50 protein-coding genes and 1 pseudogene (1 of these 51 cut by a window edge) are annotated in these 50,398 nt (G+C 67.7%); 16 read left to right on the top strand and 35 right to left on the bottom strand.

From position 1 onward, the window contains the following. Positions 1-39 precede the first annotated feature (39 nt). A complete protein-coding gene (locus AC5Y36_RS09840) occupies positions 40-2,589 on the bottom strand; it encodes an FtsK/SpoIIIE family DNA translocase (protein ID WP_500040694.1) in 2,550 nt (849 codons plus the stop codon). A gap of 171 nt (positions 2,590-2,760) precedes the next feature. Here AC5Y36_RS09840 and AC5Y36_RS09835 point away from each other — a divergent pair, with 171 nt between their 5' ends. Genes AC5Y36_RS09835 through AC5Y36_RS09825 form a run of 3 tightly spaced genes read left to right on the top strand, consistent with a single transcriptional unit; the run spans position 2,761 to position 4,783 of the window. Further along, positions 2,761-3,075, top strand: a complete 315-nt coding sequence (locus AC5Y36_RS09835; protein ID WP_500040693.1) for a putative quinol monooxygenase — start codon at positions 2,761-2,763, stop codon at positions 3,073-3,075. A gap of 2 nt (positions 3,076-3,077) precedes the next feature. Continuing rightward, complete coding sequence (locus AC5Y36_RS09830; RefSeq protein ID WP_500040692.1) at positions 3,078-3,896, top strand: mycofactocin-coupled SDR family oxidoreductase; 819 nt, start codon at positions 3,078-3,080, stop codon at positions 3,894-3,896. A gap of 5 nt (positions 3,897-3,901) precedes the next feature. After that, positions 3,902-4,783, top strand: coding sequence for an SAM-dependent methyltransferase (locus tag AC5Y36_RS09825; protein WP_500040691.1), 882 nt, complete (start codon positions 3,902-3,904; stop codon positions 4,781-4,783). Between the two features lie 79 nt (positions 4,784-4,862). Here AC5Y36_RS09825 and AC5Y36_RS09820 read toward each other — a convergent pair whose 3' ends face one another. The 3 genes from AC5Y36_RS09820 to thyX are packed head-to-tail and all read right to left on the bottom strand — an operon-like array spanning position 4,863 to position 8,225. Beyond that, positions 4,863-6,539 carry a ribonuclease J gene (locus AC5Y36_RS09820; RefSeq protein ID WP_500040690.1) on the bottom strand — a complete coding sequence of 559 codons (1,677 nt, stop codon included), beginning with the start codon at positions 6,537-6,539 and terminating at the stop codon, positions 4,863-4,865. 7 nt (positions 6,540-6,546) lie between these two features. Beyond that, positions 6,547-7,449 carry a 4-hydroxy-tetrahydrodipicolinate synthase gene (dapA, locus tag AC5Y36_RS09815; RefSeq protein ID WP_500040689.1) on the bottom strand — a complete coding sequence of 301 codons (903 nt, stop codon included), beginning with the start codon at positions 7,447-7,449 and terminating at the stop codon, positions 6,547-6,549. 23 nt (positions 7,450-7,472) lie between these two features. After that, positions 7,473-8,225 (bottom strand): FAD-dependent thymidylate synthase, encoded by a 753-nt coding sequence (thyX, locus tag AC5Y36_RS09810; protein WP_500040688.1) that lies wholly within the window; start codon positions 8,223-8,225, stop codon positions 7,473-7,475. Between the two features lie 80 nt (positions 8,226-8,305). Between thyX and AC5Y36_RS09805 the strand changes: the two genes are divergently transcribed. Both AC5Y36_RS09805 and AC5Y36_RS09800 read left to right on the top strand, forming a co-directional pair. After that, positions 8,306-9,760 carry an FAD-dependent monooxygenase gene (locus tag AC5Y36_RS09805; RefSeq protein ID WP_500040687.1) on the top strand — a complete coding sequence of 485 codons (1,455 nt, stop codon included), beginning with the start codon at positions 8,306-8,308 and terminating at the stop codon, positions 9,758-9,760. Continuing rightward, positions 9,757-10,329, top strand: a complete 573-nt coding sequence (locus AC5Y36_RS09800) for an acyl-CoA-like ligand-binding transcription factor (protein ID WP_500040686.1) — start codon at positions 9,757-9,759, stop codon at positions 10,327-10,329. Before AC5Y36_RS09805 ends, AC5Y36_RS09800 begins: the two co-directional genes overlap by 4 nt. A gap of 93 nt (positions 10,330-10,422) precedes the next feature. On the opposite strand, the gene AC5Y36_RS09795 is transcribed toward AC5Y36_RS09800, so the two are convergent. The 5 genes from AC5Y36_RS09795 to AC5Y36_RS09775 are packed head-to-tail and all read right to left on the bottom strand — an operon-like array spanning position 10,423 to position 14,101. Continuing rightward, positions 10,423-11,013: a GNAT family N-acetyltransferase gene (locus tag AC5Y36_RS09795; protein ID WP_500040685.1), complete on the bottom strand. Its 591-nt coding sequence runs from the start codon at positions 11,011-11,013 to the stop codon at positions 10,423-10,425. Positions 11,014-11,023: 10 nt separating this feature from the next. Beyond that, positions 11,024-11,626 (bottom strand): GNAT family N-acetyltransferase, encoded by a 603-nt coding sequence (locus tag AC5Y36_RS09790; RefSeq protein WP_500040684.1) that lies wholly within the window; start codon positions 11,624-11,626, stop codon positions 11,024-11,026. Next, entirely contained in the window at positions 11,623-12,825 is a 1,203-nt protein-coding gene (locus AC5Y36_RS09785; protein ID WP_500040683.1) for a winged helix-turn-helix domain-containing protein, read from the bottom strand. The genes AC5Y36_RS09790 and AC5Y36_RS09785 overlap by 4 nt, the downstream gene beginning before the upstream one ends. Next, entirely contained in the window at positions 12,813-13,304 is a 492-nt protein-coding gene (locus AC5Y36_RS09780; protein WP_500040682.1) for a dihydrofolate reductase, read from the bottom strand. Before AC5Y36_RS09780 ends, AC5Y36_RS09785 begins: the two co-directional genes overlap by 13 nt. Next, entirely contained in the window at positions 13,301-14,101 is an 801-nt protein-coding gene (locus AC5Y36_RS09775; protein ID WP_500040681.1) for a thymidylate synthase, read from the bottom strand. The genes AC5Y36_RS09780 and AC5Y36_RS09775 overlap by 4 nt, the downstream gene beginning before the upstream one ends. Positions 14,102-14,199: 98 nt before the next feature. On the opposite strand from AC5Y36_RS09775, the gene AC5Y36_RS09770 reads away from it, so the two are divergent. After that, positions 14,200-14,931 carry a dienelactone hydrolase family protein gene (locus AC5Y36_RS09770; RefSeq protein ID WP_500040680.1) on the top strand — a complete coding sequence of 244 codons (732 nt, stop codon included), beginning with the start codon at positions 14,200-14,202 and terminating at the stop codon, positions 14,929-14,931. Positions 14,932-15,286: 355 nt separating this feature from the next. Here the strand turns inward: AC5Y36_RS09770 and AC5Y36_RS09765 are convergent, their stop codons facing one another. The 9 genes and pseudogenes from AC5Y36_RS09765 to AC5Y36_RS09725 all read right to left on the bottom strand — a co-directional run bounded on the left by AC5Y36_RS09765 (position 15,287) and on the right by AC5Y36_RS09725 (position 24,788). Then, positions 15,287-16,057: an SDR family oxidoreductase gene (locus AC5Y36_RS09765; RefSeq protein WP_500040679.1), complete on the bottom strand. Its 771-nt coding sequence runs from the start codon at positions 16,055-16,057 to the stop codon at positions 15,287-15,289. Further along, positions 16,054-17,271 carry an acyl-CoA dehydrogenase family protein gene (locus AC5Y36_RS09760; RefSeq protein WP_500040678.1) on the bottom strand — a complete coding sequence of 406 codons (1,218 nt, stop codon included), beginning with the start codon at positions 17,269-17,271 and terminating at the stop codon, positions 16,054-16,056. Before AC5Y36_RS09760 ends, AC5Y36_RS09765 begins: the two co-directional genes overlap by 4 nt. Positions 17,272-17,294: 23 nt before the next feature. After that, complete coding sequence (locus tag AC5Y36_RS09755; protein WP_500040677.1) at positions 17,295-18,110, bottom strand: SDR family oxidoreductase; 816 nt, start codon at positions 18,108-18,110, stop codon at positions 17,295-17,297. Positions 18,111-18,237: 127 nt separating this feature from the next. Then, positions 18,238-18,873 (bottom strand): TetR/AcrR family transcriptional regulator, encoded by a 636-nt coding sequence (locus tag AC5Y36_RS09750; protein ID WP_500040676.1) that lies wholly within the window; start codon positions 18,871-18,873, stop codon positions 18,238-18,240. Positions 18,874-18,898: 25 nt separating this feature from the next. After that, positions 18,899-20,623 (bottom strand): annotated as a pseudogene (locus tag AC5Y36_RS09745) (carboxyl transferase domain-containing protein); the annotation flags it as partial. Between the two features lie 5 nt (positions 20,624-20,628). Beyond that, a complete protein-coding gene (locus AC5Y36_RS09740; RefSeq protein ID WP_500040701.1) occupies positions 20,629-22,152 on the bottom strand; it encodes a class I adenylate-forming enzyme family protein in 1,524 nt (507 codons plus the stop codon). Between the two features lie 28 nt (positions 22,153-22,180). After that, positions 22,181-22,630 (bottom strand): hypothetical protein, encoded by a 450-nt coding sequence (locus AC5Y36_RS09735; RefSeq protein WP_500040675.1) that lies wholly within the window; start codon positions 22,628-22,630, stop codon positions 22,181-22,183. A gap of 38 nt (positions 22,631-22,668) precedes the next feature. Next, positions 22,669-23,940, bottom strand: a complete 1,272-nt coding sequence (locus AC5Y36_RS09730) for a cytochrome P450 (RefSeq protein ID WP_500040674.1) — start codon at positions 23,938-23,940, stop codon at positions 22,669-22,671. After that, positions 23,937-24,788 (bottom strand): MBL fold metallo-hydrolase, encoded by an 852-nt coding sequence (locus tag AC5Y36_RS09725; RefSeq protein WP_500040673.1) that lies wholly within the window; start codon positions 24,786-24,788, stop codon positions 23,937-23,939. The genes AC5Y36_RS09730 and AC5Y36_RS09725 overlap by 4 nt, the downstream gene beginning before the upstream one ends. A gap of 81 nt (positions 24,789-24,869) precedes the next feature. On the opposite strand from AC5Y36_RS09725, the gene AC5Y36_RS09720 reads away from it, so the two are divergent. Genes AC5Y36_RS09720 through AC5Y36_RS09695 form a run of 6 tightly spaced genes read left to right on the top strand, consistent with a single transcriptional unit; the run spans position 24,870 to position 30,657 of the window. Beyond that, entirely contained in the window at positions 24,870-25,658 is a 789-nt protein-coding gene (locus tag AC5Y36_RS09720) for a FadR/GntR family transcriptional regulator (protein WP_500040672.1), read from the top strand. A 40-nt stretch (positions 25,659-25,698) separates the two neighbouring features. Further along, positions 25,699-27,282, top strand: coding sequence for a class I adenylate-forming enzyme family protein (locus AC5Y36_RS09715; RefSeq protein WP_500040671.1), 1,584 nt, complete (start codon positions 25,699-25,701; stop codon positions 27,280-27,282). Continuing rightward, complete coding sequence (locus AC5Y36_RS09710) at positions 27,269-28,045, top strand: class II aldolase/adducin family protein (RefSeq protein ID WP_500040670.1); 777 nt, start codon at positions 27,269-27,271, stop codon at positions 28,043-28,045. Before AC5Y36_RS09715 ends, AC5Y36_RS09710 begins: the two co-directional genes overlap by 14 nt. 48 nt (positions 28,046-28,093) lie before the next feature. Further along, the gene (locus AC5Y36_RS09705; RefSeq protein WP_500040669.1) at positions 28,094-29,362 is read left to right on the top strand and encodes an amidohydrolase family protein; all 1,269 of its coding nucleotides are present in this window, start codon (positions 28,094-28,096) and stop codon (positions 29,360-29,362) included. A gap of 1 nt (position 29,363) precedes the next feature. Continuing rightward, positions 29,364-30,332 (top strand): D-2-hydroxyacid dehydrogenase family protein, encoded by a 969-nt coding sequence (locus tag AC5Y36_RS09700; protein ID WP_500040668.1) that lies wholly within the window; start codon positions 29,364-29,366, stop codon positions 30,330-30,332. 37 nt (positions 30,333-30,369) lie between these two features. Further along, positions 30,370-30,657: a CDGP domain-containing protein gene (locus AC5Y36_RS09695; protein WP_500040667.1), complete on the top strand. Its 288-nt coding sequence runs from the start codon at positions 30,370-30,372 to the stop codon at positions 30,655-30,657. A 66-nt stretch (positions 30,658-30,723) separates the two neighbouring features. On the opposite strand, the gene AC5Y36_RS09690 is transcribed toward AC5Y36_RS09695, so the two are convergent. After that, positions 30,724-31,374 carry a TetR/AcrR family transcriptional regulator gene (locus AC5Y36_RS09690; RefSeq protein WP_500040666.1) on the bottom strand — a complete coding sequence of 217 codons (651 nt, stop codon included), beginning with the start codon at positions 31,372-31,374 and terminating at the stop codon, positions 30,724-30,726. 56 nt (positions 31,375-31,430) lie between these two features. On the opposite strand from AC5Y36_RS09690, the gene AC5Y36_RS09685 reads away from it, so the two are divergent. Continuing rightward, a complete protein-coding gene (locus tag AC5Y36_RS09685; RefSeq protein ID WP_500040665.1) occupies positions 31,431-31,970 on the top strand; it encodes a VOC family protein in 540 nt (179 codons plus the stop codon). A gap of 23 nt (positions 31,971-31,993) precedes the next feature. On the opposite strand, the gene AC5Y36_RS09680 is transcribed toward AC5Y36_RS09685, so the two are convergent. The 8 genes from AC5Y36_RS09680 to AC5Y36_RS09645 all read right to left on the bottom strand — a co-directional run bounded on the left by AC5Y36_RS09680 (position 31,994) and on the right by AC5Y36_RS09645 (position 38,568). After that, on the bottom strand, positions 31,994-32,449 hold the full coding sequence (locus tag AC5Y36_RS09680; protein ID WP_500040664.1) for a flavodoxin family protein: 456 nt from the start codon (positions 32,447-32,449) through the stop codon (positions 31,994-31,996). Continuing rightward, on the bottom strand, positions 32,446-32,904 hold the full coding sequence (locus AC5Y36_RS09675) for a hypothetical protein (protein ID WP_500040663.1): 459 nt from the start codon (positions 32,902-32,904) through the stop codon (positions 32,446-32,448). The genes AC5Y36_RS09680 and AC5Y36_RS09675 overlap by 4 nt, the downstream gene beginning before the upstream one ends. Next, positions 32,901-33,638, bottom strand: coding sequence for a 4-hydroxy-tetrahydrodipicolinate reductase (dapB, locus tag AC5Y36_RS09670; protein ID WP_500040662.1), 738 nt, complete (start codon positions 33,636-33,638; stop codon positions 32,901-32,903). The genes AC5Y36_RS09675 and dapB overlap by 4 nt, the downstream gene beginning before the upstream one ends. A 110-nt stretch (positions 33,639-33,748) precedes the next feature. Next, positions 33,749-34,825 (bottom strand): PDR/VanB family oxidoreductase, encoded by a 1,077-nt coding sequence (locus tag AC5Y36_RS09665; protein ID WP_500040661.1) that lies wholly within the window; start codon positions 34,823-34,825, stop codon positions 33,749-33,751. A gap of 6 nt (positions 34,826-34,831) precedes the next feature. Further along, positions 34,832-36,586 (bottom strand): SDR family oxidoreductase, encoded by a 1,755-nt coding sequence (locus AC5Y36_RS09660; RefSeq protein WP_500040660.1) that lies wholly within the window; start codon positions 36,584-36,586, stop codon positions 34,832-34,834. 10 nt (positions 36,587-36,596) lie between these two features. Further along, positions 36,597-37,505 (bottom strand): metal-dependent hydrolase, encoded by a 909-nt coding sequence (locus AC5Y36_RS09655; RefSeq protein WP_500040700.1) that lies wholly within the window; start codon positions 37,503-37,505, stop codon positions 36,597-36,599. Between the two features lie 158 nt (positions 37,506-37,663). Next, a complete protein-coding gene (locus AC5Y36_RS09650) occupies positions 37,664-38,020 on the bottom strand; it encodes a nitroreductase/quinone reductase family protein (RefSeq protein WP_500040659.1) in 357 nt (118 codons plus the stop codon). Between the two features lie 71 nt (positions 38,021-38,091). Beyond that, positions 38,092-38,568 (bottom strand): SRPBCC family protein, encoded by a 477-nt coding sequence (locus AC5Y36_RS09645; protein WP_500040658.1) that lies wholly within the window; start codon positions 38,566-38,568, stop codon positions 38,092-38,094. 110 nt (positions 38,569-38,678) lie between these two features. On the opposite strand from AC5Y36_RS09645, the gene ald reads away from it, so the two are divergent. Further along, positions 38,679-39,794: an alanine dehydrogenase gene (ald, locus tag AC5Y36_RS09640; protein WP_500040657.1), complete on the top strand. Its 1,116-nt coding sequence runs from the start codon at positions 38,679-38,681 to the stop codon at positions 39,792-39,794. Between the two features lie 77 nt (positions 39,795-39,871). Here the strand turns inward: ald and AC5Y36_RS09635 are convergent, their stop codons facing one another. The 5 genes from AC5Y36_RS09635 to AC5Y36_RS09615 all read right to left on the bottom strand — a co-directional run bounded on the left by AC5Y36_RS09635 (position 39,872) and on the right by AC5Y36_RS09615 (position 46,167). Next, positions 39,872-40,894: a nitronate monooxygenase gene (locus AC5Y36_RS09635; protein WP_500040656.1), complete on the bottom strand. Its 1,023-nt coding sequence runs from the start codon at positions 40,892-40,894 to the stop codon at positions 39,872-39,874. Between the two features lie 4 nt (positions 40,895-40,898). Next, the gene (locus AC5Y36_RS09630; RefSeq protein WP_500040655.1) at positions 40,899-42,215 is read right to left on the bottom strand and encodes a M16 family metallopeptidase; all 1,317 of its coding nucleotides are present in this window, start codon (positions 42,213-42,215) and stop codon (positions 40,899-40,901) included. After that, positions 42,193-44,463, bottom strand: a complete 2,271-nt coding sequence (locus AC5Y36_RS09625; RefSeq protein WP_500040654.1) for a polyribonucleotide nucleotidyltransferase — start codon at positions 44,461-44,463, stop codon at positions 42,193-42,195. Before AC5Y36_RS09625 ends, AC5Y36_RS09630 begins: the two co-directional genes overlap by 23 nt. Positions 44,464-44,800: 337 nt before the next feature. Further along, positions 44,801-45,070, bottom strand: a complete 270-nt coding sequence (gene rpsO, locus AC5Y36_RS09620) for a 30S ribosomal protein S15 (protein ID WP_500040653.1) — start codon at positions 45,068-45,070, stop codon at positions 44,801-44,803. A gap of 113 nt (positions 45,071-45,183) precedes the next feature. Further along, positions 45,184-46,167, bottom strand: a complete 984-nt coding sequence (locus AC5Y36_RS09615; protein ID WP_500040652.1) for a bifunctional riboflavin kinase/FAD synthetase — start codon at positions 46,165-46,167, stop codon at positions 45,184-45,186. A gap of 93 nt (positions 46,168-46,260) precedes the next feature. Between AC5Y36_RS09615 and mntR the strand changes: the two genes are divergently transcribed. Then, entirely contained in the window at positions 46,261-46,959 is a 699-nt protein-coding gene (gene mntR / locus AC5Y36_RS09610; protein ID WP_500040651.1) for a manganese-binding transcriptional regulator MntR, read from the top strand. Between the two features lie 236 nt (positions 46,960-47,195). On the opposite strand, the gene AC5Y36_RS09605 is transcribed toward mntR, so the two are convergent. Next, the gene (locus AC5Y36_RS09605) at positions 47,196-47,504 is read right to left on the bottom strand and encodes a hypothetical protein (protein ID WP_500040650.1); all 309 of its coding nucleotides are present in this window, start codon (positions 47,502-47,504) and stop codon (positions 47,196-47,198) included. Between the two features lie 129 nt (positions 47,505-47,633). Here AC5Y36_RS09605 and AC5Y36_RS09600 point away from each other — a divergent pair, with 129 nt between their 5' ends. After that, positions 47,634-48,065, top strand: coding sequence for a type II toxin-antitoxin system Rv0910 family toxin (locus tag AC5Y36_RS09600; RefSeq protein WP_500040649.1), 432 nt, complete (start codon positions 47,634-47,636; stop codon positions 48,063-48,065). Positions 48,066-48,069: 4 nt separating this feature from the next. Here the strand turns inward: AC5Y36_RS09600 and AC5Y36_RS09595 are convergent, their stop codons facing one another. After that, positions 48,070-48,909 (bottom strand): SDR family oxidoreductase, encoded by an 840-nt coding sequence (locus AC5Y36_RS09595; protein WP_500040648.1) that lies wholly within the window; start codon positions 48,907-48,909, stop codon positions 48,070-48,072. Beyond that, positions 48,909-50,398 carry the 3' portion of a flavin-containing monooxygenase gene (locus tag AC5Y36_RS09590; RefSeq protein ID WP_500040646.1) on the bottom strand. Its footprint extends 7 nt past the window's final position, so the window shows 1,490 of its 1,497 coding nt (coding positions 8-1,497); its start codon lies beyond the right edge, outside the window — the gene reads right to left on this strand; the stop codon is at positions 48,909-48,911. The genes AC5Y36_RS09595 and AC5Y36_RS09590 overlap by 1 nt, the downstream gene beginning before the upstream one ends.

The raw sequence follows: 50,398 nt of genomic DNA, 5'->3' as shown, positions 1-50,398 counted from the left end.
CGCGGGAATCTCGCGCTCAGAACACGTTCGGCGCAGTTCCTACTCGTCGTCGTCGGCGTCGGCGTCGTCGCCGCCGCCGCGGATCAGCATCAGCGTGCCGGCCAACTCGTCGGGTTTGACGAGTACCTCGCGGGCTTTGGAGCCCTCCGAGGGCCCGACGATGTTGCGGGTTTCCATCAGGTCCATCAGCCGGCCGGCCTTGGCGAAGCCGACCCGCAGCTTGCGCTGCAACATCGAGGTGGAGCCGAACTGGCTGGACACCACCAGCTCGACGGCCTGCAGGAAGACGTCCATGTCGTCGCCGATGTCGGGGTCGACGTCGGTGCGTTCGCCGCTGGGTTTGGCGGTGGTCACGCCCTCGGTGTATTCGGGTTCGGCCTGTTCCTTGCAGGCGGCGACGACGGCGTGGATCTCCTCGTCGGTGATGAACGCGCCCTGCAACCGGACGGGCTTGTTGGCACCCATCGGCAGGAACAGCCCGTCGCCCATACCGATCAGCTTCTCCGCACCCGCCTGATCCAGGATCACCCGTGAGTCGGTCAGCGACGACGTCGCGAACGCCAACCGGGACGGTACGTTGGTCTTGATCAGCCCGGTGACCACATCCACCGACGGCCGCTGGGTGGCCAGCACCAGATGGATACCGGCGGCCCGCGCCTTCTGGGTGATCCGCACGATGGCGTCTTCGACGTCACGCGGTGCGGTCATCATCAGGTCGGCCAGCTCGTCGACGATCGCCAGCACATACGGGTAGGGCCGATACTCCCGCTGGCTGCCCAGCGGTGCGGTGATCTCCCCGGAGCGCACCTTCTCGTTGAAGACGTCGATGTGGCGCACCCGGGAGGCCTGCATGTCCTGGTAGCGCTGTTCCATCTCCTCGACCAGCCACGCCAGCGCGGCAGCGGCCTTCTTGGGTTGGGTGATGATCGGGGTGATCAGGTGCGGAATACCCTCATACGGAGTCAGTTCCACCATCTTCGGGTCGATCAGGATCATCCTGACCTCCTCCGGGGTGGCCCGGGCCAGCAGCGATACCAGCATCGAGTTGACGAAGCTGGACTTGCCGGAACCGGTGGAGCCGGCCACCAGCAGGTGCGGCATCTTGGCCAGGTTGGCCGAGATGAAGTCGCCCTCGATGTCCTTGCCCAGCCCGATCACCAGCGGATGGTGGTCGCGGCGGGTGCTCGGGGCGGTCAGCACGTCGGCCAGCCGCACCATCTCCCGGTCGGTGTTGGGCACCTCGATGCCCACCGCTGACTTACCGGGAATCGGCGCCAGCATCCGCACACTTTCGGTGGCCACCGCATACGCGATGTTCTTCTGCAGCGCGGTGATCTTCTCCACCTTGACGCCGTGTCCGAGCTCCACCTCGTAGCGGGTGACCGTGGGTCCGCGCGTGCAACCGGTGACCGCGGCATCGACCTTGAACTGGCTCAGCACCGAGGTGATCGCATCGGCCATCTGGTCGTTGGCGGCGGTGCGGCGCTTGGGCGGGTCACCGGCGACCAGCAGGCTCAGCGGCGGCAGCGTGTAGGGGCCCTCGACGACGCGGTCCAGTACCAGGGTGTCCTGTTTGGGTTTGTCCTTCTTGGTGCGTCGCTTCGGCGTGACCGCCGGCTCGGGCACCGTCGGCGCGTCCGCGACGTCCAGCGGGTAGTTGTCCAACGGCGTGCCACTCGACCAGGGCTGCGGCTCGTCACCGGCGGAGGCGTCGTCGTAGAAGCTTTCGGCGGAGTCGTTCGCGGGCCGCTCGTCCTCCCCGGCGTCGTATTCGTCGGATTCGTCGTACTCGTCGTCGTAATCATCGGCGTAGCCGCGCACGGTGAACATGGTGCGCAGCGTTTCGGGGACCTCACGGATGGTGGTCCCGCTCAGCAGCAGCAACCCGAAGATCGCCGCCATGAACAGCAGCGGCGCGGCGATAAAGGCGCTCAGCCCATCGGACAGCGGCCCGCCGAGAGCGAAACCGATGAACCCCGCGGCGTGCCCCCGCGCGGTGGGGGTGAGCGGCGATCCGGACCACAGGTGCCATAACCCCAGCACGGGCAGCGCGACCATGGCCGCGCCCAGCACCAGCCGGGGCCGCGCCTCGGGATCGGGCTCGGTGCGCATCAGGATCACCGCGATCGTCGCAGCCACCAACGGCAACAGCACCACCGCGGAACCGACGACCATCCGCAGTTCGGTGTCGATCCAGGCACCCACCGGGCGGGCGGCGTCGAACCAGGAGCTGGCGGCGACGACCACCGCCACCCCGAGCAGCGCCAGGGCGATCCCGTCACGGCGATGTCCGGGGTCGATGTCGTGGGCCCGGCCAACCGAGCGCGCGGTGCCGCCGACCCCCTTGGCGACCATCAGCCACGCCGCCCGGGCGGCCCGGCCGCAGGCCAATCCGGCCGTCGCCAGCCCCGAGTGCTGCCGGCGCGCCGTCGGGCGACGCCGCGGCTGGGCTTTCGGAACCCTCCGGGCCGTTTGACCTTTGGTCGGCTTTTTGCCCTGCGAACCCCGCTGAGTCGGCCGAGCTGCCCGTGACGTGGCCTTTGACCTGCTCGTTCGGGTGCCGGATCGGGCAACGGTCTTACTCGCCATGCCCGCAAGCCTAGTCGCAATCGCCCCTTCCGCACCATCCGCCACACACGTTACAAGAACGTGACGCGCGCCCGTGGCAGTCACCGTTTGGGTGGATACGGGCTGACCATGGCCGGTTCGGCGTGAGTAGGGTGGACAGCTGTCCGGTCTGTCGCTGTGAGGAGTTCCCGCGTGCCCATCGTCGTCGTCGCCACCTTGACCGCCAAACCCGAGTCGGTCGATACCGTCCGCGCCATCCTGACCCGCGCGGTCGGCGACGTCCACGCTGAGCCGGGCTGCCAGCTGTACTCCCTACACGAAGCCGACGGCACCTTCGTGTTCATCGAACAGTGGGCCGACGCCGACGCCCTCAAGACCCACAGCACCGCGCCGGCGATCACGACGATGTTCACCGAACTCGCCGACCACATGGGCGGCGCCCCGGACATCAAGATGCTGGCACCGGTGCCCGCCGGCGACCCCGCCAAGGGTCAGTTGCGCGGCTAGCGATGGCATCGCTGAACGGCAAGGTCGCCTTCATCACCGGTGCGGCCCGAGGCCAGGGCCGCGCCCACGCGGTGCGGCTGGCCTCCGAGGGAGCCGACATCATCGCGGTCGACCTGTGTCAGCAGATCGACAGTGTCCCCTACCCGATGTCGGTCGCCGAGGATTTGGCGGCCACCGTCAAGCTGGTCGAGGACACCGGCGCACGCATCGTGGCCCGCGAAGCCGATGTGCGTGACGCCGAGGCGCTGGGCGCTGCGCTGCAGGCGGGTCTGGACGAGCTCGGCCGGGTGGACATCGTGGTCGCCAACGCCGGCATCGCCCCGATGCGCTCGGGCGCCGACGGCTGGCGCGACGTCATCGACGTCAACCTGACCGGCACCCACCACACCGTGGAGGCGGCCATCCCGGCGATGATCGCCCAGGGAGACGGCGGGTCGATCGTGCTGATCAGTTCGGTCGCCGGGTTGGCCGGCGTCGGTAGCCACGATGCCGGTTCGATCGGCTACGCGGCCGCCAAGCACGGTTTGGTCGGGCTGATGCGGGTGTATGCGAATCTGCTTTCCCGGCACAGCATCCGAGTCAACTCGGTGCATCCTGCCGGTGTCGACACACCGATGGCCAACAACGACTTCATGCGAAAGTGGCTGGCGGACGTCACCACCAGCGCCGAGGCGCGCCAGGATCTGAGCAACGCGCTGCCGGTGCAGATTCTGCAATCCGAGGACATCGCCAATGCGGTGGCCTGGCTGGTGTCGGATGCAGCCCGTTACATCACCGGCATTTCATTGCCGGTCGACGCAGGGTACGTGAACAAGAGGTAGATCCGATGGCACCCACCACCCCCGCCCAGACCGCGCTCGGTCCAATGGTGCTCACCGCCGTCGAGCAGTACGAGCCACCGGAGCGGCGATTGGTGGACGACGATCTGGCGGAGCTGTTCCTGCCCACGCGGATGCGTCGGCTGCTCAAAGCGACACGGTGGGCGCCGTTGCGGCGGCTGCTGATCGCCGGCTCGGAGCGGACCGGCCCTGGCCTGTGGGCCACTCTTGCCTGCCGGAAACGCTTCATCGGCGACAAACTCGCTGATGCGATGGGTGGCCCTTCCACGATCGACGCGGTCGTCATCCTCGGCGCCGGCATGGACACCCGCGCGTATCAGCTGGCCCGGCGGGCCCGCATTCCGGTGTTCGAGGTGGACCTCCCGGTCAACATCGCCCGAAAAGCGGCGACGGTGCGCCGTGTGCTGGGTGCGCTGCCGCGGTCGGTTCGATTGGTGGCGTTGGATTTCGAGCACGACGATCTGTTGACCGCACTGGCCGAGCACGGCTACAGCACCGAGTATCGGGTGTTCTTCATCTGCGAAGGGGTGACCCAATACCTCACCGAACAGACCGTGCGCACCGTCTTGACCGGGCTGCGGGCATCGGCCAGCGGCAGCCGACTGGTGTTCACCTATGTGCGGCGCGATTTCATCGAGGGCGTCAACCGGTACGGTTCGCCGACGCTGTACCGCAGCGTGCGCCAGCAACGCCAACTGTGGAAGTTCGGGCTGCAGCCCGAGGAGGTGCAGGAGTTTCTCGCCCCGTACGGATGGTCCCTGGAAGAGCAGGTCGGCCCCGAGCAGGTGCGCCAGCGCTACATCGTCCCGGCCGGGCGCACGCTGCCCGCCAGCGATATCGAATGGTCGGCCTACGCCGAGAAGCACTAGCGTTTCCCTGCCGAGCAGACGCAAATGTGCCCTAGTAACCCTGTTACAGGGCACATTTGCGTCTGCTCGGCGGACTCGCTCAGATCTCGATAACCGTCGGCACGATCATCGGCTGGCGGCGATAGGTTTCGCCCACCCACTTGCCGACGGTGCGACGCACGCCCTGGGCGATCCGCACCGGATCGGTGACGTTGTTGGCGGCCAGCGATTCCAGTTCCGCCTCGACCTTGCTTGCCACCGGTTCCAGCGCCTTGGGGTCCTCGGAGAAACCCCGTGAATGCAGGTGCGCCGGTGCGGCGACCTTGCCGGTGCCGCGGTGCACCACCACCGTCACCGCCACGAAACCCTCGGACAGGATCAGCCGCTCCCCCAGCGTGGCGTCTCCGACGTCGCCGGTCACCAGCCCGTCGACGAACACCTTGCCGACCGGCACCGCTCCGGCGATACTCGCCCGTCCTGCGACCAGGTCGACGCTGACGCCATTCTCGGCCAACATGACTGCTTCCTCGGGCACGCCGGTTCGCTGGGCCAGCGCGGCGTTGGCCCGCAACATCCGCCACGTCCCGTGCACCGGCATCACATGCCGTGGACGCACCCCGTTGTACAGAAACATCAATTCCCCGGCATAGGCGTGACCCGAAACATGCACGCGGGCTTGGGCGTTGGTGACCACCCGAGCGCCGATCTTGGCCAGCGCGTCCATCACGCCGAACACGGCCTCCTCGTTGCCGGGGATCAGCGAGGACGACAGCACGATCAGGTCACCGGCCGTCAAGGTGATGCTGCGGTGCTCACCGCGCGACATCCGCGACAGGGCCGCCATCGGTTCGCCCTGGGTGCCGGTGGTGATCAGCACCACCCGGTCCGGTGGCATCTCCTCGGCGACGCCGATGTCGATCACGTCGGAGTCGGCGACCTGCAAGAACCCCAGGTCCCGGGCGATCCCCATGTTGCGCACCATCGACCGGCCGACGAACGACACCCGCCGGCCCAGGGCGACCGCGGCGTCGATGATCTGCTGCACCCGGTCGACGTTGGAGGCGAAACAGGCCACGATCACGCGTCCCTCGGCACCGCGGATCAGCCGGTGCAGGGTCGGGCCGACCTCGCTTTCACTGGGACCGACACCGGGAATCTCGGAGTTCGTCGAGTCGCACATGAACAGATCGACGCCGGCATCGCCGAGCCGGGACATACCGGGCAGGTCGGTGGGGCGCCCATCGAGCGGCAATTGGTCGAGTTTGATGTCGCCGGTGTGCAAGACGGTGCCCGCACCGGTGTGCACGGCGATGGCCAAGGCGTCCGGGATGGAGTGGTTGACCGCGAAGTATTCGCACTCGAAGACCCCGTGGGTGCTGCGTTGCCCCTCGGCGACCTCGTGGAACACCGGTTTGATCCGGTGTTCGCGGCATTTGGCGGCGACCAGCGCCAGGGTGAACTTCGATCCGACGACCGGGATGTCGTGGCGCAACTTGAGCAGGAACGGGATCGCCCCGATGTGATCTTCGTGGGCGTGGGTCAGCACCAACGCCTCAACGTCGTCGAGACGGTCCTCGATGTGGCGGATGTCGGGCAGGATCAGGTCGACGCCGGGTTCGTCGTGGGTCGGGAACAGCACCCCGCAGTCGAGGATCAACAACCGGCCCAGGTGTTCGAAAACCGCCATGTTGCGGCCGATTTCACCGATGCCGCCCAGCGCGGTCACCCGCAGCCCGCCTTCGGTCAGCGGACCCGGCGGAGCGAGGTCGTTATTCACCTGCAGCTCACCCGAGTACCCCGGCCGCCGACATGTCGGCGGCCAACGCCTCGGTCTGCTGCGGTGTCGCCGCGACTTGCGGAAGCCGCGGGTCGCCGATGTCAAAGCCCTGCAGTCGCAGCCCGGCCTTGACCATCGTCACCCCGCCCAGGCGGCTCATCGCATCACACAGCGGCGCGACCGACGAATTGATCTTGCGGGCGGTGGCCACATCCCCGGAGGTGAACGCGGACAACATCTCCCGCAGTTGGCTCGCGGCGAAATGCGAGATCACACTGATGAACCCGACCGCACCCATCGCCAGCCAGGGCAGATTCAGCCCGTCGTCACCGGAGTAATAGGCCAGCCCGGTCTCGGCGATGATCTGGGCGCCGGAATGCAGGTCACCCTTGGCGTCCTTGACACCGACGATGTTCGGGTGCTCGGCCAGGGCACGAAGAGTGTCGGGTTCGATCGGCACCACCGAGCGCGGCGGAATGTCGTAGAGCAGCACCGGCAGCGCACTGGCATCCGCCACGGCGGTGAAATGCGCTATCAGCCCGGCCTGGGAGGGACGCGAATAGTACGGCGTGACGACCAGCAGTCCGTGCGCGCCGACACCCGCGCAGGCCTCCGCCAGCCGGACGCTGTGTTCGGTGTCGTTGCTGCCGGCTCCGGCGATGATGCGGGCCCGATTACCGACGGCGTCCACCACCGCCCGCAGCATGGTGAGCTTCTCGTAGTCGGCCGTGGTCGGTGACTCCCCGGTGGTACCGGAGAGCACCAGCCCGTCGCAGCCCGCGTCTACCAGGTGGTTCGCCAGCCGCACCGCGGCGTCGACGTCGACCGAGCCGTCCGATCCGAACGGTGTCGCCATAGCCGTCACCACGGTGCCCAACCGGGCAGGAGCGTCGAAACCGCTGGTACTCACGGGACTAAGAGTACCTGGCAATCTCAGGCTTCCGTAGCCAGCGGACTGGTCGCGACCTCGGTCCCATCGGCCAGCGCGGTGACCTCGAAGTCACCGAACACTGCGGGGGCGACCTGGGCCAGCTGACGCAGACACGCGATGGCCAGCCGGCGGATCTCGACGTCGGCGTGCTCGCTGGCCCGCATCGCGATGAAATGCCGCCAGGCCCGGTAGTTGCCGCTGACCACGATGCGGGTCTCGGTGGCGTTGGGCAGCACCGCGCGGGCGGCCTGGCGGGCCTGCTTGCGTCGCAGCACCGCATTGGGCTGATCGGCAAACTTGGCTTCGAGCTTGGTCAGCAGCTCGCTGTAGGCCGCCCGGCTGGCGTCGGCGGCGGCGGCCAGGATCTGCTGGAGTTCGGGGTCGTCTTCCATCCCGGGCGGCACCACGACCCGCGAATCCGGCTCCGGGACGTAGCGCTGGGAGAGCTGGGAGTAGGAGAAATGGCGATGCCGGATCAACTCGTGGGTGGCCGACCGCGAGATTCCGGTGATGTAGAACGTCACGCTGGCGTGCTCGAGCACCGAGAAATGTCCGACGTCGATGATGTGCTTGAGGTACGCCGCGTTGGTGGCGGTCCGCGGATTGGGCTTGGACCAGCTCTGATAGCAGGCCCGACCGGCGAATTCGACCAGCGCGGGGCCGCCGTCGGCGTCGGTGCTCCACGGCACGTCCGCCGGCGGGACGAACTCGGTCTTGGCAATCAGTTGCACGCGCAGCGGCGCCGTTTCGGCCACGGCGCTCACCCTAACCTGCATATTGTCGCCGCATGATATGTTAGTTACTAACATATTAGTGACTAACATCGGGAGCTGCGATGGACCCCCAAGTCGTGGTCGTCGGTGCCGGACCGACGGGGTTGTCGCTGGCCTGCGGGCTGCGGGCGGCCGGAGTCTCGGTCCGCGTTGTGGACGCCGCTGCCGGACCGGCCACCACCTCGCGAGCGCTGGCGCTGCAGCCGCGCGGCGTGGAAGTCCTGACCCGGCTCGGCGCCCTGGGCTATCTCCCCGCGGATGCGCTGCCGATCGGGCGGCTGGAGATGTTCGTCGACGGCCACCCGCTTGCCAGCCTGCGACTGGCGCAGGCCCTGCGACCCGGCGAGCCCATGGTGCTGCTGCTGTCGCAGGCCGACATCGAAGCCGCGTTGCGTCAGCGGTTGGCGTCGCTGGGTGGATCGGTCGAGTGGGGCCGTCGGGTCAACGGCCTGGACAGCGACGCCGACGGGGTCACCGTGCGACTGGACGACAGCGAGATCCGCGGCGGGTGGGTGGTCGGCGCCGACGGTGCGCACAGCATGGTGCGCAAGGCGGCCGGTATCGACTTTCCCGGCGCGCCGCTGATCGAGCGGTTTTTGCTGGCCGACGTGCACGCCGACGTGGACCGGCCGCGCGATGCCACCGCGGTGTGGTTGCGCGGCGCGGGGCTGCTGGCCGCCTTCCCGCTGCCGGGCGACGACGTGTGGCGGCTGATGGCGCCGGCGCCACCGGACGGCCCGACCGATCCGGGACCCGACGAGGTGGTTGCCCAGCTGGCGGCCCGGTTGGCCGCCGAGGCCGGCGGCACCGTTCGCTCGACCAAGTGGACCTCGACCTTCCGCATCCAGCGCCGCCTGGCCGCCACCTACCGGCGCGGCCGGGTGCTGCTGGCCGGTGATGCCGCCCACATCCACAGCCCACTGGGCGGCCAGGGCATGAACACCGGGATCGGCGACGCGGAAAACCTGGCCTGGAAGCTGGCGCTGGTGATCGATGGGAAAGCCGGATCCGCGCTGCTGGACACCTACGAAGCTGAGCGACGCCCGATCGCGCGGGCGGTGCTGGCGTCGACCAGCGGCGTGACGTTGGGAGCGGTCGGAGGCGGCCGGGTGGCCCAACTGCTGCGGGACCGGGTGGCGGTGCCGTTGGCGAACCGGGACTGGGTGCAGCGGCTGGTGGTGGACGGCAGCTCCGGGCTGCGGATCTCCTATCGGGGCGGACCGCTGGCCGCACGAACCTGGCCGCCGGGTGGCCTGCGCCCCGGCGACCGGGTACCCGATCGCGCGTGCGCACGCGCCGACGGCAGCACCATCAGCTTGCACGACGCGCTGGGGCCCGGTTGGGTGCTGCTCGGACCGACGCCGTTGGCCGAGCTCGGCCGCGCGCGGCTCGGCGACGTGGCCGCGTTGGCCGGCGAGGACCACCACGCCCTGCTGGTGCGCCCGGACGGGCATTTGGCGTGGCGCGGTCGCGATCCCCGCGGGCTGCAGGCCTGGCTGGACGGCGCACTGCGGTGATCGACTGGCGGGCGCAGAAAAAGGCCGCCACCCGACAGGCCATTGCCGACCATGCGTTGCGGCTGTTCATGTCGCAGGGCTACGACGCGACGACCGTCGAGCAGATCGCCGCGGCGGCCGGGGTGTCGCACATGACGTTCTTCCGGTATTTCCCGCAGAAAGAGTCGGTGGTCGAGGCCGACGACTATGACCCGCTGATGGAGCATCTCCTGGCGGCCCGACCCGCCGACGAGGCCCCGCTGGCGGCGCTGCACGGCGCGCTGCGCGCCGCGCTGCACACCATCCTGGCCACCGACCACGACACGCTGCGGGCCCGGGTGCGGTTGACCATGAGCACGCCGTCGCTGCGCTCGCGGCTGTGGATCGCCGCCGATTCCACCCGTGACCTGTTTGCCCGCGGTCTGGCGCGGCGGGCAGGAATGGTCGAGCCCGACCTGGCAACCCGGGCGCAGGCCGGTGCCGCGCTGGCCGCCAATGGCGCGGCGCTGGAAGCCTGGGCGCACGCCGACGACACCGACCTGATCGCGCTGGTGGATCAGGCATTCGCGGCGCTGGGGGTCGGGGGCTAGCGTGCGCGCACTCGTCCGCCGAGATCGACGGCAGCGCGGCGGGCTCTCGACTTTCCCCACGCTGGCGTCGATCTCGGTGGTCGGTGGCCTCGATCAGCCGGTCTCTACGGCGCTCACCTTGTCGGTCGGCACCCGGTGCGGCTTCGCGGTGAGGTGATCGCCGCGGCGCAGGGAGCCGATCCAGCCGTCGTAGCGTTTCCCGCGCTGCGCGATCAGTCCGCGCACGGCGCCCTCCACCTTGAATCCGCAGCGCGTCGCGACGGCGCGGGCGGGCCAGTTGCCGACCTTGGCCCGCCAATGCACCACGCGCAGGTCCAGTTCGCGAAACGCCCACGCCATCGTCATCCGCACCGCGCGGGTCATCACACCCTGGTCGCGCGCCCACGCCGCCAGCCCGAAACTGAGGTCGCCGGCACCGGCGCCGTCCAGCCGCAGTTCGATGCTGCCCGCGTAACGTCCGTTATGCAGAATCGCCAGGGCGGCAAGGGTTCCCGCGCTCCAGCCTTCGGCCACCTCCGACAAGAACTCCGCCGCGTCGGATTCGGCGTAGGGCACTGGAACGGCCAGCCAGCGCTGTGACTCCACGTCCTGGTAGTGCGCCATCACCTCCGGCAGGTCGGCTGGGCGATGGCGGCGCAGCACCAGGTCGGCGTCGTCGAGTTCAGGTTCCGGCGGGAGCGACATTCGTCGATCCTCACACGCCCAACGGGCCGCTTCCGGCATCAGTTTTCGGAGTACCCGGGCCGGGGTCGGCGTCGGGCTCACCGGTCAACGGGTCACCGCGACGCAGCATGCCGAACCAGCCGTCACACCGTCGGCCGCGGTGTTCCAGTAGTCCGGGCACCGTGCCCTGCACCCGGAATCCACACCGGGTGGCGGTGCGCCGCGACGGCCAATTGCCGACCTGCGCCTTCCAGTGCACCAGCCCCAAGGTCAGCTCGTCGAACCCCCACGCCACCACCAGCCGCACCGACCGGCTCATCAAACCCTGACCACGCGCCCACGGGGCCAGCCCGTATCCGATTTCGGCTCCGCCGATGCCGTCCGGTTGCAGATTCACGCTGCCGGCGAACCGGCCCTGATACTCGACGGCGAACGTGGCGACGGTGCCGCCCTGCCAGCCGTGCGCCACCCCGGCCAAAAACTCGTGCGCGTCAGCCTCGGTGTAGGGCTCTGGGACGGCCGTCCAGCGCTGAAACTCCGGGTCGCGGCATTGCGCCACAATGTCTGCCACGTCGTCGTTTCCGGGACAACGCAGCAACAGATCCGGGCCGTCGGTGAGTTCGGGCGGGGTCATATCGACGCCCGCAACGCCTCGGCCAATTCGCCGCGCTCGCCCACGCTGACCCCGCCCAGCCCCAGCCAGGACGCCATCGCCTCCAGTTCCCCAGCCAGGGCTCCGGCCACCCGTGCCCGATCCTGGCCGGGCTCGGCGAACGCCCCCACCACGTGCAGCGTGTCCCTGTCGCGGTCGGACTTGAGGTCCACCCGGCCGACCAGCTGCCCGTCCAGGAGCAGCGGCCACACGTAGTAGCCGTGGGTCCGTTTGCTCGACGGCGTGTAAATCTCGATGCGGTAATGAAAATCGAACAGCCGCTGCACCCGGGGCCGAAAGAAGATCAATGGGTCAAACGGGCACAGCAGCGCGGTTCCGGTGTCGCGGCGGGGCACACTCTGCCCGGCGCGCAGGTAGGCCGGCGCGCTCCAGCCGTCGACGTCGACGCGCTCCAATTCGCCGTCGGCGACCAGCTTGGCGATCGCCGGTTTGGATTGCGCCGCCGAGAGCCGGAAGTAGTCGCGGATGTCCGCGTCGGTGCCGACCCCGAGCGCCGTTGCGGCCCGCAGCACCAGCTCCCGGAGGGCTTCCTCATCATCGACGTGACGGGACACCACCTGCGCCGGCAGGACATTCTCGGTCAGGTCGTAATGGCGGGCGAATCCGACGCGGGTGGCGGTCGTGAGCACCCCGGCGGCGAACAGCGCCTCGGCGACCCACTTGGTGTCGCTGCGATTCCACCAGGTTCCCTTGCCACGCTTGGGTTTCGCCGCCAAGTGGTCTTCGATCTGTCCGGCGGTGCTGGGGCCTCTCTCGGCCACCGCGGCGACGATGTCGTCAGCCAGCTTCGGGTTGGGCCGCACGTTTCCCCACCGGCCGTGGGTGTACTGGCGCATCCGCCACCGCAGCAGCGGCCAGTCCTCGACGGCCATCAGCGCGGCCTCGTGCGCCCAGTACTCGACCAGCAGCCGCGGTGAACGTGCGGTGTGCGCCCAGGCTGCGCGGTCCAGCAGCTCCCGGTCGTAGCTGCCCAGCCGGCTGAACACCGGAGCGTAGTGGGCGCGTACCGCCACCGACACCGAGTCCAGCTGCAGCACCTGGATCCGGGAGATCAGGCGCTGCAGATGAGCGCGGGTTACCTCGCCGCGTGGTTTGGCGGCGGCGAATCCCTGTGCGGCTACCGCGATCCTGCGGGCCTGCGCCGCTGTTAGGACGGGCACGCCGACCGGTGGTAGTGCAGGTAGCGATAGCGCAGACCCGCGTCGCTGGTCTGCCACTCTCCAACGGTGCCGGTCCAGGACTCGTCAAGCACCGGCGCCACCGTGTCGGCGTCCTGGCGGGGCAGGTCGATCTCGACCTCGGTCACCTCGCAGCGGGTTGCCGCGGGCAGCGCCAGAGAGTAGATCTGGCCACCGCCGATCACCCAGACCTCGTCGTCGCCCAGCGCGTCATCCACTGACGTCACCACGGTGGCGCCGTCGGCGACGTACTCGCCGTCACGGGTGACCACCACATTTCGGCGACCCGGGAGCGGACGCACCTTGGCCGGCAGCGACTCCCAGGTCAGCCGGCCCATCACCACGGTGTGCCCGAGGGTGAGTTGCTTGAAGCGGGCCTGGTCCTCGGGCAGGCGCCACGGGATGGCGCCGCCGCGGCCGATCACGCCGGAGACCGACTGCGCCCAGATCAGCCCGATCATACGGCGACGGGCGCTTTGATCGCCGGGTGCGGATCGTAGTCGCGGATCTCGATATCGTCGTAGGTGTAGTCGAAGATCGAATCCCGCTGTCCCAGAACCAGGGTCGGATACGGGCGCGGCTCACGGCTGAGCTGCTCGGCGACCTGGTCGACGTGGTTGTCGTAGATGTGGCAGTCGCCGCCGGTCCAGACGAATTCCCCGACGTCCAGTCCGGCCTGAGCGGCCATCATGTGGGTGAGCAGCGCGTAGCTGGCGATGTTGAACGGCACCCCCAAGAACAGGTCGGCGCTGCGCTGATAGAGCTGGCAGCTGAGCTTTCCGTCGGCGACATAGAACTGGAACAGGGCGTGACACGGCGCCAGCGCCATCTGGTCGATCTCGCCGACGTTCCACGCCGAGACGATGATGCGCCGCGAGTCGGGGTCGGTGCGCAGCAGTCGCAGCGCGTTGCTGATCTGGTCGACGTGTTCGCCGGACGGGGTCGGCCATGATCGCCATTGCACGCCGTAGACCGGACCGAGATCACCTGTCTCCGAGGCCCATTCGTCCCAGATGCTGACCCCATGCTCTTTGAGCCAGCCGATGTTGGAGTCCCCGCGCAGAAACCACAGCAGCTCGTAGATCACCGACTTGAGGTGCACCTTCTTGGTGGTGATCAGCGGGAAGCCGGCCGCCAGGTCGTAGCGCAGCTGGTGGCCGAACAGGCTGCGGGTGCCGGTGCCGGTGCGGTCGGCTTTGGGCGTGCCCTGCTCGAGCACCAGGCGCAAGAGGTCCTCATACGGCGTGGCGATCGGCACGCCGCCCAGCTTAGCGGCGATCGCAAGGCTGGCGTAGCCCGGCGCGGCGGGTCGACGCCGGTGAACACGGTGCCATCGCAGCGAGTAGAACGGATGCCATGCCACATATCACCGACACCATCATCGATGGCGCCTGCACCGTCCAGCTGTTCACGCCCGAGGGCTCAGGCCCCTGGCCGGGAGTGGTCATGTACCCCGACGCCGGCGGGGTACGCGACGCCTTCCACGACATGGCCGCCCACCTGGCCGGATTCGGGTACGCCGTGCTGCTGCCCGACGTGTATTACCGGCACGGCCAGTGGGCGCCGTTCGACATGGCCACCGCGTTCGGCGACGCGGCCGAACGCAACCGGCTGTTCGCGATGATCCGCAGCATCACCCCGGAGTTCATGACCGCCGACGCCGTTGCGTTCTTCGACTACCTGGCAGAGAGACCCGAGGTCCGCGGTGAACGCTTCGGTACCACCGGGTACTGCATGGGCGGGCGGACCTCGCTGGTGGTGGCCGGGGGTGTGCCCGAACGGGTCGCGGCCGCGGCGTCGTTCCACGGCGGCGGGCTGGCCACCGACCAGCCCGACAGCCCGCATCTGCTGGCCGACCAGATCACCGCCGAAGTCTATGTGGGCGGCGCGGCCAACGACCCGTCGTTTACCGCCGAGCAGGCTGACATGCTGGGCAAGGCGTTGACCGCGGCCGGGGTCACCCACACCATCGAGAACTATCCGGCCGCGCACGGGTTCGCCGTCCCCGACAACCCGCCCTATGACCCTGACGCCGCCGCGCGGCACTGGGCGGCGATGCGGGAGTTGTTCGGCCGGGTGCTGGGCTGAGCGCAGAGCCGACGAGAGTGCGGGGCGCACTCCCGAGAATCTGAGGTGGTAACAGGCGCTGGAAAACGATATCGCGGGCGATATCACCAAGTGGGTGGGTTCGTGCACGCGAGCTCAACCGCCGCGCGCTGCGACGAACTTCGCGGGCCGGCCCCGTCAACCTCCGGTGTGGTTGACCGCTGGCATCGCGACGTCCGCAACGATATCGCCCGCGATATCGTTTTCCAGCGCCTATCGCCACCCGGGATTCGTGGCGGAAGTGACGGATGTGACACCGCCCTGTCCCCGGTAACCCACTCGCAGAAACATCGGGTGTGCCAACTCCCAGATCAACGAACACGCAACGGATTTCCGCTTACCCGCCGGCCCGGAACATCATCGCGTTACCCAGCACCTGACCGCCGTCGATCACCATCGTCTCGCCGGTGATCCAGCTGGCCGCATCCGACACCAGGAAAGCCACTGCCCCGGCCACGTCGTCGGGTTCACCGATGCGGCCCAGCGCGGTACCCGCCGCCACCAGCTGCTCGTGTTCTTTCCACAGCGCCTCGGCGAGCCGGGTACGCACCACACCGGGGCAGATCGCATTGACCCGCACCCGCGGTGAGAGTTCCAGCGCCAGTTGCTTGGTGGCGTGGATCAACGCGGCCTTAGTGGCGTTGTAGAGGCCGAGGTTGGCCTCAAAGCCCAGCCCGCCGATCGATGCGGTGTTCACGATCGACCCACCGTGCTCGCCCATCCAGGACTTGACCGCCAACGACGTCCACAGCAGCGGCGCCCACAGGTTGACGTCGAAGACCTTCGCGAACCGGCCGTGGTCCTGGTCGATCAGCGGCCCGAACGCCGGGTTGGTGCCGGCGTTGTTGACCAGAATGTCCACGCTGCCGAAGCGCTCCAGGGCCAGCTCCACACAACGTCGGGCCTGGTCCTCCTCCACGGCGTGCGCCGCGACCCCCAGCGCGCCCCGACCGATCTGTGCGGCCGCCGCGTCCGCACTGTCCTGCTTGCGCGAAGTCACGACGACGTTCGCCCCCGCCTCGGCGAGGCGTTCGGCGATCGCCAGCCCGATCCCACGCGACGCCCCGGTCACGATCGCGGTGCGCCCGCTCAGATCCGTCGTGGTCATCTGCCCTCCGTGTATTTGCGCAGTTCCTGACGGGCGATGGCACGCTTGTGCACCTCGTCGGGGCCGTCGGCCAGCCGCAGCGTGCGCAGGTGCGCGTAGGCCATCGCCAGCGGGAAGTCGTCGGTGACGCCACCGGCGCCGTGCACCTGGATGGCGCGGTCGACGATCTTGAGCGCGATATTGGGCGCGGCCACCTTGATCGCCGCGATCTCGGTCTGCGCCTCCTTGTTGCCGACCGTGTCCATCAGGTACGCCGTCTTGAGGGTTAGCAGCCGGATCATCTCGATGTCGATGCGCGCCTCGGCGATCCAGTCGCGAATGTTGGCGTTGTCGCTGATCGGCCGCCCGAACGCGATGCGCGAGTTGGCGCGACGGCACAGCAACTCCAGTGACCGTTCAGCCATCCCGATCGCTCGCATGCAGTGGTGGATGCGGCCCGGGCCCAGGCGTGCCTGCGCGATCGCGAAACCTTCTCCCTCACCCTTGAGAACGTCCTTGGTCGGCACCCGCACGTCGGTGAAGTCGATCTCGGCGTGTCCTTCGCGGTCCTGGTAGCCGAACACCGGCAGCCCGCGCATCACCGTCACGCCGGGGGCGTCGATGGGGACCACCATCATCGACTGCTGCCGGTGCGTCGGCGCCGTCGGGTCGGTCTTGCCCATCACGATCATCACCGCGCAGTTCTGGTGCAAAGCGTTGGAGGCGAACCATTTCCGGCCGTTGAGGACGTACTCGTCGCCGTCGCGCACCATTGACAGCTGGACATTCGTGGCGTCCGAGCTGGCGACTTGGGGCTCGGTCATCGCGAATGCGGAGCGGATTTTGCCGTCCAGCAGCGGTTTGAGGTAGCGCTCCTTGTGTTCGTCGCTGCCGAACAGGGTGAACACTTCCATGTTTCCGGTGTCAGGGGCGCTGCAGTTGCAGGCTTCGGGCGCCAGGTGCGGGCTGCGGCCCATGATCTCGGCCAGCGGCGCGTATTCGAGGTTGGTCAGGCCGGGACCCCACTCCGGGTGCGGGTGGAACAGATTCCACAGGCCGCGGCTGCGGGCCTGCTCCTTGAGTTCCTCGACGATCGGCGGCTGGAAGTGCGGGTCACCGGATTCGCGCATCTGCTCCTCATAGACCGCCTCAGCGGGATAGACATGGGAGTCCATGAAGTCCAACAGGTCCTGCTGGTATTTCTTTGCGCGATCAGTTGTTTCGAATACAGACATACGAACTCCTATCAGTTTCCTTATCAGTCATGCAGCAGCGCGCGCTGGTAGCGACGCATCCCGGCCAGCCAGCGGTCATAGTCGGCACCTTTGTGGCGGTACATCTCCAGCACCGCAGGGTGCGGAAGGATCAGGAAGTGTTCGGCGTCGAGCGCCTCCACGACGATGTCTGCCACGACGGCGGGCTCCAGCACCTCCCCCGCGGCGGTCACCGCCCGGGTCGCGAGGTCCCCCAGCGGGTCACCGGACTCCTCGCCGGCGAACAGCAGCTTGGTGTTGACCCCCATGGGGCACAGGCAGCTGACCCGCACCCCCTGGTCCCCGTAGGTGATGTTGAGCCATTCGGCGAAGCCGACCGCGGCATGCTTGGTGACCGCGTAGGTGGCACCGCCGAGTTGGGTCAACAGCCCCGCCGCCGACGCCGTGGAGACGAAGTAGCCGCCGCCACGCTGCACCCATCCCGGAACCAACAATTGTGCGGCCCGGATGTGGGCGCGGATATTGACCTCGAATGAGCGGTCCCAGTCGGCCTCGCTGACGTCGAGCCCCGGGGCGCCGGTGATGCCGGCATTGGCGAAATACAGGTCCACCGGCCCGAACTCGGCCTCGGCCAGGTCGATCAGCTGCTGAATCGCGGGGGTTTGGGCGACATCGGCTCCGGCGCTGACCGCGGCGCCCGGCACCTCGGCGTTGACTTGTTCGGCCACCGATTGCGCTGCGTCAGGATCGAGGTCGGCGACCACGACGCGGGCGCCTTCGCGCGCTAGTTTCACGGCCAGCGCACCGCCGATACCGCCGCCACCGCCGGTGACGACGGCGACTTTCTGGTCAACTTTCACGGTCCGACCATAGTTGAATCCGGACTCAACTTCAATGACTCGACGAACACCGCGCCAGATTGCATCGTCGGAGGGAAAGTACGAGTGAATCCGTCCCTGGATGCAATCTCGGCGTCGGTCATGCGGGTTACTCAGCAGCGCCCGGCAGCCGCAGCGCGTTGGCCCACAGCCGGGTCACCGTGGACACCAGCACCTCAAAGTCGGCCTCCTCGACTTCGTCGAGCACGAAGGCGCTGTAGGCCAGGCGACTGACCATGCCCGACAACGCCCGCGAGGCCAGCATCGGATCGACCGCCGCGTCAGCGCAGCCGCGAGCCTGCAGATCGGCGATACCGGCCGCGTTACGCTCGATGAAGGCCGCAGCGCGGCGAGCGCGAAACACCCGAAATTCCATGTCCACCTGGGCAACCTGCTCTAGCAGCCCCATCAGTTTGGCGTTGCGCCGGTATGCCTCCAGGTAGGCGCGATTGCTGGCTTCGAGCACCGCATACGGGTCGTCGGTGTCGCTCACCCGGCCCATCCCCGGATGCAGCATGTCCTGCTGTGCCTGCTCGAGTACGGCGGCGAAGATCTCTTCCTTGTTCGCGAAGTAGGTGTAGAAGGAACCTGTCGCACACCGGGCGGCCTTGGTGATGTCGGTGAGTTTGGCGTCGAGATAGCCGTCCCGCTCGAACACCTTGCGGGCGGCGGCGACCAGGCCGGCGCGGGTGCGCGCGCCACGCACCGTCGACGGCGGCGACCGATGCGTCCGGGTTGCGGTCATCCCCGCATCGTACCTGAATCCAGATTCAGATTTGCGTTAGTGGGCGCGGCAACCGTGCGATCCAGGCCCGCGAATCGGCGGGGTCGATCACGTCGTCGAGTTCGAAGGTGGTGGCCGAGTGCAGCGCCTTGCCGCGCTGGTAGGCAGCCTCCACCAGTTTGTCGAACAGCTGCTCGCGCTCGGCCGGGTCGGCAGCAGCCAGTTCCTTGCTGAAACCCAGCCGCACCGCCCCCTCCAGTCCCATCCCGCCGATCTCACCGGTGGGCCAGGCCACGGTGAACTGCGGGGCGTGAAACGATCCGCCGGCCATCGCCATCGCACCCAGCCCGTACCCCTTGCGCAGGATGATCATCCCGAACGGTACCGTCAGCCGGGCACTGACGATGAACAGCTTGCCGAATCGCCGCACCGCGGCATCTTTCTCGGCTTCGGGGCCAACCATGAATCCCGGGGTGTCACACAGCGAGATCACCGGTAAGGCAAACGATTCACACAACTGGAGGAAGTCGACGAGCTTGTCGGCGGCTTCAGCGTCGATCGCACCGCCGAGATGGTGGCTGTTGTTGGCCAGCAGCCCGTAGGCCACACCCTCGACACGAACCAGCGCGGTCACCATTCCGACCCCGTAGTCCGCGCGCAGCTCCAACACCGAGCCGACGTCGACGATCGAATCGATTGCACGCCGCACATCGTAGGCCCGTAACCGGTTCTGCGGCACCACATGCCGCGACAGTCTTGGATCCGGGGCCTCCCAGCCTGCGACACTGCGTCCGAAATACCCCAGGTACCGACGGGCGAGCGCGACCGCGTGCGGCTCGTCGTCGGCAACCAGGTCGACGACTCCGTTGCGGCGCTGTACCTCGATCGGTCCGATCTCCTCCGGGCGGTGCACCCCGAGCCCACCGCCCTCGATCATCGCCGGACCACCCATCCCGATGTTGGCGTCGGGCGTCGCGATGATCACGTCGCACACCCCCGCCAACGCGGCGTTCCCGGCGAAACAACGGCCCGACACCACGGATACCAGCGGCACCCGGCCGTGCAACGCCGCCAGCGCACGGAACGTCGGCACGTCGAGGCCGGCCATACCGCCCACGTCGGTGTCACCGGGTCGTCCCCCGCCGCCCTCAGCGAACAGCACAACCGGAAGTCTTCGGCGGGCGGCCAACTCGAAGACGCGATCGGTCTTGGCGTGGTTGCGCATGCCCTGCGTACCGGCCAGCACCGTGTAGTCGTAGGACAGCACCACCACCTCGGCGCCGTCCACGTGTGCCAGCCCGGCGATCAGACCGTCTGCCGGGGTGTTGGCGATCAAGTCCTCCTCGGAGCGCCGGCTACGCTGCGCCGCCAACGCCAGGGCGCCGTACTCGATGAAGCTGCCCGGATCGACCAAGTCGGCGATGTTTTCCCGGGCGGTGCGCCGATTCTGGCTGTGCCGCTTGGCGACCGCATCCGGCCTGCCGGCGTCGAGGGTGAGCCGGTGCCGGTCGCGGACTTCGTCCAGATCGGAGCGGGACGCGCCGAGGTCGAGGTCGCCGGCGGCGCCATCGGCGCCGGCATCCTCGGCCGGGGCGAAGGCCAGCACCGGCTCGCCCAGCCGCACCGTCTGCCCGGCCGTCACCAAAACACGTACGCCGCCGGCGCCGGCGGGTGCGGCCACGACATGCTCCATCTTCATCGCCTCCAGCACCACGCCGTCTGCGCGCACCGCAACGACGGTGCCGGTCATCGGCGCGTGCAGAACCTCCTCGCCGGTCATCGCAGCGCAGGCCCCCACTGCACCTCGGCGCGCAGCCGATCCTTGCGCAGTTTGCCGCTGGCGGTGCGGGGCAGCGCTTCGGTGACCACCGTGATGTATTGCGGCACCTTGAAATCCGCGAGATGTTGGGCGCAGTGTGCCAGCACCGCGGCGACGTCGACGTCCGATCGGTCACCGACCAGGACGGCGCCCACCTTCTCCCCCATCACCTCGTCCGGCACGCCCAGCACGCAGGCGTCGGCGACACCCGGCGCCGCCAGCAGGGCGGCCTCGACCTCGACGCTGGAGACGTTCTCCCCGCCGCGGTTGATGATGTCCTTGAGCCGGTCGATCAGGTGCACCCGCCCGGCGCGGTCGACCCGAACCACGTCCCCGGTGCGGAGCCAGCCGTCCACGAATGCGTCTGCGGTCGCGTCGGGGCGGTTCCAGTATCCGGCCATCACATTGGCGCCGCGCACCAGCAATTCGCCGATGGCGGGGTCGTCGCCGAACGGCAGTACCCCGATATCACCGGACGGCACCGCATAGCCGACCGAGTCGGCGTGCGCGACAGCGTCGGAATCCGGCAAGACCGTCATCAGCGACGCGGTCTCGGTCATGCCGTATCCGTTGAACACCGTGGCATCACCGAACGCGTCGCGCAGCGCCCGCACCAGTGACGGGGCGATCGGCGCGCCCCCGTACCCCACCCAGCGAACCGCTGAGACGTCGGCGCCGGAAAAAGCGCTGTGCCGCAACAACAACGCGTAGATCGCGGGAACGGTCACCATCGTCGAAATCCGTTCGGCGGCCAGCGTGGTGATCAGCTCAGGCAGGTCCAGGGCAGGCATGATCACAGCCGCTCCCCCGACGTAGGCGGCCGCCAACAGTTGTGAGTTGCAGCCGGTCACGTGGAACAGCGGCACCGAGATCAGGGTGCGCGACGCCTCGCCGATGTCGCGGGGCTGGCCCAGGGTGCGCACCGCGTTCTCGGCGTTGGTGACAAACGCCTCGTGGCTGGTGGGAACGCCTTTGGGGTGCCCGGTGGTGCCCGAGGTGTAGAACAGCGCCGCGGTGTCCGTCCTGCTCAGTCCGTCGATCAGATACGCCGGGCCGTCGGGCAGCCGGGTGCCGGGGGCGAGGTCGATGCACACGCCGGCATCGGACATCACGAAGTCCACTTCGGGTTGCGCCGAGCGGGTGTTGACGGCGACCGGGACGCCGCCGGCCATCAGGGTGCCCCAAAACGCGAGCACCCAGTCGATGCCCGCGGGGTAGCGCACACCGACCCGCCCGCCGCGGTCGAGCCCGGCCGCGCGCAGCCCGCCGGCCACTCGGCCCGCGCGCTGCCATAGCTGGCGATAGGTGAGGCGCTCACCACCGAGTTCCACCACGGCCTCGCTGTCGGCCCGAGCGTCGACTTGCGCCGCGAGCACCTCCAGCAAGGTGGCGGGCAGGTGGCCATAGTGCGGGACGCCATGCTGATCGCGGGAGACCCCGGTGGCCGGGAACGGGTTGCCGTCACGGGAAATCTCGGTCACGGGCTGCGCCGTCATGTCCGCACCCCGGTTACTCGCGGCGGCGCAGCAGGCCGGCGAGGCTTCGCAACGTCCCCCGCAGCGCATAGAGGGCCGTAACGATGCAGACCAGGATCAGCGCGATGAACATCGCCAACCAGTCGCCGCGCTGATGGTTGATGTGCCACCACACGTAGGTGAACAGCACCGCGCAGACGAACAGCACGATGTCTCGCCAATTGCCCTGATACGAGCTGGCCGCGGCACGCCAGGCCCGGGTGCGGTCGGAGGCGGCCACCAGATCGTCAATACGAGCATCGATGGTGCGTTGCAGGTCAGCGCGCCGTTGCTCCTGCTCGGCGGGTATGCGGTCGAGTAGATCGAGATCCTGTTTGATCAGGGCGCGAACGTCGGGGCCTTTGACCTGGCCGGCCAACGCCCCGAAGAGAGCGCCACCGACGACCGGCATCGCACCCAACACCATGCTGGTCAGAACCGGCATTGTCGTCGCGACCCCTTTCGCTGCGTTCCCGCGCCACCCTACGTCGAACGCGCTGCCTCGTCGCGGATATCCCCGAACTCCACTGGCAAAGCATCGATCCCGTTGATCCACGGCAGCGCGGACCGCGAGGCGTCATCGAGCTGCCTGATCTCGGGCGCGATGTCGGCGAGCGCACCGAAAACGAGGTTGATCTGCATGCGGGCGAGATTGGCCCCGATGCAGTAGTGCGCCCCCGGAGCCCCGAAACCGAGATGCGGGTTGGGGCTTCGCAAGATATTGAATTCGAATGGATTGGCGAAGACGTCTTCGTCATAGTTCGCCGAGCCGTAGAACATCCCGACCCGCTCACCCTTGGTGATGTGCACCCCGCCCAGGTCGACATCGCGCATTGCGGTGCGCTGGAATGAGATGACCGGCGTGGCCCAGCGGACCACCTCATCGACCATGGTCGACGGACGTTCCTCGACAAACAGCCGCCATTGGGCAGGATTGTCGAAGAACGCCAGCATCCCCTGCGAGGTGGCGTTGCGGGTGGTCTCATTGCCGGCGACCATCAGCATCATCACGTAGTAGCCGAACTCCAGGGCGGTCAGTGCCTCCCCGTCGATCGTCGCGGTGACCAGGGCGGTGGCAATGTCGTCTCGGGGGCGGGCTTTCCGGTCTTCCGCCAGCTGGTAGGCGTAGCCCAGAAGTTCGGCGGAGGCCCGCATCCCGTCAGCGATGGCCTCCGGATCACCGGTGCCGCCGGCCAGCAGGCGGTTGCTCCACTCGAAGACCTGCGCGCGCTCGTCTTCGGGCACCCCGATCAGCTCGCAAATCGTGGTCAGTGGCAGCCGAGACGCCACATCGGTGACGAATTCGCCGGTGCCGCGGCCGGCTGCATCCGCCACGATCGCCCGGGCCTGACGGTCCAGCGAATCCTGCATTCCCGCAATCACCCGGGGGGTGAATCCGCGAGAGACGATCCGGCGCAGTTTGGCGTGCTGGGGCCCGTCGAGGAACAGCATCACGTTGTTGCGGCTGGCTTCGTGGACGTCCGGGTTACTGGTGGTGCTCGTCCGGATCAGCGAGGTGTTCTCGTGTGAGGAGAACACCTCGTCCTGCAGCGAGACCGCTCGAACGTCCGCGTGTTTGGTCACCACCCAGTAGCCCTCGTCGGGGTAGCCGGAGGCGCCCAAGGGCTGTGCGTTCCACCAGATCGGTTCGGCGGTGCGCAGGAGGGCGAACTCCTGGTGCGGAATCCGCTCGGCGATCAGTGCGGGGTCGGTGAAGTCGAAACCCTCGCGCAGCAGGCGGTCAACCTGTGTCATGGTGCTCCCTCTCCCAGCGGTTCCCACTGCCAGCCACCCTCGGTACTGCTGACGTAGCCGCCCGTCGGCGCGGCGAAATGTGATCCGAGCAGCAGCGCCCGCTCCTCGGCGACACGACGCAGCAGCCACTGTCGGCTGGCCATCGCCCCGGCGCGGTCGGCATCGGGCACGGTGACGACGTCGGTGTCGCCGATCTGGACCGGATGGTGAACGACGTCGCCGCTGATGTAGGCGACCGCGCCGGCGGATTCCACGCGCACCGACACGTGTCCCGGGGTATGGCCCGGTGTCGGCACCAGCCGGATGTCGTCGGCGATTCGATGATCCGTGTCGACCAACCGCAGCTTGCCGTGTTGTTCCAGCGGTTCGACGCACTCCGCGGGCGCCCGATCTTCACCGGTGAACTCGCACCAGTGTTGGTGCTCGGTCGCACTGAGCAGATAGTCGGCGTTGAGATAGGTCGGCACCCACCGCCCCGCCCGCTCCGTGGTGTTGCGACCGGCGTGATCGCGGTGCAGATGCGTGCACACCACGGTCGAAATGTCGTCGGGCCGAAATCCCGTGGCGGCCAACGACTCCTCGTATCGATCCGGGATGCCCCGCGGACGCAGGAAGCTGTCGGGAAAGCAGGTGTCGACGAGCACGAGTGCCGTCGCAGACTCGATCAGGAAGGACTGGATCGCCATCAGGATGTTGCCCGCGGTGTCGACGTAATCCGGTGCGAGGCTCGTCGGAAAGCGGGCGGGTGCGTTGCTGAGCAGCCGAGCCGGCGGGATCGGGATGACCGCCTGCAGAACCGCATGGATCCGAACGTCACCGATAGTCCAGTGCTGCACGTCGATCGTCACCCTTCTCGCAGGGCGATCGTATGACACAAATCATTTGGATTCAATGCTCCGTCGGCGGTGCGCATCTGGCACACTCGACCTGTGGCAGCACCGACCGTGCGATTCCGGCGGCTCGCCGAACAGGTGGCCGATGAGCTCCGTCGGCGCATCCTGTCCGGACAACTCACCGACAACAGTGTGCTCCCCAAGGAGGACGAGTTGCTGGTCGAGTTCGCGATCAGCAAGCCCTCGCTGCGCGAGGCCATGCGGATCCTGGAGGCCGAGGGCCTGGTCACGGTACGCCGCGGTAAACACGGCGGCGCAGTCATTCATCGCCCCACTCCAGCGAATGTCGCCTACACGATGGGCCTGGTGCTGGGCTCCCAGCAGGTGAGCCTCGCCGATGTGGGCACCGCGCTGCTGCAAGTCGAACCGGCATGCGCGGCGCTGTGCGCTCAACGATCGGATCGAAAAAGCACGGTGGTGCCGATTTTGCGACGCCTGCATGAGGAATCGGTAGCGTCCGTCGATGATCTGCAGCGCGCTACCTCGGCCAGTCGTCGCTACCACGAAGCGCTGGTCATCCATTGCGGCAATGCCACCATGCTGGTGATGGCAGGGGCGCTCGAAGCGCTGTGGTCGGCTCACGAGCAAAGCTGGTCAAGCCAAGTCACCGACCACTCGACGGTGCCGGTGTCAGAACGGCGCGCGGTGTTGGAGGACCACCGTCAGGTGATCGACGCGATCGACGTCGGAGATGCCCAACGGGCTCGAGATCTCGCCGCCGCCCATCTGCGGCACGCCCAGCACTACCCCGGTTGGTCGGGGGTGGTCGATCCGGCGATGATCCGCGCCGGCGGCCTTCCCGCGTCGAACAGCAGCGAACGCTAGGTGAGATTGACCGCTGGCCTTATTTCCATATGATTTGTTCATGATGGAGCAGGCCGACGCGCAGCGGTACCGCACCGCCGGATGGTGGACGGACGCGACCATCTCCGACGCGGTCTCGGTCAACGCAACCCGCCACCCCACCCGCAGCGCGTACCTCGACCATCCGCGGGCCTCCCTGACCTGGGTGGACTTCGATCGCTGCGCCACCGCCCTGGCAGCACAGCTGTCCGGCCTGGGCCTCTCACGCAATGACCGAGTCGCCGTCTGGCACGGTGACACCGGCGCGCTGCATGTCCTCTACGTCGCGATCGAGCGCTGCGGCGCCGTCGTCGTCGGTATCGGCGCGCGGGCCGGCGCGCGGGAGGTCTCCCACCTGCTGCACCTGACCCGACCGCGGCTGCTCATCACCGACGAACAGCGCACCTCGCAGGCGGCGCAGGTCACCGGCGATACGCCGGTGCGGGTTCTGCAGCGCGACGACAGCGATGACCTGACGCTGGGCGCCGACGTGACGCCCCGTCCGGCTGATGTCTCCGCGGCGCTCGGCGCCGACGACGTGTTCTGGATCAATTCCACCTCCGGTACCACCGGGCTCCCCAAGTGCGTGGTCCACACCCAGAACCGCTGGCGATACTTCCACCAGAAGGCCGTCGCGCACGCGCAGTTGACGCAGGATGACATCTTCCTGCCGGTGATCCCCGCCCCGTTCGGCTTCGGTATCTGGACCACTCACAGCACCCCGATCTACCTGGGCGCCACCACCGTCCTGCTGGAGCGGTTCACCCCCACTGCTGCCTGCGCCGCGATCGCCCAGCATCAGGTCTCGGTGTTGTGCTGCGTGAGTACACAGCTGTCGATGCTGCTCGCCGACAGGGCTTGCCGCGACTACGATTTGAGCAGTCTGCGGGTCGTCTACACCGGAGGCGAAGCGGTGCCGTTCCGGCAGGCAGCCGAGTTCGAAGAACTCACCGGAGCAACGATTCTGCAGTTTTACGGATCCAACGAAACCGGTTTGCTCAGCGGAACCACGCTCAGCGACACCCGCGAGCGCAGGCTACGCACCGCCGGGCGGATCGTGCCGGAGATGTCGGTGCGACTCTTCGACGGCGACCTCGATGTCACCGCCACCGGACGCGGCCAGCCCGCCTGCCGCGGACCGGCCACCAGCCTCGGTTACCTGGGCGGAACCGATCACGACGCCTTGTTCACCCCGGACGGCTGGATGCGGATGGGCGACATCTGCGAGATCGACGCCGAGGGCTATCTGACCGTGACCGGCAGGGTCTCGGACTTCATCGTGCGGGGCGGCAAGAACATCAGCGCCACAGAAGTAGAAGACGCCGTCACCACCCATCCCGCCATCGCCGTCGCAGCCGCGGTGGCGATGCCCGACCCGGTGTTCGGCGAGAAGGTGTGTGTCTACGCGGAATGCGTCGGCGGCCAGCATGTCGACCTGCCCGAACTGACCGAACACCTGGTGGCGCAGGGTTTCTCCAAAGAGCTGCTGCCCGAGCGGGTGATCGTCCTCGACGAGCTGCCCCGATCGTCAGGCGGCAAGGTGGCTAAAGGTGAACTCCGCGAACGTATTCGCACTACCCTGGGACGTGATCATGAGCGCACGTGACGAGATCCGGGCGGGCGGTGCCGCAGTCTGGTCACCCTCGGTGGTCCCACCCATCGGTGTGGACCTCGGCGAGGAACAAGCCCTCGCCGTCGCGTTCCGCCACCTGGCCGCCATCGGCTTCGCCGAGAACATGGCCGGCCACATCACCTGGCAGCCCGACGACCAGACCGACATGCTGGTCAACCCATGGGGCCTGTGGTGGGCCGAGCTGACCGCCTCCGACATCTGCCGAGTCGACGAGGACGCCCGCGTCGTGCAGGGCCGCTGGGACGTCACCCCGGCCATTCACATCCACACCGAGCTACACCGGGCGCGGGCAGACGCCCGCGTGGTGATCCACAACCATCCGTACTATGTCAGCCTGCTCGCGTCTCTGCATACCCCGCCCGAGCTGGTCCACCAGACCGGTTCACTGTTCCTCGACGACCTGTGCTTCGTCGACAGCTACGACGGTGAAATCGACAGCGCCCCGCGCGCCCGGGAGCTCGCCGAGCGCATCGGCGGCGCGAACCTGGCCATCCTTGCGTCGCACGGGGTTATCGCCATGGGGCGCACCCTGGCCGAGGCGGTGTACCGGGCCGCCACCATCGAACGGGTATGCAAAATGGCCTACCACGTCATGTTGACCGGCAGAACACCAACACCCATGAAGCGCTCCGACATGGCCGGTATGCAGGCGTCGCTGATCGAACGTGCCGCCGACGTGTACTGGGCGGGCGCGGCACGCATGACCATCAAGGCCGACCGTCATGTGCTGGAGTAGGCCCACCGCCGGACTTTCGACACTCTTTCACCGAATCGAGGTCTGTAGATGAAATCGATCGACGAACTCAGCGCCGACCTGAGCTTCACCACCGCCAAAGCCGGTGCCGAGCGCACCGTGACGTTCCTGCCCGAGCCGCCGCGCGCACCACGTCGCTACACGGTGATCTCGGTGGACGATCACATCGTCGAACCACCGGACACGTTCGAGGGCCGGGTGCCGCGCAAACTGGCCGACCGGGCGCCGAAGGTCGTCGAGACCGAAAACGGCGGCCAGACCTGGATATACGACGGCCAGTCACTGCCGAATGTCGGGTTCAACGCCGTCGTCGGCCGGCCGGTGTCCGAATACGGTTTCGAACCCGCCCGATTCGACGAGATGCGCCGCGGCGCGTGGGATATCCACGAACGCGTCAGGGATATGGATCTCAACGGCGTCTACGCCTCGCTCAACTTCCCGTCATTCCTGCCCGGATTCGCCGGTCAGCGGCTGCAATTGGCGACGACGGATCGCGAGCTTGCGTTGGCGTCGGTGCGGGCGTGGAACGACTGGCACCACGACGTGTGGGCCGGCTCCTACCCTGGCCGCATCATCCCCTGTCAGTTGCCGTGGCTGCTGGATCCGGTGCTGGCCGCGACCATGATCCGCGAGAACGCGGAAAGAGGCTTTCACGCCGTCACCTTCAGCGAGAACCCGGCCCTGCTGGGGTTGCCGACCATCCACTCCGGCTATTGGGATCCGATGATCGCGGCGTGCGCGGAGACCGGCACGGTCGTCAATCTGCACATCGGGTCATCGGGTGCGGCCCCGTCCACCACCGACGACGCGCCACCCGATGTTCAAGGCGTCCTGTTCTTCGCCTATGCCATCTCCGCCGCGGTCGACTGGCTGTACTCCGGGTTGCCCAGCCGATTCCCTGACCTGAAGATCTGCCTGTCCGAGGGCGGGATCGGCTGGGTCGCAGGACTTCTGGATCGGCTCGATCACATGCTGAGCTATCACGAGATGTACGGGACATGGAAGGCCCTCGGCGAAACCCTCTCCCCCGCCGAAGTGCTGCAACGCAACTTCTGGTTCTGCGCGGTCGAGGACCAGTCGTCATTCGGCCAGCATGAACGCATCGGGACCGATCACATCATGCTGGAGGCCGACTATCCGCATTGCGACTCCACCTGGCCGCACACCCAGCGCGTCATCCACGAGGAGATCGGCGATCTTCCTCCGGACGTCATCCGGAAGCTGACGTGGGAGAACGCGTCTCGGCTGTATCAGCACCCGGTTCCGGTGGAGGTCCAGCGCGATCCGGAAGCGTTCTGAGATGACCGCTTCAGCGGCGCCGCTGCGGGTTGCGGTCCTCGATGACTATCAGGGCATCGCCGAAACCGTCGACTGGTCGCCGATCCCGCGATCCGTCGACCTGCTGGCCCTCCGTGAACACATCGCGCCCGGCGACGCACTCATCGCCCGGCTCGCCGATCGCGAGGTGGTAGTGGCCATGCGCGAACGCACACCCATCGACGCGGACCTGCTGGCCCAACTGCCGTCGTTGAAGCTGCTGGTCACCACCGGTCCGTTCAATGCCGCCATCGACGTGGCGGCGGCGCAGACGCGCGGCATCACCGTGTGCGGTACGGGCGGCATCATCACGCCGACGGTCGAACTCACCTGGGCGCTGATCCACGCCCTGCAGCGTCACCTGATCGTCGAGGATCGCGCCGTGCGCGCCGGCCGCTGGCAGCAGACCGTCGGCGCCGATCTGGCCGGGGCGACACTGGGGCTGGTCGGGGTGGGCCGGATCGGTCGGATGGTCGCGGCGGTGGGGCATGCCTTCGGCATGCGGGTGACGGCGTGGAGCCCGCATCTGACCGCCGAACGGGCCGCCGAAGCGCAGGTGGAACTGCTGGACCGGCGCAGCCTGTTCGAGACCGCCGACGTGGTGTCGATTCACATGGTGCTCTCGGAGGCGACCCGCGGGCTCATCGGCCGCGAGGAACTAGGCGCGATGAAATCCAGCGCCATCCTGGTCAACACGTCACGCGGCGGACTGGTCGACCAGGCGGCGTTGATCGAGGCAGTGCGCTCGAATCGGATTCGTGGCGCCGGGCTCGACGTCTACGACGAGGAGCCGTTGCCGGCCGGGCACCCGCTGGCCACACTGCCGAATTCCGTGCTCACACCCCACCTGGGGTATGTCACCGAGAACTGCATGAACCGGTTCTACCGGGACATCGTCGACGACATCGCCGCCTACTGCGCCGGAACTCCGCGGCGCCTTGTGTCCGGTTGAGCCCACACCGGCGCTCCGCGCCATTTAGGCTGCCCTCATGAAGCACTACGTCATGGGAGGGCTGGCCGCGGTGCTGATCGCCGGGGGGCTGATCGCGTCGGCGCCGCAGGCCAGCGCCGGATGCGTCAATGCGGGATTGTTCATGTTCCCGGAGGCACAGAAATGCGATGGCCCCTTCCAGCCGGACGGCAGTTGGCGACGCTGCGTGTACTACTACTACCCGCCCGGTGACCCCGACGCCCAAACGGACTGCCACCCGATGGGAGCCGACGTCCAGCACATCGTGCATCCGTTCTACGACCCACCGACCCACATCGACGAGTAACGCGGATCATTCCATCAGCTGGGCGGCGACGGTCGCGCCGAGGTTCCAGCATGCGCTCATGGCTATTTACGCGTCGTCGAGGACAACGCGGGCCACGGCATCGATCAAAGCCATCCGCGCCCGTCGGTCGCTCCACCCCCGGTTGACCGTGAGCGAACGATACGGCCCAGTGGGGTGACCCAGAGCCCACCACAGGTCCACCGCGTCCTCGATCGAGACCCGCAGTCGCCCTACCTCGCCGAGCAGCTGCACTAGCCCCCGAATGTCGCTGCGTCGGCGGCGTTCGATTTCGTCCTGCAGCGCGGCGATCTCTGGATCGGACGCAGCAACTGAGCGCACGATCTCATCAATTGGTGCAACGCGGCGAAGAACGTCACGAGTTGCGTCGGTTATCAACTCGAGTCGGCGCCGCTGGTCGGGCTCGGCTTTCACCCGCGCAACCCAGTCCCCGCTTCGCCACCCGTCGGTGCTGGGCGCTCCGGCGGACACCTGCTCGACCACCGCACGCAGAACGTCTCGTTTGGTTCCGAAGACGGTGTAAACGGTCTCCGGCGACACCCCGGCGCGTGCGGCGAGCTGCGCGATCGTAGTGGCGGCATAGCCGTTGTCGACGAATTCAGCACTCGCCGCCTCCACAACTGCGGCGCGGGTGGCCGCCCGCTGTCGGGTACGCGTCGACGACCGGTATTGCCGACGAGGCTTGACTTCGTCAGGCATTTCGATACAGTTCTACTGTATTAATTTGGTTAGTACTGGAACCAAGGAAGTGCATCATGGCATTCCATCACGTAGCGATTGCGACCAGCAACCTTGAGGCGGCGCACCGGTTCTACACAGAAGCAATGGGTTTCCGGCTGGTTCATGTCGAAGCAGGCGATGCGCCCGAGGGTGACGCCTGGTTCCGGCATGTCTTCTACGACACCGGCGACGGATCCCTGCTGGCCCTGTTCGATCTGCACGGCGATCGCTACGTCGGGATGGATCTCGCCATTTCACGGGGCCTCGGCCTGCCGAACTGGGTGAACCACATAGCATTTAATGCCGACGACCTGGCCGGCCTCGACGCGGCACAGGACCGCTGGCTCGCGCACGGCCTGGACGTGATGCGCGTTGACCACGGCACGGCAATGTCGATCTACACCCACGATCCCGACGGCAACTTCATCGAACACAGCTACTGGGTGCATGCTCCGGGTGCGGTCACTGCACAGCGGGCGGAGTCATTGTTGTGCGACCCGGCCCCGCCGCGTACAAGTCCACTCGCCATCGAGTTCTTTACTGCGGAAGCGGCGGCGCCGGTGCCCTCGGCATAGCAACACCGTCGCCACCACGCCGCCTACACCATCAGCTGGGCGGCGACGGTCGCGCCGAGGTTCCAGCATGCATCGATGTCGGCTTTGGTTGGCTTGCCCGCCACCACCACATAGTCCGCTGCCTTCACCCAGCCCAGACCGGCGGTGATCGAGTCGACGGCGCGCTGCGCGCCCTCGGTCCCCTCATTGCCGTGCAGGTACAACCCGAACGGGCGGCCCCGGCTGGAATCCAGGATCGGGTAGTAGCAGAGGTCGAAGGCGTGTTTGAGCGCTCCGCTGATGTATCCGAGGTTGGCCGGGCTGCCCAGCAGATAGCCGTCGGCCGCCAGCATGTCGGCCGGCGAAATGGTCAGCGCCGCCCGGCGCACCAGGTCCACGCCCTCGATCTCGGGGTCGGTGGCACCGGCCACCACCGCCTCGAACATCTCCTGGCAGTGCGGCGACGGCGTGTGGTGAACGATCAGCAGCGTTTTCGTCATGCGCGCTCCTGCAGCTCGACCGCTTTCTTCATCGCTTCCCGGGCCCGGCGGCGGTCCCCGGCGTAGTCGTAGGCCCGCGCCACCCGGTACCAGCGCTGCCAGTTATCGGGGTCGTCGTCCAGCTCAGCACGCACGGTCTCGAACAGGGCGTCGGCGGCGTCGCGGTCGATGCGGCCCGATGGCCGCCGCGGCAGTGCGCTGACGTCCAGTTCCATCCCGTCCTGCGCGGCCAGCCGGGCCAGCTTCTGGTGCGCGAACCCGTCCCGCAGCGTCGCGATCAGCGCCCACAGCCCGATGCCGGGAAGAATCAACAGCGCTGCGCCCAGACCCACCGCCGCGGCCTGCCCCGAGGCAAGCATCACGAGCGCGGTTCGTCCGAGCAGCACCAGGTACACCAGCATCGCCAGGCACATGAAGCCGATCAGCAGCTGGATCCGCATGGTGCGTGCGCTCATTGCAGGTCGAGCAGCGCTTCCAGCCCGACCGTCAGTCCCGGGCGCTCGGCGATGCCCCGCACCGCCAGCAGCACCCCGGGCACGAACGAGGTGCGGTCGATGCTGTCGTGGCGGATGGCCAGGGTTTCCCCCAAGGTGCCGAAGAGCACCTCTTGGTGCGCGACCAGCCCAGTCAACCGGATGGAGTGCACCGGAATGCCGTCGACATCGGCACCGCGGGCACCCGGCAAACCGGTGCTGGTGGCATCAGGATTGGGAGGCAGTCCTTTTCGGGCCTCGGCGATCAGCTTGGCGGTGCGTGCCGCGGTTCCTGACGGCGCGTCCGCCTTCTGCGGGTGGTGCAGTTCGATGACTTCCACCGATTCGAAGAACCGCGCCGCCTGTGCGGCGAAATGCATGGACAGCACCGCGCCGATCGCGAAGTTGGGCGCGATGAGCACGGCGACATCGGGTTTGGCTGCCAGCCAGTCCCGCACCTGGTCCAGCCGCTGCTGGGTGAATCCGGTGGTGCCGACCACGGCGTGAATCCCGTTGTCGATCAGAAACTTCAAGTTGTCCATCACAACGTCGGGGTGGGTGAAGTCGATCACCACGTCGGTGCTGGTGTCGACCAGTTGGCCGATCGGGTCACCGGCGTCGACCTGCGCGGACAGCGCCAGGTCCTCGGCGTCCTGCACCGCCGCCACCATCGTCGCGCCGACCTTGCCCCTGGCGCCCAGTACTCCCACTCGCATGCTTCAGAGCCTAACGGTAGGTCGCTCCAGCCCGCGAACGTGCGCAGTTGTACGCCTCGACCCGCGGTATGGCGTGCAACTGCGCACGCTCGCGGGATATGTCGCCGCGCTCAACAGTCGATGACGACCCGGCCGCCGGCGGCGCGTGACACGCAGACCAGCATCTCGTCATCGCCCTCGGCCGTCCGCCCGCGGCGGTCGACCTCACCGGACAGCACGCTGACCTTGCAGGTGCCGCAGAACCCCTGCCGGCACGAATACGGGGTGTTCGGGTCCGCGTCGCACATGACATCCAGTGCCGAGCGGGTCGCCGGCACCGTCAGTACCCGCCGCGAGCGCGCCAACTCCAGCTCGAACGGCACCCCGTCGACCACGGGCGGCGGACTGAACCGCTCGTAGTGCAGCGGTGCGTTCGCGTGTTCGTTGCGCGCGATGCGCACCGCCTCCAGCATCGGCGAGGGACCGCAGACATACACCGCGGTCGCTGGTCCGGCGCCGGCCAGCAGATCTTCGGTGCTGGCGAACCCGCCACGTTCGTCGTCGGCCCACACGGTGACCCGGTCCGGATCGACAGCCAGCACCTCGTCCAGCAGTGGCATGTGGGCGCGATCGCGGCCGGCGTACACCGCTCGCCAACTCAGTCCACGCGCCCGCGCCTCGCGCATCATCGGCAGGATCGGGGTCACCCCGATGCCCCCGATCACGAACAGCACATCGTCTTCGCCGGTCCCCAAATAGAAGGCATTGCGGGGGCCTTCGAAGACCAGCGAATCACCGACGTTGTAGGTGTCGTGCATCTCGATGGATCCACCGCCGCCGTCGGCGATGCGCCGCACCGCGATCCGGTATTCGGTGCGCCGCCCGGGTTCGCCGCACAGCGAGTACTGGCGACGCCGCCCGGACGGCAGCTGAACGTCGATGTGCCCGCCGGGATTCCACGACGGCAGCAGGCCGCCCTGCGGATCGGCCAGCGTCAACGCCACCACATCCGGTGTCAGCTCGTCGCGTCTGGTGACCACCGCGGTGATCGTCCGGCGCACCGGCACCACCCGCGACGGCTTCCAGCGCGACACCGCCGAGAACCCGCCGAAAATTTGAACGGCTCCCCACAGCGCGCCGTAAAGCCGGTCGTGTTTGCGGCGGCCGTAGAGGTCAGCGGGTCTGCTGCGCCAATCGTGTTCTGCCACGGGCGATCAGCTCTGCCGAATGTCGTAACGGGCCAGCAGCCGGATCGCGGTCGGGCTGATACGGCGCATCGCATAACCGAACTTCGCCTCCGGGGCGACCGGCAGCACCGGCGGCCCGGTCCGCACCGCCTTGACGATGGCCTTCGCGGTGGCCTCCGGGGTGTAGTTGCGGCGGCGGTACGCGGCGTCGGCCTTGTCGCGGGCGCGCGCCTCCTGCTCGGCCGTCATCCCGGCGTACACGGTGTTCTTGGCGATATCGGTGTTGACGAAGGCCGGGCACACCGCGGTGACGGTGATGCCCTCGTCGGCGAGGTCAGCGCGCAGCGCCTCGCTGAACCCGAGCACCGCCGCCTTGGTGGTGCTGTAGGCCACCATGGATTTCGACGGCAGGAACGCCGACGCCGAGGACACGTTGATGATGGTGCCGCCCTGGCCGCGGTCGACCATCTGCGTGGCGAATGCCCGGGTGCCGTTCAGCACGCCGCGCAGGTTCACCCCCAAGATGGCATCCCAATGCTCCGGGCTGGTCTCCAGGAAGCGCCCGGCCATACCGATACCGGCATTGTTGATCAGGATGTCGACGACGCCGTGGTCGCTGTTGACTTGTGCGGCAAGGTCGTTCATCGCTTTGTCGTCGGTGACATCGGTCTGGTACACCGCCGCCTCTGCGCCGGCCGCCTGAACCAGCTCGGCGGATTCCTTGGCGGCGTCCAGATCACGGTCGACGATCACCACCTTGCGAGCACCCTGGCGAGCCAACTCCACGGCGGTGGCCCGCCCGATACCCGCACCCGCACCGGTGATCAGCGCCATCTTGCCGGTCACCTCGCGGGCACCCAAAGCAGCACCGACGCCCGGTGCGGCACCGGCTTCGGCCTGGTCCACCCATTCGCTGGTCAGCCGGGCGATGACATCGGGACGACTGGTGACCACCCAGTGGCCGCCTTCGATCGGAACGACCCGGCCGGCGGCGGGAATCGCGCCGGTGAACTGCTGCAGCGGAGCGCTGACGAAAATGTCCTTGCGCGGCACCAGAGTCTGGACGGGGACCTGTGTCTGCGGCAGCGGCGACGCCGGTACCAGCAGCGGCTTGGGCATGTTGGCGCGGTACAGGTTGAGCCCGTTGAGGAAGTCGCGGCTGCCGCGAGCAACCTCGGCGCGTTGCGCACGGGTACTCGACCGCCCGATCCCGTCGGTGAGGTCCATCACCTTGGCGATCAGCCCAGACCGGATTGCCGTCTCGGCCACGCCGGGGGTCAGGAACAGCTGGATGTATCCCGACTGCAGCAGCTGCCGCGCGACGCTGGCCAGGCGGCGAGGGCCGCGCGCCGACCGCATGAACTTGCCCGCGTAATCCAGGTGTGGCCCCGAAATCGAGGTGTAGGAGCTGACTTTCGCCGCAACGGCGGTATCGGTCACCGCAGCCCAGCCTTGGATGGATCCCCAGTCGTGGCCCAGCAGATGCACCCGCTGGACGCCGAGATGGTCGATCACCGAACCGATGTCGTCGACCAGTTGCGGGAATCGATATCCGGACTTGTCGGCGGGCGCCGAGGAGTCGCCGGCCCCGCGCACGTCGTAGGCCACCACGTTGTATCGGCCGGGTTGACGCTGGAGAAGTTCCGCGGCAACACCGTCCCAGACGTGGTGGTTGTCCGGATAGCCGTGGATCGCCAGGATCGTGGGCCGGTCCGGGTCGATCTCGGTGTAGGCGTGTACGGCCAGACTGACGCCGTCACTGGCGGTTACGGTGGTGGTCATCGGTCCTCCGTCAGTGCGTCGCGCGGGCGGCGGGTGAGATCGCCAGATAGTTGACCGCGCGCTCCACCCCACCCAACTGGGACGGATGGAAACTCGGCTTGTAGTAGGCGCCGATCACCCGGGTGAACTCGAACGGGGCGGGCACCAGGCCGCGGCGTGCGGCATCGAACCAGTCCCGCCAGCGCGGCTTGGTTCCCGGCGGCAGTTCGGGGTCAACCGAGTACATGAACCGCAGTCCGCGCACCCACAGCCACAGCATCAGCGGAGTCACAATCAGCTGGGTGCGCACCTGCCGCCAGAAGCCGGCCTGCAGGTGCATCATCACGTCGAAAGCGACGGCTTTGTGCTCGACCTCCTCGGCGCCGTGCCAGCGCAGCATGTCCATCATCACCGGATGGGTGCCGATGGCGTCGTGTTCGGGAGTGTCGAGCACCCATTCCCCCAGGATCGCCGTGTAGTGCTCGATGGCCGAGACCAGCGCGACCCGTTCGAGCATCCACTTCTGCTGGCGTCGTGCGCTCCATCGCGGCCGGTCGCCCAGCAGCTTGTCGAACAGCCAGTGGATCTGGTCGGTGAACGGGGACATGTCGATGCCCTTGGCGGCGAAATAGTCGACGACCCCGGCGTGCGCCTGGGAGTGGGTGGCTTCCTGACCGATGAACCCCTGCACATCCAGCCGCAACTGGTCATCGGCGATCAGCGGCAGCGCCTGTTTGAACACCTCGACGAAGAACTCTTCGCCGGCGGGCAGCAGCAGGTGCAGCACATTACAGAAATGAGTGGTGAACGGCTCGTTGGGGACGTAGTGGACGGGCAGGTCCGCCCAGTCGAACTTGACATCGCGTGCCTCCAGCACGATGCGCTCGTGATCGAGGGATGCGTCGTGCGGCCCGGCCGCCTGATCGTCAACCGCAAGCATCATGACCTCCCACCCAGTGTTTACAAAGCAATACCATTTGTCGTTTACCTGGACATTACTTGCCGGTAAGTATAGACCGTGTTATCGCCGAGGGGAAGGATACCGGTACCGCCGGTACGCGGAAATCTCATCGCGTCGTGGTTTGACCGGAAGCGACGTCAGGTGCACAGGTGCACTTCGACCAGAACGCGTCCCGCGTCGTCACGCCGCGCGACCGCATGGCCGCGATACTCCTCGCCGCCCATGCTCAACGTCACCGGCCCGCCGTCGCCGAGGAAATTGCGCCACCAGCTCTTGGCGTCGGGCACGCTGACCCCGATGATGACGTCATTGCCGACGCGGCGGTATCCCACCGGGATGCGGAACGTGCGCCCCGACCTTCGCCCGACGTAGCTGAGCATGGCGACGTTGCGGTTCATCAGTCTCCCCAGGCGCGGCGAGGTGAGGATGCCGCTCACCGGCACATTGAGCAGTGGCGCGCCGCGCATGAGGAGTCGTAGGAATCTCGCTTTCATGCTCACCAGTGTTCCCACCGTTTCGCAGCGGGACACCCCGCACCCCGGCTTGTGCCGGATCATCCCCGTGGTCAGGCAGCTTCCGCTCGCTGCTTGAGGCGTTGCAGAGTGACCCGGATGTGCTCGGCGTTGGCGGCAGTGCGGTCCGCGACGCCGGTGGTCAGCCGGGTGATCCCGCGGATCCAACGCGGCCGCCGATCCCAGGTGCCCTCGGTGACCTGGCAGCCGCCGCCGGCGGCCGCGATGATCTCGTAGCGCCAATGCGCAACCGGAATGACCGAGGCGCGCACATCGAAGCCGAAGACGCGACCGGGTTCGGCGTCGGTGACGGTGCAGGTGGTGCTCCAAGCGTGGCGGCCGTTGCGGTTATCGCCGCTGAAGACGGCTCCGGGCCGGGCCGCGTCACCGTCCCGCCACCGCATGGCGGTGGTCTCCTCGGCCAACTCCGTCAGCGTGGTCAGGTCGGTGATCAGCGCATACACCACATCGGGATTCGCGTTGATGTGCACGCTGGCGGTGACGGACGGTGCGCTGGGCGGTCGGGTCATGGGCCGAGCATAACCATGGCCGGTCCGCGGGATAACGCTGTGATGAATGTGAGTGGCGATGCGGCGAAGTTTCCTCACAATGGAAGTAGCCCCGCGACCAAGGAGCGGCCATGTACATCGGAATTCCGGCGGAGGTCAAGAACAACGAGTTCCGGGTGGCCATCACCCCGGCCGGTGTCGCCGAACTGGTTCGCCGCGGCCACGACGTACTGATCCAGTCCGGCGCCGGTGACGGCTCGGCGATCGGCGACGCCGACTTGAAGTCCGCCGGCGCCCACCTGTGTGACACCGCCGATCAAGTGTGGGCGGACGCCGAACTGCTGCTGAAGGTCAAGGAGCCGGTTCCCGCTGAGTACGACAACATGCGCCGCGGCCAGACGCTGTTCACCTTCCTGCACCTGGCGGCCTCCCGGTCGTTGACCCAGGCACTGCTGGCCGCCGGCACCACCGCGATCGCCTACGAAACGGTCCAGACCCGCGACGGCGCGCTGCCGCTGCTGGCCCCGATGAGCGAGATCGCCGGCCGCTTGTCAGCCCAGGTCGGCGCTTACCACCTCATGCGCACCCACGGCGGGCGGGGCTTGCTGATGGGCGGTGTGCCCGGTGTCGGACCCGCGGATGTGGTGGTGATCGGCGGCGGTACCGCAGGCTACAACGCCGCGCGGGTGGCCGGCGGGATGGGCGCTCACGTCACGGTGTTCGACGTCAACATCAACCGACTGCGGGAGCTTGACGGCGAGTTCACCGGCCGTATCCGCACCCGCTACTCCTCGACCTACGAGCTCGAGGGTGCGATCAAACGAGCCGACTTGGTGATTGGCGCCGTCCTGGTGCCAGGCGCCAAGGCGCCCGAAGTCGTACCCAACGCTCTTGTCGCACAGATGAAGCCGGGGGCAGTGCTGGTGGATATCGCCATCGATCAGGGCGGCTGCTTTGAAGGCTCACGGCCCACCACCCACGACGACCCGACGTTCACCGTGCACGACACGGTGTTCTACTGCGTGGCCAACATGCCCGCGGCGGTGCCCAAGACGGCGACGGTCGCCTTGACCAACGCAACCATGCCGTATGTACTCGCCCTCGCCGACGCGGGTTGGCATGCGGCATGCCGGGCGGATCCCGCACTGGCCAAGGGCCTCTCGATGCACGACGGGGCGCTGCTGTCGGAGCAGGTGGCCACCGACCTGGGGTTGGAGTTCACCGACCCAGCGCCGCTGCTGACCTAATTTAGGCCGGCGAACAGACGCGAAAGTTCCCTTCTAGGTGCGAATTTGAGCACTTTCGCGTCTGCTCGGCAAAAGAACTAGCCCGGCGCCAGGGCAGTGATGACGCCGACCGCTTTGCCGGTTTGCGCCGACGCGAATCCTGTTCCCGCCCAAAGATTCGTCCCATTCGGGTCATCCGCGGCGATCGCAGCCCTGCGGATCGGTGCCGTCATCTGGTTGACCTCGGGATAGCCTAGCGGCGCGACCTCGCCGTATACCCGGCTGAACTCGTTCTCCAGACCGCGCGCGTACCGGCCGGAAAAAGCCGGGGTGACGACGGTCGCACCGAACTGCGGATTTCGCAGCGCAGTTCGGTGTGTCTGGTTGGTACCGGCCTCATCGGTCAACAGAAGCGCAGTGCCGATCTGGGCGGCCACCGCCCCTTTGCGCACGATGCCGTCGATGTCCTCGACGGTACTCAAACCGCCCGCCGCGATCAGCGGAACCTTGTGCTCGGCGCCGATCCGGCCGATCAGATCGTCCAGCGAATCGGTGCCGGGCAGCATGTCCGGCGCAAACGTGCCACGATGACCGCCGGCGCCGGGGCCTTGGACCACCAGGCCGTCAGCACCCGCGGCGATGGCCACGCCGGCCTCATAGGGCGATGTCACCGTGACGAACAGCAGCATGCCCAGCGCCCCGAACCAGCGCATCACGTCTGGTGGCGGGACGCCGAACGTGAACGACACCACCTCGGGGCGCATGTCGGCCAGCACTTCGAGTTTGCTTCCCCAGCCATCGTCGTCACCGAAGGTGGGCCGGCCCACCTCCACCTCGTAATGCTCGGCGAGTTCATCAAGTTGCACTGCGTAGTGGTCGAGTTGGGTGTAGTCGGCGACACTGGGTTGGGGCACAAACACGTTGGCCCCGATCGGCCCGGTGGTCAGCCGTCGTGTCGCGGCGATATCGTCGGCGAAGCGTTCCGCGCTCAGGTACCCGCCGGCGAGGAATCCCATTCCGCCGGCATTGGTTACCGCCGCTGCCAGCGCGGGAGTACCCGGGCCACCTGCCATCGGCGCGCCCACGATGGGCACCATCAGATCCCAGAAGCCCAGCACCATACGATCAGCCTGCCATGGTTCGCAGCGGTCGGGGAAGCGCTCCTTTCGAGCGATAAGGACCGAGCACGGCGACGCCGAAAGGATTGCGCAACAGCGTCCGCGCCACCGCATTGACCTCGTCGACGGTGACCGCATCCAGTTCGCGCAGGGTGCGGGCAATCGTATGCTGTTCGCCTCGGTTCAGTTCGTTGCGGCCCAAGCGGTGCATCCGCGACGCCGAATCCTCCAACCCCAGCACCAGTCCGCCGCGCAGCGATCCTTTGGCGATCCGGCACTCGGCTTCGGTGATGCCGTCGCGGGCTACCGATTCCAACTCCTGCGTGATCACCGCCGCGACGTCGGTGAACCGCTCCGGCAGGCACGCCGCGTACACCGACAGAGCCCCGGTGTCGGCGAAGGTGTCCACCGTCGAATACACCGAGTACGCCAGGCCCCGGGATTCGCGGACCTGTTGGAACAACCGGGAACTCAGCCCGCCGCCGAGAGCGGTGTTGAGCACCGCCAGCGCGCGGCGCTGCGGCCAGTACCGTCCCGGGGTGCGTACGCCCAGCGACAGGTGGGTCTGCTCGGCGTCGCGCTTCACCAGGGCCAGCGCCGGGCGACCGGGTACCCGGGCGGCACCCTTGCGCACCCCGGCTGCCTTACGCCCCCGGATCAGCCGTGGTGCGAAACGCTCACGCACCAACGCCACCGTCGCGTCGTGATCGATGTTGCCGGCCACCGCGACCACCATGCGCTCCGGGGTGTAGCGCCGCTTGTGAAACGAATGCAGCTGGGCCCGGGTCATTTCCGTGACAGAGTCCACGTTGCCGATCACCGGACGCCCGATCGGGTGATCCCCGAACAAGGCGGTCAGAAACACGTCGCCGAGCGCGTCCTCGGGGTCGTCGTCGCGCATGGCGATCTCCTCGAGGACGACGTCGCGCTCCAGTTCGACGTCGTCAGCGGCACAGCAGCCGTTGAGCACCACGTCGGCGACCAGGTCGACGGCCAGCTCCAGGTCGCTGTCGAGCACGTGCGCGTAGTAGCAGGTGTGCTCCTTGGTGGTGAACGCGTTCAGTTCACCACCGACAGCGTCCATCTGCTGGGCGATCTGCACGGCCGTGCGGGTCGGGGTGGCCTTGAACAGCAGATGCTCCAGGAAGTGGGCGGCCCCGGCAACCGAGGCCCCCTCGTCGCGCGAGCCGACCCCGACCCACACCCCCACCGACGCGGAACGCACGCCGGGGAGGTGTTCGGTCACCACCCGCAACCCCCCGGGCAGGGTTGAGCGCCGCAGCGCTCCCCGTGCCCGAGGACTAGCTGTCGGCGGTCGCGGCATCGGCCGGTGCGGCCCCTTCTGCCTGCGGCGCAGATTCGGAGTCCGCAGCCCCGTCGTCAGCCACCGGAACCAGCGAGATCTTGCCGCGGTTGTCGATGTCGGCGATCTCGACCCGCAGCTTGTCGCCGACCTTGACCACGTCTTCGACCTTGGCGATCCGCTTGCCCCTGCCGAGCTTGGAGATGTGCACCAGCCCGTCGCGGCCCGGCAGCAGCGACACGAATGCGCCGAAGTCGGTGGTCTTGACCACGGTGCCCAGGAACCGTTCGCCGATCTTGGGCAGCTGCGGGTTGGCGATGGCGTTGATCTTGTCGATCGCCGCCTGCGCCGACGGTCCGTCGGTGGCGCCGACGAACACGGTGCCGTCGTCCTCGATCGAGATCTGCGCGCCGGTCTCCTCGGTGATCGAGTTGATCATCTTGCCCTTGGGCCCGATCACCTCACCGATCTTGTCCACCGGCACCTTGATCGTGGTGACCCGCGGCGCGTACGGGCTCATCTCGTCGGGGGCGTCGATGGCCTCGGCCATCACCTCGAGGATGGTCAGACGCGCGTCCTTGGCCTGCGACAGCGCACCGGCCAGCACCTGCGACGGGATCCCGTCGAGCTTGGTGTCCAACTGCAGCGCGGTGACGAAGTCCTTGGTGCCGGCGACCTTGAAGTCCATGTCGCCGAATGCGTCCTCGGCACCCAGGATGTCGGTCAACGCCACGAACCGGCGCTCGGTCTTACCGTCCACCTCGACATCGTCGGAGACCAGGCCCATCGCGATGCCGGCGACCGGGGCCTTCAGCGGCACCCCGGCGTTGAGCAGCGCCAGCGTCGACGCACAGACCGAACCCATCGAGGTGGATCCGTTGGAGCCCAGGGCTTCCGATACCTGACGGATGGCGTAGGGGAACTCCTCCACGCTGGGCAGCACCGGCATCAATGCCCGCTCGGCCAGCGCGCCGTGCCCGATCTCGCGCCGCTTGGGCGAGCCGACCCGGCCGGTCTCACCGGTCGAATACGGCGGGAAGTTGTAGTGGTGCATGTAGCGCTTGGAGGTTTCCGGCCCCAGGGAGTCGATCTGCTGGGCCATCTTGACCATGTCCAGCGTGGTCACGCCCAGGATCTGGGTCTCGCCGCGCTCGAACAGCGCGCTGCCGTGCGCGCGGGGCACCACGGCGACCTCGGCCGACAGCGCCCGGATGTCGGTGATCCCGCGTCCGTCGATCCGGAAGTGGTCGGTCAGGATGCGCTGGCGCACCAACTTCTTGGTCAGGCTGCGGTAGGCCGCGGAGATCTCCTTCTCCCGGCCCTCGTAGGTTTCGGCCAGTCGCTGGACGACCTCGGCCTTGATCTCCTCGGTGCGGGTGTCGCGCTCGGCCTTGCCCGCGATGGTCAGCGCCTTGGCCAGCTCGTCGGTGGCAACCGAAGCGACCGAGTAGTAGACGTCCTCGCCGTAGGCGGGGAAGACGGGGTAGTCGGCGGTCGGCTTGGCAGCTGCGTCGGCCAGTTCCTGCTGGGCCTTGCACAGTGCGGCGATGAACGGCTTGGCCGCCTCCAGTCCCTCGGCCACCACGGCCTCGGTCGGTGCCTGCGCACCGCCCTCGATGAGTGCGATGACGTTGTCGGTGGCCTCCGCCTCGACCATCATGATCGCGACGTCACCATCCTCCAGGGTGCGACCGGCCAGCACCATGTCGAACACAGCGCGCTCCAGCTGCTCCACTGTCGGGAACGCCACCCAGGTGCCGTCGATCAGCGCTACCCGCGCCGCGCCGACCGGGCCGGAGAACGGCAGCCCGGCGAGCTGGGTGGACGCCGATGCGGCGTTGATCGCGACCACGTCGTACAGGTCATTGGGGTTCAGGCTCATCACCGTCACCACGACCTGGACCTCGTTGCGCAGGCCGTCGACGAACGACGGGCGCAGCGGGCGGTCGGTGAGCCGACAGGTGAGGATGGCGTCGGTCGACGGCCGGCCCTCACGCCGGAAGAACGAGCCGGGGATGCGGCCCGCGGCGTACATCCGCTCCTCGACGTCGACGGTCAGCGGGAAGAAGTCGAAGTGCTCCTTGGGTGCCTTGCTGGCGGTGGTCGCCGAGAGCAGCATGGTCTCGTCGTCGAGGTAGGCGACCACGGAACCAGCGGCCTGCTGGGCCAGCCGACCGGTCTCGAAACGGATGGTGCGGGTGCCGAAGCTCCCGTTGTCGATGGTGGCGGTTGCCTCGAACACGCCTTCGTCAATTTCAGCTACAGACATGGACGTCCGCACAGCCTCTCTGGGTATTCAGCTGTTTCGCGTGCGCCACGCACAACCCCAGACGCTCAGCCTGGCTACGGCTACGGCCATCGATCGAAGCTGTCGGACCCGGATTCACTGAGGTGTCCGGATGTCCGGCAGCCACTACCGAAGACCGCCCGATGCAGGACTGGTCGTACGGGGTCGTGTCGTTGCACGCTGGAGCGGTACGCACGGAACGCGCGAACCGCACCGATGCCCGGACCTTCCCGGCCCGGAACGACCTCACTCTACACGGTCCGCAGGTCAGGACCCCTGCGGACCGCAGCCTGCCGCCCATGGCGGCAAGGACACCGCGTCAGCGACGCAGGCCCAGGCGCTCGATGAGCGAGCGGTAGCGCTCCACATCGACCTGGGCGACGTACTTGAGCAGTCGGCGGCGCCGACCCACCAGCAGCAGCAAGCCGCGCCGCGAGTGGTGGTCGTGCTTGTGCACCTTGAGGTGCTCGGTCAGGTCGGAGATCCGCTTGGTCAGCATAGCGACCTGCGCCTCGGGCGAGCCGGTGTCGGTCTCATGCAGACCGTAGGCGGTCAGGATCTCTTTTTTCTGCTCGGTCGTCAGCGCCACGAAAACATCTCCATCAGTCGGTCCGCGATCAGAATCCGGCCGCGGCCACCGCGAACTGCAGCACGCGCCGTGTCGGCGGGAAGTTTAGCAGCGGGCGCGGCCCCGGCTGAAATTCAGCAGTGGTCGCCGCCGGCCAGCAGCGTGCGCGCCTGGTCGGTGTCGCCGTCCATGGCGGTGACCAGGTCACGCACCGATTCGAATTTTTCCTGCCCGCGGATGCGGGCGACGAAGTCGACCGCCACGTGCTGCCCGTACAGGTCAGCGGTGCTGTCGAGTACGAAGGCCTCGACGGTGCGGGTGCGGCCGGAGAAGGTCGGGTTGGTGCCCACCGACACGGCGGCCTGATACCGCTCCCCGGGTACGACGCTGCCGGTCACCGGGCCGTGCCCGAGCACGGTGAACCAGGCGGCGTACACGCCGTCGGCGGGGATGGCCGAGTGCATCGGCGGCGCCACGTTGGCGGTGGGGAAGCCCAGCGTCCGGCCCCGGCCGTCGCCGCGCACCACGACCCCCTCGACCCGGTGCGGACGGCCCAGCGCTTCGGCCGCCGCGACCACGTCACCGGCGTCCACGCACGCGCGGATATAGGTGGAGGAGAAGGTGACGGTTTCGGCGTTGTGGTGTTCAGCGACCAGTGACATCGACTCCACCGCGAACCCGAACTGTTCGCCGGCGCGGCGCAGCGTGTCGACGCTGCCGAGCGCCTTCTTTCCGAACGTGAAGTTCTCCCCCACCACGATCTCCACCACATGCAGGCGCTCGACCAGCAGCTCCTGGACGTAGCGGTCCGGTGTCAGCTTCATGAAATTGGCGGTGAACGGCATCACCAGGAAAACATCGACGCCGGCGTCCTCGACGAGTTCGGCGCGACGCGTCAGCGTGGTCAGCTGCGCCGGGTGCTTGCCGGGACGCACCACCTCCATCGGGTGCGGATCGAACGTCATCAGCACCGTCGGCACACCGCGCGCCCGACCGGCCTCCACCGCGCGTGCGATCAGTTCGGCATGTCCGCGGTGTACCCCGTCGAACACGCCGATAGTGAGCACACATCGGCCCCAATCCGTGGGGATCTCATCCTGTCCCCGCCACCGCTGCACAGCCGCAAGCCTACGGTCAATCCCGCTCTGCGGCGGCATGGGTGGGCTCTGTACGCCTGTCCACGCCGGATTAATTGCATACACTTACCAGTTGTGACCCCTGAGGACGAGCCCGGTGACCTGTCCACAGTGGCTCAGGACTATCTGAAGGTCATCTGGACGACGCAGGAATGGTCGCCGGACAAAGTCAGCACCAAGCTGCTGGCCGAAAAGATCGGGGTCTCGGCGTCGACCGCGTCGGAATCCATCCGCAAGCTCGCCGATCAAGGCCTGGTCGACCACGCCAAGTACGGCGCGGTCGCCTTGACCGAGGCGGGCCGGCGCGCCGCGTTGGCGATGGTTCGCCGGCACCGGTTGCTGGAGACCTTCTTGGTCAACGAGTTGGGCTACAGCTGGGACGAGGTGCACGACGAGGCCGAGATCCTGGAGCACGCGGTATCGGAACGGTTGGTGGCGCGCATCGACGCCAAACTCGGATTCCCGCAGCGCGACCCGCACGGCGACCCCATCCCGGCCGCTGACGGACAGGTGCCCACACCGCCGGCGCGGCAGTTGTGGGACTGCCATGACGGCGATACCGGGACGGTGGCCCGCATCTCCGACGCCGACCCCGAGATGCTGCGGTACTTCGACAGCGTTGGGATCAGCCTGGACTCGCGGCTGACCGTGCTGACACGCCGGGAATTCGCCGGCATGATCTCGGTCGGGATCAACGCGGCCGAGGGCGCCGGCGATCCGGCCAGCACAGTCGATCTCGGTAGCCCGGCAGCCCAGGCGATCTGGGTGGTGTAACGCCCGCTGCTCAGCGCTACCCCCGCGAGGTTGCATCGTGGTACAGAAAGTGCGAGTGAACCTGTACCTGGCTGCAATCTCGGCGCAGTGGCGGGAGTGGTGAGTGTGCTGGGTAGCCCGGCGGCCCAGGCGAACTGGGTAGTGTAGGCCTGCAGAGCGGTGCGTCGAAATCGACGTCGAGGAGCAGTATCTCGGGACGCGTCGCGCTCACGTCGGTGTCGCGACAAGGACGGACGTCAGCCCCGCCGGTCCGACGTCATCTCCTCCCACCAGTCGATGGTCTCGGCGTCGGCGGCCATCCGGTCCAGCGTGTGCGCGGTGATCTCGACGTGCGCCCCACTGCCGGCCGACCAGCAGAACTTCCACAGCTCGCGGGCCGCCCGGTGATAACGGTGAATGGTCTCGTCGACGTCGTAGACGTCGACCTCGCTTGCGCGATAGCGATCGACTGCGGCAGCGACGTGTTCAAAGAGCTTCTCCAGCTGCTCCCGATGATAGGCAGCGACGCGTTCGCGCGCGGCCCGACGTTCGGCCTTCGTCCCCATAGCGGGACGATACCTCGCACGCCGTGCTACAGCGTCGTCATCAGAGATGGCCGACAGGCGATCTCGCCGCCGTCGATGCCACGGCAGGCGTGGATGCTGCTGCCAACGACGCGCGCCTAGGATCTAGTGATGGCCAAACTCGAACTGTCCCGCGAATTGTCGCTGCCTGCCGAGCAGGCGTGGGCGCACGCCTCGAATCTGGCCGAGCTGGGCGACTGGCTGTCGATGCATCAAGGGTGGCGCTCGGAGCTGCCCGACGAGCTCGCTGTCGGCACCACGCTGGTCGGGGTGGCCGGCGCCAAGGGGCTGCGCAACCGGGTCACCTGGACCATCCGCGGGATCGATGCACCGAGGCTGCTGGACATCAGCGGTGACGGCGTCGGCGGCACCAAGTACGCGCTGAAGTTGACCGTCGCACCGGCCGACGCGGGCTGCATCTTCACGGTGCGCATCGACATGGGTGGCCGGCCCCTGTTCGGCCCGATCGGGGCCACCGCCGCCCGCGCGGTCAAGGGCGACATCGAGCGCTCGATCAAGCAATTCGAGCAGCTCTACACCTGACCCCTCAGCCGTCAGCGCCCGCTCTGGCGTGGTAGGCGTCACGGGTGGCCTGGTCGACGGCGAGGTAGACCTGTTCGGTGCGGGTAACCCGGGCCAAGAACCGACGCGGACGTTCCGGCAACATCTGGGCCGTCCGCAACACCCAACGCATCCGGCTCGGCACATACGACATTGCCCGCCGGTGCTGTGCGGCGGCGACCACGGCCTTGGCGATGTCCTCGGGGTCCACCGACACGAAATGCTCCACGGCATCGAGAAGCTGTACCCCGGCGGACAGTTCGGTGTGCACGATCCCGGGCAGAATCGCGCAAACCGCGATCCCGCGGGGGCGCAACTCTTCCCGCAGCGCGTACGTCAGGCCGACCACACCGAACTTGGTGGCACAGTAGGTCGCCACGCCGGGGAACCCGGCGACGCCCGCCATCGACGCGATGTTGATGACGGTTCCACCACCACGTCCGGCGAAACGTTCAGCGGCCAGCTTGCAGCCCAGGATCACCCCGCGCAGGTTGATGTCGATCATCTTGTCCTCGGTCGCCCGCGACTCGCGAAGGAATTCACCGGTGAGCATCACGCCCGCGTTGTTCACCAGGATGTCCAACGGCCCCAGCGCGTGCTCGGTGTCGTCGAGGAATGTCAAAAACGACTGCCGCGACGTGACATCAAGCGGCAGCGCCAGCACTTCGCCGGCGATGTCAGCGGCCGCTCGCTTGGCGAGGTCGACGTCGAGGTCGCCGACGGCGACCTTGGCCCCGGCCGCCGCGAACGCGATCGCGGTGGCCCGACCGATCCCCCGGGCACCGCCCGTGATGGCGACAACCCGACCGGTCAACCCTGACTTCATCAAGCCCCTCCTCGGCTGGAAACCTGCGACGGCGCCGGCGTCACAGGCACGTCGATGTCGTAATCATGGGGATGCGGCACCGCGGCGAGGCGTTGCCGATATCTGTTGGGCGTCCACGGCCACAGCTCGGGCAGGCCGTCGGCACCCAGATACCAACTGGTGCAGCCGGTTGCCCAGACGGTGCCCGGCATGGCTTCCCGCATACTCCGATTGAATTCGTCGGTGGCGGCCGGAGTGGGCGCGACGGCGTCGAACTCTCCGTCGCACCAACGCTGGACCCAGCGCAGGATGTGCCCGGCCTGCGCCTCGGCGATCGCGGTCAGCGAGTAGTTGCCGACCGGGCTGTGCGGCCCGATCAGCATGAAGAAGTTCGGGAAGCCGGGCAGCGCCACCCCGAGGTGGGCTTTGGGCCCGGCATGCCACAGCTGATCCAGGGTGAGCCCGCCGCGGCCGACCATCGTCATCGGCCGCATGAAGGCGTGGGCGTCGAATCCGGTGGCCAACACGATCGCGTCGAGTTCGTGCAGCGTGCCGTCGGCGGTGACGATGCCGCGGGCCTCGACGTGGTCGATTCCGGCATCGACAAGGTGCACGTTGGGCCGTTGCATGGCCCGGTAGAAGCCGGCCGAAATGACCAGCCGCCGACACATCGGCTGGTAGTCGGGGGTGAGGCGCCGCCGCAGATCCCGGTTGCGCACGGTGGCGAGGTTGGCCCGGCACGCTTTGGACAGCATGGTGCGCCGCCAGCCCGGACGCACCAGGGCTCGAGCGAAGAACTCGAACGCCCGGTCGTATCCGTGGTAGGCCAGCGAATCCAGCATCGGGATACTGCGGTGCAGCGGCCCCGTCCACCTGCGATAGCCGGGATTGGGCAGTGGCAGAATCCACTGGGCGCTGCGCTGAAACAGCTCCAGCCTGCCGGCGGAGCCGGCGAGCCCGCAGATGATCTGCACGCCGGTGGATCCGGTGCCGATGACCGCAACCCGTTTCCCGGCCATGTCCGCGGTGTGGTCCCAGCGCGCTGAGTGCATGACCGGGCCACGGAAGTCGGCCAGTCCCTCGATATCCGGCATCCGCGGCTCCCGCAGCACACCGGCCGCGGAGATGAAGAAGTCGTGCGACACCGTCTCCCCGGCGCCGGTGGTGAGGCGCCAACGCCGGCCGTCGAATCGGGCATCGGTGACCTCGACCCCGAAGCGGATCACCTCCCGCAAGCCGTATTCGTCTGTCGCCCAGCGGAAGTAGTCAAGAATCTCATGTCCCGGCGAGAAGAACCTGGTCCAGTCCGGCTTGGTCGCGAAGGTGAATTGGTGGAACCGCGACGGCACATCACAGGACAGCCCCGGATAGATGTTGTCACGCCAGGTTCCGCCGACGTCATGTGACTTCTCGTAGACGGTGATGTCGGTGATGCCGGCCCGGCGCAGCATGATCGCCTGGCACAGTCCCGACATGCCGGCCCCGACGATCCCGACAGACGGTTGCCGCC

The sequence above is a fragment of the Mycobacterium sp. NGS50 genome (assembly GCF_059812545.1).
The sequence above is the reverse complement of the archived record's forward strand: the minus strand, read 5'-3'. Positions and strand labels throughout refer to the sequence as shown.

Bases quoted from the DNA above. Each gene is read 5' to 3' on its own strand.
- AC5Y36_RS09840 (WP_500040694.1), bottom strand. From the start codon at position 2,589: ATGGCGAGTAAGACCGTTGCCCGATCCGGCACCCGAACGAGCAGGTCA.
- AC5Y36_RS09830 (WP_500040692.1), top strand. From the start codon at position 3,078: ATGGCATCGCTGAACGGCAAGGTCGCCTTCATCACCGGTGCGGCCCGA.
- AC5Y36_RS09825 (WP_500040691.1), top strand. From the start codon at position 3,902: ATGGCACCCACCACCCCCGCCCAGACCGCGCTCGGTCCAATGGTGCTC.
- AC5Y36_RS09805 (WP_500040687.1), top strand. From the start codon at position 8,306: ATGGACCCCCAAGTCGTGGTCGTCGGTGCCGGACCGACGGGGTTGTCG.
- AC5Y36_RS09795 (WP_500040685.1), bottom strand. From the start codon at position 11,013: ATGTCGCTCCCGCCGGAACCTGAACTCGACGACGCCGACCTGGTGCTG.
- AC5Y36_RS09790 (WP_500040684.1), bottom strand. From the start codon at position 11,626: ATGACCCCGCCCGAACTCACCGACGGCCCGGATCTGTTGCTGCGTTGT.
- AC5Y36_RS09780 (WP_500040682.1), bottom strand. From the start codon at position 13,304: ATGATCGGGCTGATCTGGGCGCAGTCGGTCTCCGGCGTGATCGGCCGC.
- AC5Y36_RS09770 (WP_500040680.1), top strand. From the start codon at position 14,200: ATGCCACATATCACCGACACCATCATCGATGGCGCCTGCACCGTCCAG.
- AC5Y36_RS09765 (WP_500040679.1), bottom strand. From the start codon at position 16,057: ATGACCACGACGGATCTGAGCGGGCGCACCGCGATCGTGACCGGGGCG.
- AC5Y36_RS09760 (WP_500040678.1), bottom strand. From the start codon at position 17,271: ATGTCTGTATTCGAAACAACTGATCGCGCAAAGAAATACCAGCAGGAC.
- AC5Y36_RS09750 (WP_500040676.1), bottom strand. From the start codon at position 18,873: ATGACCGCAACCCGGACGCATCGGTCGCCGCCGTCGACGGTGCGTGGC.
- AC5Y36_RS09735 (WP_500040675.1), bottom strand. From the start codon at position 22,630: ATGCCGGTTCTGACCAGCATGGTGTTGGGTGCGATGCCGGTCGTCGGT.
- AC5Y36_RS09730 (WP_500040674.1), bottom strand. From the start codon at position 23,940: ATGACACAGGTTGACCGCCTGCTGCGCGAGGGTTTCGACTTCACCGAC.
- AC5Y36_RS09715 (WP_500040671.1), top strand. From the start codon at position 25,699: ATGATGGAGCAGGCCGACGCGCAGCGGTACCGCACCGCCGGATGGTGG.
- AC5Y36_RS09710 (WP_500040670.1), top strand. From the start codon at position 27,269: ATGAGCGCACGTGACGAGATCCGGGCGGGCGGTGCCGCAGTCTGGTCA.
- AC5Y36_RS09705 (WP_500040669.1), top strand. From the start codon at position 28,094: ATGAAATCGATCGACGAACTCAGCGCCGACCTGAGCTTCACCACCGCC.
- AC5Y36_RS09700 (WP_500040668.1), top strand. From the start codon at position 29,364: ATGACCGCTTCAGCGGCGCCGCTGCGGGTTGCGGTCCTCGATGACTAT.
- AC5Y36_RS09695 (WP_500040667.1), top strand. From the start codon at position 30,370: ATGAAGCACTACGTCATGGGAGGGCTGGCCGCGGTGCTGATCGCCGGG.
- AC5Y36_RS09690 (WP_500040666.1), bottom strand. From the start codon at position 31,374: ATGCCTGACGAAGTCAAGCCTCGTCGGCAATACCGGTCGTCGACGCGT.
- AC5Y36_RS09685 (WP_500040665.1), top strand. From the start codon at position 31,431: ATGGCATTCCATCACGTAGCGATTGCGACCAGCAACCTTGAGGCGGCG.
- AC5Y36_RS09680 (WP_500040664.1), bottom strand. From the start codon at position 32,449: ATGACGAAAACGCTGCTGATCGTTCACCACACGCCGTCGCCGCACTGC.
- AC5Y36_RS09675 (WP_500040663.1), bottom strand. From the start codon at position 32,904: ATGAGCGCACGCACCATGCGGATCCAGCTGCTGATCGGCTTCATGTGC.
- dapB (WP_500040662.1), bottom strand. From the start codon at position 33,638: ATGCGAGTGGGAGTACTGGGCGCCAGGGGCAAGGTCGGCGCGACGATG.
- AC5Y36_RS09660 (WP_500040660.1), bottom strand. From the start codon at position 36,586: ATGACCACCACCGTAACCGCCAGTGACGGCGTCAGTCTGGCCGTACAC.
- AC5Y36_RS09655 (WP_500040700.1), bottom strand. From the start codon at position 37,505: ATGCTTGCGGTTGACGATCAGGCGGCCGGGCCGCACGACGCATCCCTC.
- AC5Y36_RS09650 (WP_500040659.1), bottom strand. From the start codon at position 38,020: ATGAAAGCGAGATTCCTACGACTCCTCATGCGCGGCGCGCCACTGCTC.
- AC5Y36_RS09645 (WP_500040658.1), bottom strand. From the start codon at position 38,568: ATGACCCGACCGCCCAGCGCACCGTCCGTCACCGCCAGCGTGCACATC.
- ald (WP_500040657.1), top strand. From the start codon at position 38,679: ATGTACATCGGAATTCCGGCGGAGGTCAAGAACAACGAGTTCCGGGTG.
- AC5Y36_RS09635 (WP_500040656.1), bottom strand. From the start codon at position 40,894: ATGGTGCTGGGCTTCTGGGATCTGATGGTGCCCATCGTGGGCGCGCCG.
- AC5Y36_RS09630 (WP_500040655.1), bottom strand. From the start codon at position 42,215: ATGCCGCGACCGCCGACAGCTAGTCCTCGGGCACGGGGAGCGCTGCGG.
- AC5Y36_RS09625 (WP_500040654.1), bottom strand. From the start codon at position 44,463: ATGTCTGTAGCTGAAATTGACGAAGGCGTGTTCGAGGCAACCGCCACC.
- AC5Y36_RS09605 (WP_500040650.1), bottom strand. From the start codon at position 47,504: ATGGGGACGAAGGCCGAACGTCGGGCCGCGCGCGAACGCGTCGCTGCC.
- AC5Y36_RS09600 (WP_500040649.1), top strand. From the start codon at position 47,634: ATGGCCAAACTCGAACTGTCCCGCGAATTGTCGCTGCCTGCCGAGCAG.
- AC5Y36_RS09595 (WP_500040648.1), bottom strand. From the start codon at position 48,909: ATGAAGTCAGGGTTGACCGGTCGGGTTGTCGCCATCACGGGCGGTGCC.